This is a genomic window from [Mycobacterium] manitobense, assembly GCF_025821665.1.
GTDB lineage: Bacteria > Actinomycetota > Actinomycetes > Mycobacteriales > Mycobacteriaceae > Mycobacterium > Mycobacterium arseniciresistens.
Map to the genome: position 1 here is coordinate 1 of NZ_JACKSJ010000088.1, position 57,671 is coordinate 57,671.

42 protein-coding genes, 2 tRNA genes and 2 pseudogenes (1 of these 46 running past the window's edge) are annotated in these 57,671 nt (G+C 69.5%); 26 read left to right on the top strand and 20 right to left on the bottom strand.

What is annotated here, in order from left to right:
- Together H7I41_RS11370 and era are read left to right on the top strand one after the other, a co-directional pair.
- On the top strand, positions 1–190 hold a 190-nt coding region (locus H7I41_RS11370; protein WP_505011363.1), incomplete at its 5' end, for a cytidine deaminase-like protein.
- Positions 187–1,086: a GTPase Era gene (gene era / locus H7I41_RS11375; protein ID WP_264012688.1), complete on the top strand. Its 900-nt coding sequence runs from the start codon at positions 187–189 to the stop codon at positions 1,084–1,086. The genes H7I41_RS11370 and era, both read left to right, overlap by 4 nt.
- 1 nt (position 1,087) lies before the next feature.
- Here the strand turns inward: era and H7I41_RS11380 are convergent, their stop codons facing one another.
- Complete coding sequence (locus H7I41_RS11380; protein ID WP_264012689.1) at positions 1,088–1,726, bottom strand: hypothetical protein; 639 nt, start codon at positions 1,724–1,726, stop codon at positions 1,088–1,090.
- Positions 1,727–1,972: 246 nt separating this feature from the next.
- Positions 1,973–3,418, bottom strand: coding sequence for an amidase (locus H7I41_RS11385; RefSeq protein WP_264012690.1), 1,446 nt, complete (start codon positions 3,416–3,418; stop codon positions 1,973–1,975).
- 62 nt (positions 3,419–3,480) lie between these two features.
- Between H7I41_RS11385 and recO the strand changes: the two genes are divergently transcribed.
- Genes recO through H7I41_RS11400 form a run of 3 tightly spaced genes read left to right on the top strand, consistent with a single transcriptional unit; the run spans position 3,481 to position 5,639 of the window.
- Positions 3,481–4,311, top strand: a complete 831-nt coding sequence (gene recO, locus H7I41_RS11390; protein ID WP_264012691.1) for a DNA repair protein RecO — start codon at positions 3,481–3,483, stop codon at positions 4,309–4,311.
- Positions 4,262–5,194 (top strand): decaprenyl diphosphate synthase, encoded by a 933-nt coding sequence (locus tag H7I41_RS11395; RefSeq protein ID WP_264012692.1) that lies wholly within the window; start codon positions 4,262–4,264, stop codon positions 5,192–5,194. Before recO ends, H7I41_RS11395 begins: the two co-directional genes overlap by 50 nt.
- 10 nt (positions 5,195–5,204) lie before the next feature.
- Complete coding sequence (locus H7I41_RS11400) at positions 5,205–5,639, top strand: hypothetical protein (protein ID WP_264012693.1); 435 nt, start codon at positions 5,205–5,207, stop codon at positions 5,637–5,639.
- On the opposite strand, the gene H7I41_RS11405 is transcribed toward H7I41_RS11400, so the two are convergent.
- A complete protein-coding gene (locus tag H7I41_RS11405) occupies positions 5,628–6,035 on the bottom strand; it encodes a Fur family transcriptional regulator (protein ID WP_264012694.1) in 408 nt (135 codons plus the stop codon). The two genes, H7I41_RS11400 and H7I41_RS11405, sit on opposite strands and share 12 nt — an antisense overlap.
- Positions 6,032–6,421, bottom strand: coding sequence for an ArsR/SmtB family transcription factor (locus H7I41_RS11410; RefSeq protein ID WP_372503730.1), 390 nt, complete (start codon positions 6,419–6,421; stop codon positions 6,032–6,034). Before H7I41_RS11410 ends, H7I41_RS11405 begins: the two co-directional genes overlap by 4 nt.
- A 71-nt stretch (positions 6,422–6,492) precedes the next feature.
- Between H7I41_RS11410 and H7I41_RS11415 the strand changes: the two genes are divergently transcribed.
- Positions 6,493–7,890: a glycine--tRNA ligase gene (locus H7I41_RS11415; RefSeq protein WP_264012695.1), complete on the top strand. Its 1,398-nt coding sequence runs from the start codon at positions 6,493–6,495 to the stop codon at positions 7,888–7,890.
- Positions 7,891–7,918: 28 nt separating this feature from the next.
- Here the strand turns inward: H7I41_RS11415 and H7I41_RS11420 are convergent, their stop codons facing one another.
- Positions 7,919–9,931 (bottom strand): TPM domain-containing protein, encoded by a 2,013-nt coding sequence (locus tag H7I41_RS11420; RefSeq protein WP_264012696.1) that lies wholly within the window; start codon positions 9,929–9,931, stop codon positions 7,919–7,921.
- Between the two features lie 5 nt (positions 9,932–9,936).
- Positions 9,937–10,914: a GlxA family transcriptional regulator gene (locus H7I41_RS11425; protein ID WP_264012697.1), complete on the bottom strand. Its 978-nt coding sequence runs from the start codon at positions 10,912–10,914 to the stop codon at positions 9,937–9,939.
- A gap of 59 nt (positions 10,915–10,973) precedes the next feature.
- Here H7I41_RS11425 and H7I41_RS11430 point away from each other — a divergent pair, with 59 nt between their 5' ends.
- The 4 genes from H7I41_RS11430 to H7I41_RS11445 are packed head-to-tail and all read left to right on the top strand — an operon-like array spanning position 10,974 to position 15,654.
- Positions 10,974–12,050: a carotenoid 1,2-hydratase family protein gene (locus H7I41_RS11430; RefSeq protein WP_264012698.1), complete on the top strand. Its 1,077-nt coding sequence runs from the start codon at positions 10,974–10,976 to the stop codon at positions 12,048–12,050.
- Positions 12,051–12,090: 40 nt separating this feature from the next.
- Entirely contained in the window at positions 12,091–13,359 is a 1,269-nt protein-coding gene (locus H7I41_RS11435) for a deoxyguanosinetriphosphate triphosphohydrolase (protein WP_264012699.1), read from the top strand.
- 20 nt (positions 13,360–13,379) lie between these two features.
- Positions 13,380–15,302: a DNA primase gene (gene dnaG, locus H7I41_RS11440; protein ID WP_264012700.1), complete on the top strand. Its 1,923-nt coding sequence runs from the start codon at positions 13,380–13,382 to the stop codon at positions 15,300–15,302.
- 16 nt (positions 15,303–15,318) lie between these two features.
- Positions 15,319–15,654 (top strand): DUF7155 family protein, encoded by a 336-nt coding sequence (locus H7I41_RS11445; RefSeq protein WP_372503731.1) that lies wholly within the window; start codon positions 15,319–15,321, stop codon positions 15,652–15,654.
- Here the strand turns inward: H7I41_RS11445 and H7I41_RS11450 are convergent.
- Positions 15,651–15,908, bottom strand: coding sequence for a hypothetical protein (locus H7I41_RS11450; protein ID WP_264012702.1), 258 nt, complete (start codon positions 15,906–15,908; stop codon positions 15,651–15,653). The genes H7I41_RS11445 and H7I41_RS11450 overlap by 4 nt on opposite strands.
- A 145-nt stretch (positions 15,909–16,053) precedes the next feature.
- On the opposite strand from H7I41_RS11450, the gene H7I41_RS11455 reads away from it, so the two are divergent.
- A tRNA-Asn gene (locus H7I41_RS11455) sits at positions 16,054–16,129 on the top strand.
- A 221-nt stretch (positions 16,130–16,350) separates the two neighbouring features.
- On the top strand, positions 16,351–16,596 hold the full coding sequence (locus H7I41_RS11460; protein ID WP_264012703.1) for a hypothetical protein: 246 nt from the start codon (positions 16,351–16,353) through the stop codon (positions 16,594–16,596).
- Between the two features lie 28 nt (positions 16,597–16,624).
- Here the strand turns inward: H7I41_RS11460 and H7I41_RS11465 are convergent, their stop codons facing one another.
- The 3 genes from H7I41_RS11465 to H7I41_RS11475 all read right to left on the bottom strand — a co-directional run bounded on the left by H7I41_RS11465 (position 16,625) and on the right by H7I41_RS11475 (position 17,892).
- A complete protein-coding gene (locus tag H7I41_RS11465; protein WP_264012704.1) occupies positions 16,625–17,119 on the bottom strand; it encodes an SRPBCC family protein in 495 nt (164 codons plus the stop codon).
- Positions 17,120–17,132: 13 nt separating this feature from the next.
- The gene (locus H7I41_RS11470; protein ID WP_264012705.1) at positions 17,133–17,459 is read right to left on the bottom strand and encodes an ArsR/SmtB family transcription factor; all 327 of its coding nucleotides are present in this window, start codon (positions 17,457–17,459) and stop codon (positions 17,133–17,135) included.
- Positions 17,460–17,556: 97 nt separating this feature from the next.
- Entirely contained in the window at positions 17,557–17,892 is a 336-nt protein-coding gene (locus H7I41_RS11475; protein WP_264012706.1) for a hypothetical protein, read from the bottom strand.
- An 87-nt stretch (positions 17,893–17,979) separates the two neighbouring features.
- Between H7I41_RS11475 and H7I41_RS11480 the strand changes: the two genes are divergently transcribed.
- Positions 17,980–18,474, top strand: a complete 495-nt coding sequence (locus tag H7I41_RS11480; RefSeq protein WP_264012707.1) for an LppP/LprE family lipoprotein — start codon at positions 17,980–17,982, stop codon at positions 18,472–18,474.
- Here the strand turns inward: H7I41_RS11480 and H7I41_RS11485 are convergent.
- On the bottom strand, positions 18,471–20,411 hold the full coding sequence (locus H7I41_RS11485; RefSeq protein WP_264012708.1) for an acyl-CoA dehydrogenase family protein: 1,941 nt from the start codon (positions 20,409–20,411) through the stop codon (positions 18,471–18,473). The two genes, H7I41_RS11480 and H7I41_RS11485, sit on opposite strands and share 4 nt — an antisense overlap.
- Positions 20,412–20,510: 99 nt before the next feature.
- Here H7I41_RS11485 and H7I41_RS11490 point away from each other — a divergent pair, with 99 nt between their 5' ends.
- Both H7I41_RS11490 and H7I41_RS11495 read left to right on the top strand, forming a co-directional pair.
- On the top strand, positions 20,511–21,245 hold the full coding sequence (locus H7I41_RS11490) for a VIT1/CCC1 transporter family protein (protein ID WP_264012709.1): 735 nt from the start codon (positions 20,511–20,513) through the stop codon (positions 21,243–21,245).
- 6 nt (positions 21,246–21,251) lie between these two features.
- Positions 21,252–22,364 carry an esterase-like activity of phytase family protein gene (locus tag H7I41_RS11495; RefSeq protein WP_264012710.1) on the top strand — a complete coding sequence of 371 codons (1,113 nt, stop codon included), beginning with the start codon at positions 21,252–21,254 and terminating at the stop codon, positions 22,362–22,364.
- Between the two features lie 48 nt (positions 22,365–22,412).
- Here the strand turns inward: H7I41_RS11495 and H7I41_RS11500 are convergent, their stop codons facing one another.
- A complete protein-coding gene (locus tag H7I41_RS11500) occupies positions 22,413–22,856 on the bottom strand; it encodes a MarR family winged helix-turn-helix transcriptional regulator (protein WP_264012739.1) in 444 nt (147 codons plus the stop codon).
- A 175-nt stretch (positions 22,857–23,031) separates the two neighbouring features.
- On the opposite strand from H7I41_RS11500, the gene H7I41_RS11505 reads away from it, so the two are divergent.
- Positions 23,032–25,101 carry an ABC transporter ATP-binding protein gene (locus H7I41_RS11505; protein ID WP_264012711.1) on the top strand — a complete coding sequence of 690 codons (2,070 nt, stop codon included), beginning with the start codon at positions 23,032–23,034 and terminating at the stop codon, positions 25,099–25,101.
- Positions 25,098–25,943 (top strand): CbiQ family ECF transporter T component, encoded by an 846-nt coding sequence (locus tag H7I41_RS11510; RefSeq protein WP_264012712.1) that lies wholly within the window; start codon positions 25,098–25,100, stop codon positions 25,941–25,943. Before H7I41_RS11505 ends, H7I41_RS11510 begins: the two co-directional genes overlap by 4 nt.
- Positions 25,944–25,949: 6 nt before the next feature.
- On the opposite strand, the gene H7I41_RS11515 is transcribed toward H7I41_RS11510, so the two are convergent.
- From H7I41_RS11515 to H7I41_RS11525, 3 genes are read right to left on the bottom strand one after another with little or no spacing between them, the layout of a single operon-like run.
- On the bottom strand, positions 25,950–27,233 hold the full coding sequence (locus H7I41_RS11515) for an ABC transporter substrate-binding protein (protein WP_264012740.1): 1,284 nt from the start codon (positions 27,231–27,233) through the stop codon (positions 25,950–25,952).
- Between the two features lie 44 nt (positions 27,234–27,277).
- Positions 27,278–28,105 carry a carbohydrate ABC transporter permease gene (locus H7I41_RS11520; RefSeq protein ID WP_264012713.1) on the bottom strand — a complete coding sequence of 276 codons (828 nt, stop codon included), beginning with the start codon at positions 28,103–28,105 and terminating at the stop codon, positions 27,278–27,280.
- Positions 28,092–28,964 (bottom strand): carbohydrate ABC transporter permease, encoded by an 873-nt coding sequence (locus H7I41_RS11525; RefSeq protein WP_264012714.1) that lies wholly within the window; start codon positions 28,962–28,964, stop codon positions 28,092–28,094. The genes H7I41_RS11520 and H7I41_RS11525 overlap by 14 nt, the downstream gene beginning before the upstream one ends.
- A gap of 82 nt (positions 28,965–29,046) precedes the next feature.
- Between H7I41_RS11525 and H7I41_RS11530 the strand changes: the two genes are divergently transcribed.
- The 5 genes from H7I41_RS11530 (at position 29,047) to H7I41_RS11550 (ending at position 33,205) form a co-directional block, all read left to right on the top strand.
- Positions 29,047–30,564: a TldD/PmbA family protein gene (locus H7I41_RS11530; RefSeq protein ID WP_264012715.1), complete on the top strand. Its 1,518-nt coding sequence runs from the start codon at positions 29,047–29,049 to the stop codon at positions 30,562–30,564.
- Positions 30,561–31,934: a TldD/PmbA family protein gene (locus tag H7I41_RS11535; RefSeq protein ID WP_264012716.1), complete on the top strand. Its 1,374-nt coding sequence runs from the start codon at positions 30,561–30,563 to the stop codon at positions 31,932–31,934. Before H7I41_RS11530 ends, H7I41_RS11535 begins: the two co-directional genes overlap by 4 nt.
- A gap of 7 nt (positions 31,935–31,941) precedes the next feature.
- Positions 31,942–32,784, top strand: a complete 843-nt coding sequence (locus H7I41_RS11540) for a carboxymuconolactone decarboxylase family protein (protein WP_264012717.1) — start codon at positions 31,942–31,944, stop codon at positions 32,782–32,784.
- Positions 32,785–32,808: 24 nt separating this feature from the next.
- Complete coding sequence (locus H7I41_RS11545; RefSeq protein WP_264012718.1) at positions 32,809–33,051, top strand: hypothetical protein; 243 nt, start codon at positions 32,809–32,811, stop codon at positions 33,049–33,051.
- A 77-nt stretch (positions 33,052–33,128) separates the two neighbouring features.
- Positions 33,129–33,205: transfer RNA gene (locus tag H7I41_RS11550), tRNA-Ile, on the top strand.
- Positions 33,206–33,224: 19 nt separating this feature from the next.
- Here H7I41_RS11550 and H7I41_RS11555 read toward each other — a convergent pair.
- From H7I41_RS11555 to H7I41_RS11575, 5 genes are all read right to left on the bottom strand, one after another.
- Positions 33,225–33,617 (bottom strand): PaaI family thioesterase, encoded by a 393-nt coding sequence (locus H7I41_RS11555; RefSeq protein WP_264012719.1) that lies wholly within the window; start codon positions 33,615–33,617, stop codon positions 33,225–33,227.
- Positions 33,618–33,671: 54 nt separating this feature from the next.
- Positions 33,672–34,919 carry a cytochrome P450 gene (locus H7I41_RS11560; RefSeq protein WP_264012720.1) on the bottom strand — a complete coding sequence of 416 codons (1,248 nt, stop codon included), beginning with the start codon at positions 34,917–34,919 and terminating at the stop codon, positions 33,672–33,674.
- Between the two features lie 42 nt (positions 34,920–34,961).
- Positions 34,962–35,249: a hypothetical protein gene (locus tag H7I41_RS11565; protein ID WP_264012721.1), complete on the bottom strand. Its 288-nt coding sequence runs from the start codon at positions 35,247–35,249 to the stop codon at positions 34,962–34,964.
- Positions 35,250–35,315: 66 nt separating this feature from the next.
- On the bottom strand, positions 35,316–36,947 hold the full coding sequence (locus H7I41_RS11570; protein WP_264012722.1) for an efflux permease Rv1217c-related protein: 1,632 nt from the start codon (positions 36,945–36,947) through the stop codon (positions 35,316–35,318).
- Positions 36,944–37,855, bottom strand: coding sequence for an ABC transporter ATP-binding protein (locus H7I41_RS11575; RefSeq protein WP_372503732.1), 912 nt, complete (start codon positions 37,853–37,855; stop codon positions 36,944–36,946). Before H7I41_RS11575 ends, H7I41_RS11570 begins: the two co-directional genes overlap by 4 nt.
- 380 nt (positions 37,856–38,235) lie before the next feature.
- Between H7I41_RS11575 and H7I41_RS11580 the strand changes: the two genes are divergently transcribed.
- From H7I41_RS11580 to H7I41_RS11590, 4 genes and pseudogenes are all read left to right on the top strand, one after another.
- Positions 38,236–53,538 (top strand): non-ribosomal peptide synthetase, encoded by a 15,303-nt coding sequence (locus H7I41_RS11580; protein ID WP_372503733.1) that lies wholly within the window; start codon positions 38,236–38,238, stop codon positions 53,536–53,538.
- A pseudogene (locus tag H7I41_RS11585) lies at positions 53,525–56,059 on the top strand (non-ribosomal peptide synthetase); the annotation flags it as partial. The gene H7I41_RS11580 and the pseudogene H7I41_RS11585, both read left to right, overlap by 14 nt.
- Before the next feature lie 24 nt (positions 56,060–56,083).
- Positions 56,084–56,224: pseudogene (locus H7I41_RS30415) on the top strand (hypothetical protein); the annotation flags it as partial.
- A gap of 221 nt (positions 56,225–56,445) precedes the next feature.
- Positions 56,446–57,671 carry the beginning of a non-ribosomal peptide synthetase gene (locus H7I41_RS11590; protein WP_308214610.1) on the top strand. Its footprint extends 7,873 nt past the window's final position, so only the first 1,226 of its 9,099 coding nucleotides appear in the window; its start codon is at positions 56,446–56,448; its stop codon lies beyond the right edge, outside the window.

The window sequence follows — 57,671 nt, forward strand, 5'->3', positions numbered from 1 at the left end:
GACGGCCCTGCAGGCCGCGGTGGCCCTGCAGGCCGCGGTGGCCGCCGCGGTGTCGAGCGGGGCGACAGGCCTGGAGGCAGCCGTGCTCGTCGGCGGGGCGGGCGACGACGCCGGTGTCGCCGCGGTGCGCGAGCTGTCACCGGGCGCCGCCGTCATCGTCACCGACCGGGCGGGAACGGTCACCGCGTGAGCGAATTCCGCTCGGGGTTCGTGTGTTTCGTCGGACGGCCGAACACCGGCAAGTCGACGCTGACGAACGCGCTGGTGGGCACCAAGGTGGCGATCACCTCGAACCGGCCGCAGACCACGCGGCACACCATCCGCGGCATCGTGCACCGCACCGACTTCCAGATCATCCTCGTCGACACCCCTGGCCTGCACCGGCCGCGCACGCTGCTGGGGCAGCGGCTCAACGAGCTGGTGAAGAACACCTACTCCGAGGTCGACGTCATCGGGTTGTGCATCCCCGCCGACGAGGCGATCGGCCCCGGCGACCGGTGGATCCTCGAGCAGATCAAGGCGGTGGCGCCGAGGACCACGCTGGTCGCGATCGTCACCAAGATCGACAAGGTCTCCAAGGAGAAGGTCGCCGCGCAGCTGATGGCGGTCAGCGAGCTGGTGGGGCCGGACACCGAGATCGTGCCGGTGTCGGCCACCGCCGACGAACAACTCGACGTGCTCATCGACGTGTTCGCAGCCCAGCTGCCGCCGGGGCCGGCCTTCTACCCCGACGGTGAGCTGACCGATGAGCCCGAGGAGACGCTGATGGCCGAGCTGATCCGCGAGGCCGCCCTCGAAGGTGTGCGCGACGAACTACCGCACTCCCTCGCCGTGGTGATCGAGGAGATCAACCCGCGCGAAGACCGGGACGACCTGATCGATGTGCATGCCATCCTCTACGTCGAACGCGACAGCCAGAAGGGCATCGTGATCGGCAAGGGCGGTGCCAGACTCCGGGAAGTCGGCACCGCCGCCCGCACCCAGATCGAGAAGCTGCTCGGCACCAAGGTGTACCTGGAGCTGCGGGTGAAGATCGCCAAGAACTGGCAGCGCGATCCGAAACAGTTGGGCCGCTTGGGTTTCTAGTTCACAGGTATGCGGTGCAGTGCGCCGCGTCACCGGGCGCCACTTCTGCCACCACCGTGTCGTCGACCGTGATGCGGCACCCCTGGCTACCGGACTTGGTGACGACGACGACCTGGAGCAGCGATACGTCCGGGCCGATTGCCGTGGTCTGGTGGAACGGCGCAGTGGTGCCCTCGGGAAGGCGACCGCCCGGATCCAGGTCGATCGAGTACACGGTGCCTGTCCCCGTCACCTCGAAGAGGACGCTGCGCAACTGCGCGGACGCCGCTGGCGGAGCCTGAGTGCCGACCTTCCTGGATGCCGCCTGGGCGTTGTCGGCCTTCGTGGCGGCCCGCACGTCCGGGGTCACGCACACGACGTCGCCGTCGAACGCCTCACGCCACACGAATCCCTGCTTGCAACTGTTGGATCCGAACGCGCCGTTGGGATCCCGATTGGCGACGGCCTGTGCGTTCTGTGCCGCGGTGGCGTCGCGGGTGGCCGGCGTGACGCAGACGTTGTCACCCGGCGCCGCCTCGCGCCAGACAAATCCGCTGATACAGGTGTCGGGTCCGAAAGGTTGGGCCGACACCGGCGCCGGTGTGAGGGCGGCTGCCGCCATCAGTGCCGCGGACAGCGGAATGAGCTTCGTGCTGTTCATCGATCGTCCTCCAGTTGGGATGCGGCAGCGCTTCCCCGGCTGCCGGCGAAAGTGACGCTATTGAGCACGAATCGGGCTCGATAGCGTAGGGCGCTACCTCACGCCGCGAAGATGCGCCGACCGCTGCCATGCAGAAGCGCCGTGGAGCCGGCGTGCTTCCACGCGGGTGAGGCCTCGACGCTATTGCCGCGCGCGGGGGGATGAATCGGGTCTTTCCCTATCCCTGACCCTCTGTCGGTCCCGGGATCACCCGGGTACGTCGTCCCACCACCGTGCCGGCTGCATGGTCACCCAGCCGTTGATGGCCTCGAGTTCGGCGGCCAGCGACACCAGCAGCGGTTCGCTGGCCTCCGGCCCCATGAGCTGGACTCCGATCGGCAGCCCGTCGGCGGTGAAGCCGGCGGGCACGTTGATCGACGGCCACCCCAGTAGATTCCACGGCCACGTCACCGGGCACGCCTTGATCATCGTGCGGTCGGTCGACAGCCCGCCGCGCCGGTCGAAGTCGTGCACCGGCGGCGCAGGCAGGGCGGTGGTCGGCGCCAGCACCACGTCGGCGATGTTGAACACCCACCCGATGCGCCGCTGCGCCGCGGCCTCCCGGCGCCGCGCCTTGCGCAGCACGTGCTCCGACAACAGCCGGCCGGTCCGCAGGTTGGCTTTCGTGCGCTTGTCCAGTTCGACCCCGGGGCCGAGCCGCTCGGCCCAATCCAGTAGTCCGGAGGTGCTGCGCGACAGGAAGTTCCACGACATGCCGACGGTGTAGTCGGGATCGGCGGCGATCACGGTGTGACCCAGCTGTTCGAGCTGGCCCGCGACGCGTTGCATCGCGGTGCGGATCTCCGGGTGGAGTTTCGCCCTGAAGACCGTGAACGGGAACTTCGTCGACATCGCGATGCGCAGCGGGCCCGGAGCCCGGCCGACGAAGTCCGCCACCCGAACCGGGTCCGGCCGGTGCAGGTCGCCCGCCGCGTTGCCCGACGCCGCGTCGAGGACCAGTGCGGCGTCGATGACGGTGCGCGCGAGCACGCCGTTGACCGTGATGCCGTTGAACGCCTCGGGCAGCGGCCAGGTGGAGATGCGCCCGCGCTGCGGTTTGATGCCGACGAGGTGACACCACGCCGCCGGGATCCGCACACTGCCCGCGCCGTCGGAGCCGATCGCCGCGGTGACCAGGCCGGCGGCCACGGCCGCAGCGCTGCCGCCCGACGAGCCGCCGGGGGTGTGGTCGCGCGACCACGGGTTGCGGGTGTGGCCGAACGCCGGCCCGCTGGTGAAGGGCCACTGGCCCAGCTCGCAGGTGTTGGTCTTGCCGACGATGACCGCACCGGCGGCCCGCAGCCTGCGCACCACCTCGGAATCCTCACGCGCCGGGCGCACCGTCCCGTCGGCGCCGAAGCGGGTGGGCACCCCGGCGATGTCCACGTCGTCCTTGACTGCGATCGGGATGCCGAGCAGCGGTTGCTGGGCGCCTGCGGCGCGCTGGCGGTCGGCCCGGACGGCGTCGGCGCGGGCCTGGTCGGCCAGCACCACCCGGAAGGCGTTGAGGGTGGGCTGGCTGGCCTCGATGGCGGCCAGCGAGCGGGCGACCAGCTCGACCGAGCTGACCGCACCGCTGGCCAGTTGATAGAGCTGGTCGGTGAGGGTGGGGAAGGCGGTGCGCGGCGGGCGGGGGGATGGCGAGTCGAGCATCACCGCCGAGCGTAACGGCGTGCTTACCGGCTCATGTCGGGGCGTGGTGGAAGACTGTGACGATGCGGCTGTACCGGGACCGCGCCGTCGTGCTGCGCCAACACAAACTCGGCGAGGCCGACCGCATCGTCACCTTGCTCACCCGCGACCACGGGCTGGTCCGCGCGGTGGCGAAGGGGGTGCGGCGCACCAGGAGCAAGTTCGGCGCCCGGCTCGAGCCGTTCGCCTACATCGACGTTCAACTGCACCCGGGCCGCAACCTCGACATCGTCACCCAGGTGCAGGCCATCGACGCATTCGCCAGTGACATCGTCAGCGACTACGGCCGCTACACCTGCGCCTGCGCGGTGCTCGAGACCGCGCAACGGCTGGCGGGCGAGGAACACGCACCGGTACCCGCGCTGCACAGGCTGACCGTCGGGGCGTTGCGGGCGGTCGCCGAGGGCAGCCGCCCCCGGGAGCTGGTGCTCGACGCCTACCTGCTGCGCGCCATGGGGATCGCCGGGTGGGCGCCGGCGCTCACCGAATGTGCCCGGTGCGCCACCCCCGGTCCGCACCGGGCGTTCCACGTGGGCGCGGGCGGCAGCGTGTGCGTGCACTGCAGGCCGTCGGGGTCGGTGACGCCGCCGCAGGGGGTGGTGGACCTGATGGCCGCGCTGCACGACGGCGACTGGGATGCGGCCGAGGCGTCGTCCTCGGCGCACCGCAGTCAGGCCAGCGGACTGGTCGCGGCGCATCTGCAGTGGCACCTGGAGCGACAGTTGCAGACGTTGCCGCTGGTCGAGCGTTTCTATCGGATGGATCGCACGGTCGCCGACCACCGCATCGCGCGGTTGGGGCAGGATGTCCACCGTGGCGACGAACCAGGCGAACAGCTTGCCGCAGGCGGCTGAGCGCAAGAAGAGGGCGCGGAAAGGCGAATTCCCGCAACTCGACCCGGCGCCCGACGACTACCCCACCTTCCCCGACAAGTCGACGTGGCCGGTGGTGTTCCCCGAGCTGCCGCCGAAGACCAACGGCCCGTTCTGCCGCCCGCCGCAGCACACCAGCAAGGCCGCCGCGCCGAAGATCCCGGCCGACCAGGTGCCCCAGCACGTCGCCGTGGTGATGGACGGCAACGGCCGCTGGGCCACCCAGCGCGGGCTCGGCCGCACCGAGGGCCACAAGATGGGCGAGGCGGTGCTCATCGACATCACCTGCGGCGCCATCGAGATCGGCATCAAACACCTGACGGTGTACGCCTTCTCCACCGAGAACTGGAAGCGCAGCACCGACGAGGTGCGGTTTCTGATGGGGTTCAACCGCGAGGTGGTCAAGCGCCGGCGGGAGAACCTCAACGACATGGGCGTGCGGATGCGCTGGGTGGGGTCTCGGCCCCGGATGTGGCGCAGCGTGAGCAAGGAATTCGACATCGCCGAGGAGATGACGGTCGGCAACGACGTCATCACCATCAACTACTGCGTGAACTACGGCGGCCGCACCGAGATCGTCGAGGCCGCGCGTGTGCTGGCGCAGGAGGCCGCCGACGGCAAGGTCAAGCCGGGCCGCATCACCGAGGCGGCGTTCGCCAAGCACCTGCACCGGCCGGACATCCCCGATGTCGACCTGTTCATCCGCACATCGGGGGAGCAGCGGGCCAGCAACTTCCTGCTGTGGCAGTCCGCCTACGCCGAATACGTCTTCCAGGACAAGCTCTGGCCGGACTACGACCGGCGCGACCTGTGGGCGGCGTGCGAGGAGTACGTCAGCCGCAACCGTCGCTTCGGCAGGGCCTGAGCGGCGCACCGTGACCACACCCGACCTGCCGCAGCGGCTGGCGTCGGCGCTCACCGAGGCGCTGCCGGTGGTGCGGGAATCCGACGGCGCGATCACCGTGCACTACGACGAGACGTTCGCCTCGCTGCGGGTGGTGCCCGTCGCCGAAGGCCTGGACCTGGTGGCGCTGACCCAGATGCTGGTGTGGGACCAGCCGCTGGACGCGAAACTGCGGGCGAAGGTCGCCGAACACGCGCACGCCACGCTGCTGGGCACGGTGTCACTGGCGGCCAAGAGCGGCGAGGCCGCGGTTGCCGCGTCGGCGAAGCGCAACTCCAAGAAGACCGCGGATGTGTTGCTGCGCTACAACTTCCCGGGCAACGGGCTGTCCGACGAGGCACTGCGCACGCTGATCATGATGGTGCTCGCGGCCGGCGCCGACGTGCGCCGGTCGCTACTCGGCTGACGAGGCGCAGGCGCCGCACACCCCGAAGATCTCGATGGTGTGGCTGACGTCGGAGAAGCCGTGCCTGCGGGCGATGTCCGCGGCCCACGTCTCCACCGACCGGCCCTGGATCTCGACGGTCGCCCCGCACGTCCGGCACACCAGGTGGTGGTGGTGGTGCTCCGAGCAGCGCCGGTAGACCGACTCGCCGGTGTCGGTGCGCAGGGTGTCGACCACGCCTGCCGCGGACATCGCCTGCAGGGTGCGGTAGACCGTCGTCAGGCCGATGCCCTCGCCGCGTCGTCGCAGCTCGTCGTGCAACTCCTGGGCGGACCTGAAGTCGTCGAGTTCGCCGAGCAGTTCGGTGATCGCCGCGCGCTGCCGGGTGGCCCGGACGCCGGTGCCGGCGCCCGTCATCGCGGGTCCTCGGCGGCGTGCGCGACGGCGTCGACCACGATGTGGGCGAGGTGATGGTCGACGAGGCGGTAGAGCACCTCGCGGCCGGAGCGCTCACTGGCCACCACGCCGGACTGCTTGAGGATGCGCAGGTGCTGGCTGACCAGCGGCTGCGGCACGCCGAGCGCGTCGACCAGCTCGTGCACGCACCGCTGGGACTGCTGCAGCTGCAGGACGATCGCGATGCGGACCGGTGCGGCCAGCGCGCGCAGCAGCTCACCCGCGGTCTCGAGCACCTCACGTGCGGGCAGCTCGGGCATCGGCGCGGCGCCGTGCTGGTGGCCGTGCTCGACCGGCCCGCCGCCGTCCTCTGCGCCCCCATCAGCAATAGTGGGAATGGTTTTCATTATGCCAGCCACAATACATGCAGGCATACGCATGTCAATCGGTCCCTCAGGTGTCGCTACGCTGATGCACCGTGGCATCCATCATCGACACCGTTGCGAACCTCGCGAAACGCCGTGGCCTGGTCTACCAGTCGGGTGAGATCTACGGCGGCACGAAGTCGGCGTGGGACTACGGGCCACTGGGCGTCGAGCTCAAGGAGAACATCAAGCGGCAGTGGTGGCGGTCGGTGGTCACCGGCCGCGACGACGTCGTCGGCCTGGACAGCGCGATCATCCTGCCCCGCGAGGTGTGGGTGGCCTCGGGCCACGTCGAGGTGTTCAACGACCCGCTCGTGGAATGCCTGAACTGCCACAAGCGGCACCGGCAGGACCACATGCAGGAGGCGTACGCCCTGAAGAAGGGGACGCGCGACACCGCCGTTGATCCAGACACCGTGCCGATGACCGAGATCGTCTGCCCGGACTGCGGCACCAAGGGTCAGTGGACCGAGCCGCGCGACTTCAACATGATGCTCAAGACCTACCTCGGCCCGATCGAGACCGAGGAGGGCATGCACTATCTGCGGCCCGAGACCGCCCAGGGCATCTTCGTGAACTTCGCGAACGTGGTGACCACGTCGCGGCGCAAGCCGCCGTTCGGCATCGGCCAGATCGGCAAGAGCTTCCGCAACGAGATCACCCCCGGCAACTTCATCTTCCGCACCCGCGAGTTCGAGCAGATGGAGATGGAGTTCTTCGTCGAGCCGTCGACGGCGCCCGAGTGGCACCAGTACTGGATCGACACCCGGCTGCAGTGGTACGTCGACCTCGGCATCGACCGCGACAACCTACGGCTCTACGAGCATCCGAAGGACAAGCTGTCGCACTACTCGGACCGCACGGTCGACATCGAGTACAAGTTCGGCTTCGCGGGCAACCCGTGGGGTGAGCTCGAGGGCGTGGCCAACCGCACCGACTTCGACCTGTCCACGCACGCCAAGCATTCCGGCGTCGACCTGTCGTACTACGACCAGGCCACCGAGACGCGCTACACGCCGTATGTCATCGAGCCGGCCGCCGGCCTGACTCGGTCGCTGATGGCGTTCCTGGTCGACGCGTACACCGAGGACGAGGCGCCCAACGCCAAGGGCGGCGTCGACAAGCGCACCGTGCTCAAGCTGGATCCGCGGCTGGCGCCGGTGAAGGCCGCGGTGCTGCCGCTGTCGCGGCACGCCGACCTGTCGCCGAAGGCCCGCGACCTGGCGGCCGAACTGCGCAAGTCGTGGAACGTCGAGTTCGACGACGCCGGGGCGATCGGGCGCCGCTACCGCCGCCAGGACGAGATCGGCACGCCGTTCTGCGTGACCGTCGACTTCGACTCGCTCGAGGACCAGTCGGCGACCATCCGCGAGCGCGACGCGATGACCCAGGACCGGGTCGCGCTGTCGGAGGTCTCCGACTACCTGGCCGTCCGCCTCAAGGGCGCCTAGCGCTTCTCTCCCGCCGGGGAAGCGGAGCCTAGAACCGGCCGCCGCCGCCGCTGTAGCTGCGGCCCGACGACCGCGACGAGCCGCCGAACGACGTCGACCGCCCCATTCCGCGGCCGCCGCTGTACCCGCCGCTCCAGCCACTCGTGCCGAAGCCGCCGCTGAAGCCGCCGCGAAGCACGTTGCCGATGATGATGCCGCCGATCACCGCCCCCAGGTCCGAGCCGCCGCCGGGATAATGCGAGGTGAAGGTCTGCTGGGCGGCTTGGACGTCGTCGTTGGCCAGCGACTGCGCCTGCGCGGCGAGCATGGACGCGCCGTTGGCGTGCGCGACGGCCTCGCTCACATCGGTGCTGCGCTTGGCCTGCGCCGCCTCGAGCTGGCGGCCCGCTTCGGCGAGCCGGGTGCGCGCCTCCGGGCCGATGCTGCCGCGGCGGGTGTCGATGAAGTCCGACACCGCCCGGATCCGCGACTGGGCGGTGACCACCGCCTGGTCCAGTGCGCGGACCAGCCGCTCGGCGGCTTCGCGCTGCTCGTGCACGCTGGCCAGCAGCCGGTCCAGATCCGCGTCGGCCTTGGTCAGCGCCGTGAAGGTGCCCAGTGGATCGGTCGGCCCGCCGGCCTCGGCGGCGCGCACCGCGTCGTTGGCCTTCTTCAGCGCGGCGGTGAGTTCGGCGGCCTGCGGTGTGTCCGGCTTCTGCAGCAGGCTTCCGGCGTGCGCGATACCGGCACGCAGGTCGGCGATCGCCGCGGGCAGGCTCGCCACCGCCCGGTTGATGTCGCCTGCGGCACTGTCGAGCGCCTCGAACAGCTGGCGAGCCTGCGCCAGCGCCGACTCGGCCGCACGCACGGCGTCCACCAGGCCGATCTGATCGCCGGCGGGCCGCGCCACCAGCGCCCGCGCCGAGGTGATGTGACGATCGGCGAACGCGAGCCGCTCCTTGGCCGCGTCGATGTTCCCGGCCACCGAAGACAGTGCGGCGGCGTCGAATTGCGCACGCAGGCCGGCCAGGGTCTGCTCGGCGGGCGCGATACGGGCCGTCAGGTCGACCATCTGCTGGGTCAGCGTGTCCAGCCGGTCGGGCGCGTTGATCACCAGGTCGCGCAGCTGCTCGAACGCCTCGCTCTGCGCGTCGAGTTCGCGGTCGGCGGTCGCGGCGGACACGATCACCCGGGTCAGCAGGTCGCGTCGCTGCAGTGGCGCCTCGGGGATCGCGTCGTCGAGCGTCTGACGCACGGAGAACGCCTGCGCCAATGCCGCTTTGGCCGTCGCCACGGCCCGAACGAACGGTTCGGTGCGCTGCGGGCCGAATTCCCCGACCGCCATCGCCAGTTCGCCGTCGCTGGTGCGCACCGCGTTGTCGACGTCCACCACGATCGCCTTCGACAGGTCGTCGAGCGCGTCGATGGGAATGGCGGCCAATGCGTTGGGATCTGTGGGGTCCACCCGCTTGGCGGCCTCGAACTCGGCGGCGCGGCGCTTGCGGCGGCGCCGGCGTCGCCACCACCAGAGCACCAGCCCGATCGCGACGATGAGCACCAGCACGATCGCGATGGCCAGCGGCGACACGTGCAGCGGTTGCGGCGGGGCGACGTCGAGGCCCTGCGCCGCCGTGATCGCCGCGCCGGCCCAGTCCTGGCGGCGGAGCATCGGCTCGATCTCGTTGCGCTGCAGCCGGTCGGCCTCGGACTGGCCGATTACGGCGGTCGGCACCCGGAACGCGTAGGACCGTTCGACGACGGCAATGGCCAGCAGCGCGTCGTGGTCGCCGAAGTCACTGAGCTCGGTGGCCGTGTCGGCCCAGGCGACCGGATCCTGGCCGAAGCGGTCGACGTACACCACCCACAACCGGGTGCCGCGGGTGTCGTAGAGCCGGTCGACGGCCGCATGCACCTCGGCGCGCTGGGTCCTGTCGAGCGCGCCGGCGTTGTCGGTGATGTAGTCCGGCACCCGGAACGGTGGTTCGGCGGCGGCGTTCGGGGCGATGAGGACGCCGACCGTGAGGACGGCGCACACCACGCTGAGCAGGCGGGCGAAACGCATGGTGGTCAATGTAGTGACTCGCCGGGCGGATCAGCGCCCCCGTCGCTTAATGCCCGCATCGACCTGCGCAATGCCGACGGTGTGCGGTAACCGACCATTGCCGCGATCTGGCCTGAATTCAGCGACGTGGTTCGGCGCAGGTGCTGAGCCCGTTCCACTCGCAGCCGCTGGATCAGCGCGTACGGCGTGACGGCCAGCTGGTCACGGACCCGCCGTTCAAGGGTGCGTCGTGAAGTGCCGATGGCGTGCGCGGCGTCCGGCACGCTGATGTCGCGGTCGAGGTTGGTCCTGATCCAGGCCTCGAAGTCGATGACCAGCTGATCGCTGGTCTCGAGATACGTGCGGGCGCTGTCGACGCTGCGGGCCGGTCGCTGGTCGATCAGCAGCAGCGCCGCTGCCGCATCGGCGAGCTGGGGGCTGGCCGACGCGACGATGTGCATCGCGAGATCGATGTGGGCGAACGCCGCGCCCGCTGTGGTGATCACACCGTCGGCGACCACCATGCGTGTCATGTCGAGGGTCACCCGCGGGTATCGCCGGGCGAACTCGTCGACCAGCCACCAACTGGTGGTCGCCAGCTTGGCGTCGAGCACTCCCGCGTCGGCCAGGACGAAGGTGCCGGTGCACGCGGCGGCCAGGCGCCGGCCGGCGCGCGCCCAATCGAGCACCGTACGCCGAACCGCCCGCACGTCTTCGCGCAGCAGGGCGTCGACGATCCCGTTTGCCGAATTCACCGCCAGGGCGGGTACGACCAGGAGGTCGACGGAGTCCAGCCGTGGATCGTCGACGGTCGTGTCGATCGGCACAGTCAAACCGCCCGCCGTCCGGACCGGCTCGTCGTCCACCCCGACGGTCGAGACGGCGATCTGCGGAACATCGCTGCCCAATTGGGTGGCGGCCGTGTTGGCGCCGCGCAGGACGTCCAGCAGCGTCACCAGTCCAGAGTCCCAACAGGCGGACACGGCGACGACCCCGACATGCATGTCGCAAACAGTATTCCTACTGTCGCATTTATGACCATCGGGCGGCTTAGCGTCGCCACATGACCAACGCATTGATCGGCACGCTCGACCGCCACTACGCCCGACTGGGTCTGTCGCGCAACAAGATCGAACCGTGGGAAGACGGTCTGCGGACCGCCGCCGCGGACGGCACCTTCGAGTGGTGGTACTTCGACGCCCACCTCGACGACGGGTCGACGGTGACCGTGGAGTTCCACACCAAGCCCCCTTACGTGTCGCCGAAGGCGCCGCTGACCCCGTTCGTGATGCTCACCCTGACCGACCCGCACGGCGTCAGGACCGACTGGACACACGTCGGCGAACCCGAGGACTTCACCGCGGCCGACGACGACTGCGACGTCCGGATCGGCCCGAACGCGTTCCGCCGCGACGCGGCGGGCTACGCGATCCACGTGGAGATCGACGACATGACCGCGGATTTCACGCTGGCGCCGGAGGTGCCGCCATGGCGGCCGGAGACCGGGCATGTCTTCTTCGGCGAGCAGGAGCAGCACTACATCGCGTGGCTGCCCATGTGCGCCCGCGGTGCGGCTGAAGCGGTCATCTCGATCGGCGGGCGGACACGTCGGGCCTCGGGCAGCGGATACCACGACCACAACTGGGGCAACGTCGCACCGCGCAAGGTCCTGGACCACTGGTACTGGGGCCGCGCCCGCGCCGGCGACTACACCGTCGTGACACTGAACTTCGTCAGCCGTGACACCTACGACCACGCCAGGCTGCCTGCGGTCATGGTCGCCGAGGGCGGTGAGATCGTGGCCTCGGCCGTGGGTGCGGACCGCGTCGCGTTCTCGGGCACCGACACGGTCGAACACGCGACCGGAGTCCCGGTGGCCAGGCGACTCGAATACCGCATCGCCGAAGGCGACGCGCGGTTCGGCGTGACTTTCGAACACCGCCGCGACGCCTTCACACTCGATCTGGGTGCCGCGGGCGCCTACCTGCGCTTCACCGGCGACGTCACCGTCGAGCACGGCACCCCGGCCCGGTCGGCGACCGCACACGGTCAAACGCTCTGGGAACTGCTCTATTTCGGCGAGCGCCGCCATGCGGCGCCGCGGCAGGGCGCCGTTCCCCTGGTCGGCCACCAGGCGTGACGGCACGGCCCGCATGAGCACCCTGGCAGACTGAGCGTCGGTGGCTGCATATCGGGATACCTATGACGAGTTCGACCGCGCGCGGTTGGTGGTCGAGGACCCCAAGGGCGCCGGGCTGCCGGGCGCCGACACCGAGCACCGCACTGACTTCGCCCGCGACCGCGCGCGCGTGCTGCACTGCGCGGCACTGCGCCGGCTGGCTGACAAGACCCAGGTCGTCGGACCGCGCGAGGGGGAGACCCCGCGCACCCGGCTGACCCACTCGCTGGAGGTGGCGCAGATCGGCCGCGGGATGGCCGTCGGGCTGGGCTGCGACCCGGACCTGGTCGACCTGGCCGGCCTGGCCCACGACATCGGGCATCCGCCGTACGGACACAACGGCGAACGGGCGCTCGACGAGATCGTCACGGTGTTCGGCGGCTTCGAGGGCAACGCGCAGAACTTCAGGATCCTGACCCGGCTCGAACCCAAAGTGCTTGACCCGCAAGGGCGCGGCGCGGGTCTGAACCTGACCAGGGCGGCGCTCGACGCGGTGACCAAGTACCCGTGGCAGCGCACCGCCGACCGCCGCAAGTTCGGGTTCTACGACGACGACATGACCGCGGCGCAGTGGGTGCGCAGCGGCGCGCCCACCGACCGGCCGTGCCTGGAGGCGCAGTTGATGGACTGGGCCGACGACGTCGCCTACTCGGTGCACGACGTCGAGGACGGCGTGATATCCGGACGCATCGACCTGCGGGTGCTCGCCGACGCCGACGAGGCCGCGTCGCTGGCCCGGCTGGGCGCCGAGTCCTTCCCGACGCTGGCGACCGAGGACCTGCTGGCCGCCGCCGAGCGGCTGTCGAAGGTCCCCGTGGTGGCCGACGTCGGCAAGTACGACGGCACCCTGGCCGCCTCGGTCGCGCTCAAGCGGATGACCAGTGAACTCGTCGGCCGATTCGCCAACGCCGCGATCACCGAGACGCGCGGCGTCGCCGGACCCGGCCCGCTGCGGCGATTCGACACCGAGCTGACGGTGCCGGTGCTGGTGCGCGCCGAGGTGGCGGTGCTCAAGATGCTGGCATTGCACTTCATCATGTCCGACCACGGGCATCTGCGGATCCAGGCCGACCAGCGGACCCGCATCCGGGAGGTGGCGCTCGCGCTGTGGGCGCAGGCCCCCAGCAGCCTCGACCCGCAGTTCGCCGCGGAATTCGACGCGGCATCCGACGACGGCTCCCGGCTGCGGGTGGTGGTCGATCAGATCGCCTCCTACACCGAGGGCCGGCTGGAACGAGTGCACGAAGCGCGCTCGCCCAGACCGTTGTGACCGACCTCTAGACTGGATCGGTGGCCGGGCGGATACCAGATCGCGACATCGCGGCCATCCGTGAACGTGTGAGCATCGAGGACGTCGTCGGCGACTACGTGCAGTTGCGCCGCGCCGGCGCCGACTCACTCAAGGGCCTGTGTCCCTTCCACGACGAGAAGTCGCCGTCGTTCCACGTCCGGCCCAACCACGGCCACTTCCACTGCTTCGGCTGCGGCGAGGGCGGCGACGTCTTCACCTTCCTGCAGAAGATCGAGCACGTCAGCTTCGTCGAGTCGGTCGAACTGCTGGCCGACCGCGTGGGCTACACCGTCACCTACACCGGCGGGTCCACCACGAACGTGCAGCGCGACCGCGGCAGCCGCAGCAGGCTGCTGGCCGCCAACGCCGCCGCCGCCGAGTTCTACGCCGAGGCACTGCAGTCCGACGAGGCCGCCCCGGCGCGGCAGTACCTGATCGAACGCAACTTCGACGCCGCGGCGGCGGCGCACTTCGGCTGCGGTTTCGCCCCGTCGGGCTGGGACAAGCTGACCAAACACCTGCTGCGCAAGGGATTCGAGTTCAAGGAGCTCGAGGCGGCCGGGCTGTCGCGGGAGGGCAAGCGCGGACCGATGGACCGCTTCCACCGCAGGCTGCTCTGGCCGATCCGGGCCCCCGGCGGGGAGGTGATCGGGTTCGGCGCCCGCCGCATCTTCGCCGACGACCCGATGGAGGCCAAGTACGTCAACACCCCCGAGACGGTGCTGTACAAGAAGTCGTCGGTGCTGTTCGGGCTCGACCTCGCCAAGCGCGACATCGCCAAGTCCCACCGTGCGGTGGTGGTCGAGGGCTACACCGACGTGATGGCGATGCACCTGTCGCACGAGACCACGGCCGTGGCGTCGTGCGGCACCGCGTTCGGTGACGGCCACCTCGCCCTGCTGCGCCGGCTGATGATGGACGACAACTGGTACCGCGGTGAGCTGATCTTCGTGTTCGACGGCGACGCGGCGGGCCAGGCGGCGGCGCTCAAGGCGTTCGACGGTGACCAGCAGGTGGCCGGAAAGTCGTTCGTCGCCATCGCTTCCGACGGGATGGATCCCTGCGACCTACGGCTGAAATACGGCGACAACGCGCTGCGCGACCTGGTGGCGCGGCGCATCCCGATGTTCGAGTTCGCGGTCCGAAGCCTCATCCCCGACGGGGAGACCCTCGACAACGACCCGCAGGCCCAGGTGGACGCGCTGCGCCGGTGTGTGCCGCTGGTGGCCCGGATCCGCGACTACGCCCTGCGCGACGAGTACGCGCGCCGGCTGGCCGGCTGGACCGGGTGGAGCGACGAGGCGCAGGTGCTCAGCCGCGTCCGCGAGGAGGCCCAGAAGCGGGGCCTGCCCGACAAGGGCAGGCGGCGCACCGCGGAGTCGGCGTCGGCCAGGGCCACCCGGCCCGCGGCCGACGCGCCTGCCCGTCCGGACCCGGCCGATCCGACGCTGTGGCCGCAGCGCGAGGCGCTCAAGTCGGCCATGCAGTATCCGGCGCTGGCCGGGCCGGTGTTCGACACGTTGACCGTCGACAGCTTCACCCATCCCGGTTACGCGGCGGTCCGCGCGGCCATCGCGGCGGCCGGCGGCACGTCGGCCGGGCTGTCCGGGGCGCAGTGGATCGAGGCGGTGCGCGAGCAGACGGCGTCGCCGGCTGCGGCCAACCTCGTCAACGAGCTGGGGGCCGACGCATTCCAGGTGGAGGATGAGGAGAAGCTGCCCCGCTACATCGGTGGAGTGCTGGCCCGCCTGCAGGAGGTGTGGGTCGGAAGGCAGATCGCCGAGGTGAAGTCGAAGCTGCAGCGGATGTCACCGGTCGACCACAGCGATGACTACCACGCGCTGTTCGGGGATCTGGTGGCGATGGAGGCCTACCGCCGCAGCCTGCTGGAACAGGCCAGCGGTGACGACCTCACTGCGTGAAAGCCGTCGGCACGCTATGGTGGATCCGCTGTACGACCATGTCCGAGGAAGGCAAGCCGTGACCAGGATCTCCAAGCAGGTTCGACGTTCGATCGCCGCCGGTGCCTTCGCCGTGGCCGCCATCGCCGCACCCTTCGCCGCGTCGGCGCTGAGCGCCGCTCCGGCCCAGGATGTCGCCGGCCCGGCCTGCCTGGCCTGGTTCGGCAACAAGGAGGACGGCAACTGCCTGTCCTACTCCAACGGCAACGGCATCAACGTCGGCACGCCCCAGGTCGCGTTCGGCGAGAACGGCCTGGGAATCTCCACCGGTCCGCTGCTGCCCGGCCGGACGATCTCTCAGGGCGTCAACTAGCGCGTTCTGCGCTGCTGCTCCGCCGGTTGCGGCGTGAGCACATCGGTCTCCGAGTCGATCGGGGTCAACGTCACCATCTGCGGGTCGGGAGACACCCGGTCGGCCACCTTCCGCCGTCCGGCGTCGATCACGGCCTTGGCGGCTGGGCTGCTGGTCACCGCCCGGTAGGTCCCGGAGATCTGCTCGTAGCGGCGACGGCCGGCCTTCGAACCCAACACGTAACCCACCGCCAGCACGGCGACATACCCGATCACAAAGCCCCTCCCGCAAGACGGTTCGTTGGTTCCATCCTGCCTCAAGTGGCCCACCTCGCGCTGACCCGGGAGCGCATTGGCGGGGTGCTCGGTGCGTACGCTAGAGTCATCCCTCGATCCGCGGACAACGATCGCGGACAGGCAGTCCCCTGTAGCTCAATTGGCAGAGCATTCGGCTGTTAACCGAAGGGTTGCTGGTTCGAGTCCAGCCGGGGGAGCCACCTCTTTCACCGTCGCACCGCTCACTCACCCCGCGTCGGGTGCAGCCCAGAGCACATTGAAGGTTTCTGTGGCTCTGCTGCCAGACCCCTGTCATGGCGGGGTTCCCGACCCCTGGCGTGGTTACGCTTTTTCCACACAGTCGATGGGGCGGACAGAACGAGGTTCTGCAACGGCGCCGACCCTGCGTCCATCGGTGAACCGATCGAGGAGAGGACGCGACATGCCGTTCAAAGCCAGGTTGGTGGCCGCGCTGATAGGGGCGGCGGCGTTGTTGGGCGCCGTCGGTGTGGACGTGGCGCAGGCGGGCACGTACCCGAAGGACGGCACCTATCACGTCGGCGGCGAGGGGGCCACAGCTGAACCGAAGCCGGACCCCACATCGCTGGAGACCGCATCGTTCTCACCGAACATGGACGACATGCCGGAGTTCTGCACCATCCCGTGGAGCACCGGCGGATGCGGGTGACACGGCCGGGTAGCCCAGCCGCCACACCTCAGGTACGGGCGGCCAGCAGCTTGTCGAGCTTGCCGAGCTGGGCCTTGTAGCCCCACTTCATGCCGAAGGCCGCCATCTTGGCCTTGGCGCCGATCTGGGTGATCGTGACGTGCAGTCGCACGGTGGTCGTCCCGTCGCGCTCCTCGAGGGTGATGTCGTTGGTGTGGTGGATGGTCGAGGTGTCCTCCTCGCCCTCGGTCCAGGACCGGGCGTCGTAGGACAGCGCCGACGGCTCCTCGATGCGGGTGAAGGTGCCCGTCATGGGCCACCGGGTGCCCTGGTACTTGCCCATCTCCTCGCCGGCCTCCATCACCACGTGGATGCGGCCGCCGACGCGCAGATCCATCTCGCACTCGGGCACGAAGGTCTTCTCGGGACCCCACCACTGCCGCAGCATCTCCGGACGCGTCCAGGCGTCCCACACGACACCGACGGGGGCGCGGTAGTCGCGTTCGAGGTCGAGTTCCTTCGTCTTCTTCAACAGGCCGAACATGGTGGTCCTTTCGTCAGTGCTCGTGAGGGTCGTCGGTGATGGCTTCGAGGAACCTGCCCAACGAGTCGAGCCGGATGTTCCACAGCCGTTCGAACGACTCGACCCAGCGGCCGATCTCGGCGAACGGCTCCGCCTCGAGGTGGTAGATGCGTTGCCGGGCAAGCGCTTCCCCGGCGACGATCCCCGCTTCACCGAGCACCCGGAGGTGCTTGCTGGCCTGCGGCTGGCGGATGTCGAGCGTATCGGCGATCTCGCCGACCGACAGGGGGCCGGCGCGCAACAACTCGACGATCCGTAGCCGGCTCGGCTCGGCAAGTGCCCCGAAGATCGTCGCCTGCACGAACTCAACGTAGGGCGAGGGACGTATTCCTGTCAAGGAATACGTCCCTATGCACGCCAATGTGATCGGCGTGCGTGGTCGAGAATCGGTCCGGTGGCTACGGCACTCCCGGGCCTGTCGGCTTCTTGCCCTGCTGCTGGCGCGCAGCCTGGGCGAGCGCGTTGACGAGCGGGTTCGCCGCGAGCATCTGGCGACGTTCCTCGTCGGACATCTCGTAGAACGCCCACACGCCCCACGCCGCCGGACGCACGTACAGCGTCACCGGCCTGCGCTGGCTCTGGAACACCGCCGGCACCGGGACGACGCGATCCAGCACAGCAGCGCTGGCCATCTCCTCGGCGAGCTTGTCCCGGTCGGCCGACTCGTCGAGTTCGTAGAGCAACGACTGGCCGCCGGCCTTGGGCGGGCCTTGCAGCGCGAGGAACCACGCCATCGGGTACTCCTTCTCTGTCGAGATGTTTCGTCACGACGCAGCGTAGGAGATCGGGCCCGCTGATCGTGAACTCCGTAAGCTCGCGGCATGCGGGTGACCGGAGCGACCGTTGCCGTGCTGGGCGGGTGTCTGCTCGCCGCCGGCTGCGGGTGGAGCCCGCCGAGCGCCCCGCCGCCCAAGCCCGACACCTGTGCGCCGACCGACGGCCCGGGCGCTGCCACCGTCCAGCGCGAGATCGTCACCCTCGCCCCACCGGGTCCGGGCGCGACATGGACCGAGACGGGCAGCGGTCACGCGACGAACTGCCGGTTGTACTGGGTGCAGCTGAAGGGGCCCGGCAGCGCGCCCGACGTTCCGGCGCAGGTGTTGTTCTTCGACCGGCAGACCCCGCTGGGGCCCGCCACCCCCGAACCCCGGCCCTACGTCGCCGTCGTGAACTCGGGCGACGAGTTCGTCACCGTGCAGTACCAGTGGCGGCAGGGCGCCGATGCGCCGTGCTGCCCGACCGGAATCGGCACCGTACGGTTCCGGGTGGGCGACGGCGGCACGCTCGAGGCGGTCGACCCGATCCCGAACTCCTAGGCGGGTCCGGCGGTCATCAACTCCTCGGGATCCATCATCGCCGCATAACGGAGCTGCTCGGGGATCCCGAAGCCGTCCACCAGCGTCTCGGCGTAGGGCCGCAGCGTGCGGCACCGTTCATTGATCCCGCGGGTGACCGCCTTGGCGCGTTCGGTCGACAGGAAGCGGTGCTCGATGAACCAGGCCTTGTCGTCCTCGATCACCGACAACGCGTAGAGGTCGCAGACCATACCGAGGATGCGGCGCGCCTCCTCGTCCTCGCACGCGTCGATGCCTGCGACGAACGCCTCGAGCACGATGCGGTCGATGTGGGCCTGCGCGGTGTGCAGCACGTGATCCTGCACCGAGTTGAACGCGTCGAACGCCGACATCTCCTTGGACTTCGACTGCAGCCGGCGGGCCACCGACGACAGCAGGTACTCCTCGCGGTCCTCGAACATCTGCACCTGGGTGCCGCGGTTGAACAGGCTGCCCTCTTCTTCGTTGTCCTGGCGCGTGTCGAGGATGGTCTGCATGATCGTCTCGGCCGCTGTGCGCTTCATCACCCGGGTGCCGACGGTGTTGGCGGCGAAGCGCACCCATCCGACCGGGCTCATACTCTTGACGTCGTCGGCGTAGGCGGTCAGCAGCTCCTTGGCCACCAGTTGCGTCAGCACGTGGTTGTCACCCTCGAACGTGGTGAACACGTCGATGTCACCACGCAACCCGATGAGCCGGTTCTCCGCCAGATACCCTGCGCCGCCGCAGGCTTCCCGGGCCTCCTGGATGGCCCGGCTGGCATGCCAGGTGTTGGACGCCTTCAGGCCCGCGGCCCTGGCCTCGAGCTCACGCTGCTCCTCGGCGTCGGGGTTGTCCGAGCTCTGCAGTTCGTGGCACTTGGCCACCAGTTCGTTCTGCGCGAACTGCAGCGCGTACGACCTCGCGATCAGCGGGAACAACCGGCGCTGGTGCACCAGGTAGTCCATGATGAGCACCTCTTTGTCGTCGCCGGGCGCCTCGAACTGCCTGCGCTGCAACGCATACCGGGTGGCGATGTCGAGTGCCACCCGCGCGGCCGCGGCACCGCTGCCACCCACCGTGACCCGCCCGCGGATCAGGGTGCCGAGCATCGTGAAGAAGCGGCGGTTGGGGTTGTCGATCGGCGACGAGTACGTGCCGTCCTCACTGACGTCGCCGTACTGGTTGAGCAGGTTCACCCGCGGTACGCGGACGTTGTCGAACACGATCCGGCCGTTGTCGACGCCCGGCAGGCCGCCCTTGTAGTCGCAGTCCGACGTGGTCACCCCGGGCAGGTCGTTGCCGTCCTCGTCGCGGATCGGTACCAGCACGCAGTGCACGCCGTGGTGGACCGGCTCGCCGTTCTCGTGGGTGATCAGCTGGGCGAAAACCGCTGCCATCCGGGCGGTCTGAGCCGCACCGCCGATGTAGTCCTTGCGCGCCGTCGGGGTGGGGGAGTTGACCACGAACTCACCGGTGGCGGGGTCGTAGGTGGCGGTCGTCTCGAGCGACTGGACGTCGCTGCCGTGCCCGGTCTCGGTCATCGCGAAACAGCCGAGCAGTTCGCAGGAGATGATCTTGGGCACGTACTCCTCGTGGTGCCGTTCGGTGCCGAGGTTCTCCACGGCGCCGCCGAACAGGCCCCACTGCACACCGGCCTTCACCATGAGTGACAGGTCCGACATCGCCAGCATCTCGATCTGGGTGATGGCGGCGCCGACGTCACCGTTGCCGCCGTGCTCCTTCTTGAACCCGTCCTCGGCCGCACCCTTCGCGGCCATGATCCGCAGCTGCTCGGCCACCTTGGTGCGGGCGATCACGGTGTTGGGCGTGTAGTGCGGTTTGAAGATCTCCGTGGAGAGCTCCTCGCGCATTTGGTTCTTGACGTCGCGCCAGCGGCCGTCGAGCGAGTTGCGTAGATGCTCCGCAGTGGTGGTCATACCTGACGGTAACCCGTGGTCCGCGCGGGGAAACTGTGATGTGCGAAACCCAGGCTTACCTTGCTGGATACCGGGCACGGGCCGGGGTTGAATCGTGGCATGACCCAGCCTCAGTCGGCGTCACCCGGACCCGCACCATGGCGGCCGCACGACTTCGACCACCGGCACGGCGACGTCAGCGGCGGCTGGCTGCGGGCCGCGACGTTCGGCGCGATGGACGGCCTGGTGAGCAACACCGCGCTGATCGCAGGCGTCGGTGCTGCCGCACACGCCCCGGCCGTGGTGCTCAGCGGGATGGCGGGCCTGGTCGCCGGCGCGTTCTCGATGGCGCTCGGTGAGTACACCTCGGTGCGGACGGCCAACGAGCAGATCGAGGCCGAGGTGCGGGTGGAGAAGCGGGCGTTCCGCAGGCACCCGCAGGCCGAGCGGGCCGAGCTGACCGACATGCTGGTGACCATGGGGATGACGCCACAGACGGCCGACGCCGCGTCCGCGGAGATCCACCGCGACGAGAACCGGGCGATCAACTTCCACCTGGTGCAGGAACTCGGCGTCGACCCCAGGGAGAAGCCGTCACCCTACGTGGCAGCCCTCTCGTCGTTCTTCATGTTCGCGATCGGCGCGGTGGTGCCGCTGATCCCGTTCCTGTTGGGCTTCGAATCGCTCTGGGCCGGACTGGCTCTGGGCGGCGTCGGGCTGTTCCTGGCCGGCGGCGCCGCCGCCCGTTTCACCGGCAAGCCGGTCTGGTTCGCCTCGTCGCGGCAGTTCGTGCTCGGCGCGGTGGCGATCGCGGCCACCTATGCCGTCGGTTCGCTCATCGGCACGGTGGTCTGATCGTCGATGCTGCATCGCCTCGCCGTGGCCGGCGTGCTGCTGCTCGGTGGGTGCAGCGCGGCCCCGCCGCCCGACGCACCGTCGGCATGGACCTACCTCGGCGGGTCGGAGGTGCACTCCGGCTTCTCGTTCGCAGGAACCGTCGTGGGTGGTCTCTCGGGCATCACCTACGACTCCGGCCGGGGGGTCTACTACGTCATCAGCGACGACCGCTCGGCGAAGAACCCGGCCAGGTTCTACACGGTGCGTATCCCACTCTCCAACAACGGCTCCGACGAGGTGCAGTGGGTGTCGTGCACCGTTCTCAGGGATGCCGGTGGCGAACCGTTCGCCCCACTCGACGCCGAAGCGCGGCCCCCGGTGATCCCGCCCGACCCCGAGGGCATCGCCTTCGACGCTCGGCGCCAGCAGCTGTTCTGGACCAGTGAGGGTGCCCGCGACATCGAGAACGCATCGCGCCCACTGCTGCTGGATCCTTGGGTGCGGCTGGCCGGCCTCGACGGCGGCTACCGCGGGCACTACCCGTTGCCGCCCGGGCTGGCGATGTCGGCGCAGCCGTCGGGCCCGCGTGCGAACGCAACGCTGGAAGGCCTCACACTCACCCCCGACGGCACGGCCCTGTTCGCCGGCATGGAGGGGCCGGTCTTCGCCGACGGCGAACCGCCGACCGCGTCGCACGGGGCGCTCACACGAATCACCCGCTACGACACGGCAACCGGCGAGCCGACCGCGCAGTACGCCTATCCGGTCGACGCGGTGACCGCGGGCCGTGACGGCGACAACGGGCTGTCCGACCTCGTCGCCCTCGACGTCGACACGTTCCTGGTGGTGGAACGCGGCTACGGCGACAGGGTTTCCGCGCGCATCTACCGGGCGAGCACGGCGGGCGCCGGCGACATCCTCGGAAAATCGTCGCAGGGCGCCGATCCTCCGGTCGCGGCGATGACGAAGGAACTCGTCGTCGACCTGACGGCGGCACCCGGTATCGAGCACCTCGACAATGTCGAGGGAATCACGCTCGGCCCCAAGCTCTCCGACGGCCGCCAGAGCGTCGTGCTGGTCACCGACGACAACTTCTCGCCGCGTCAGGTGACGCAGTTCCACGTCTTCACGATGTGAACATCAGCTGTCGCTGCCGACTGTCACCGCTCTCCTCCCGGGGGTCGGTCAGTCGGTGGTCTTGCGGGTGGGCGCGGCCGCGTCGGCGAGCAGGCGGCGCAACACCACGACGGCGTCGGCCAGCGTCTCCCGCTCCGACTCGTCGAGCCGTTCGAGATACGGGTCGAAGGCGGCCCCGCGGTCGGCACGCACCTGCTTGAGGGTCTGCACGCCCGCCGGGGTGATGCGGATCAGCACCGCGCGCGCATCGCCGGGGTCGACGGTGCGTGTCACCAGGCCCGCGTCCTCGAGGCGGCGCACCTGCGTCGTCATCGTGGGTTGTGAGCAGTGGTCGAGTGCGGCCAGATCGGAGATGCGGGCCTCGCCCTGGTCTTCGATCATGGACAGCAGCCGCCCCTGTGCGACGGGCAGCGGCAGCCGCACCCGCTGCGTGGCGAGCCGGTTGATCCGGGCGACGACGGACAGCAGGTCGGAGCCCAGCGTCGGCCCGATCGACTCGTGTGCGGAGCCGGTCTGCTCACGGGGGGCGCCGACGTCCTCGGTGGCGGGAGGCGGAGTCATGGGCCCATAATACATAGGATCACTATGTAGGTGGTGTAATGTGCTGTCTCACACGCCGCCACCTGCCGGGGAAGGACCGCCCGGGCCCGACTGGCAGAATCGTGAGATGACCGTGACCCAGCCGCCGAGGCAGCCTCGACGCGCCGGATCGCTGCAACCCGGAGATCTCGCCCAGGCCGCCGTGATGGCGGCGCTGTGCGCGGCCACCGCCATCATCGCCGTCGTGGTGCCCTTCGCCGCGGCACTGTCGCTGCTCGGCAGCGTGCCGATGGGCGTGCTCGCCTACCGTTACCGGCTCCGGGTGCTGGTCACGGCCACCGTCGCGGGTGGGCTGATCGCCTTCCTGATCGCCGGGATGGGCGGGATGATGACCGTCATCGACTGCGCCTACATCGGCGGTCTGACGGGGATCATCAAGCGTCGCGGCCGCGGCACCCCCACGGTGATCGTCGCCGGACTCGCCGCAGGCGCCGTGTTCGGCGCGGCGTCCGTCCTGGCGCTGACCGTGCTGTCGCGGCTGCGCAACCTGATCTTCGACACGATGACCGCCAACATCAACGGGCTGGCCGCGATCATCGCGCGCATCCCCGACTTCTGGGGTCTGGTGCCCGAGACCCAGCCGGCCGCCGACGCGCTCAAGCGCGGATTCGCCACGGCGCTGCAGTACTGGCAGTTCCTGATCGGCGGCTTCGGCGTGCTCAGCATCCTGTTCGTCACGCTGGTCGGCTGGTGGGCGCTGTCGAAGGTGATCGACCGCCTGATGGGTGTGCCCGACGTGCACAAGCTCGAGGCCGGCGGCGAGGGCGGCCCGGTCGCGCCGGTGCCGGCCCGGCTGACCGACGTGCGCTTCCGGTACCCGGGCGCCGATCACGACGCCCTCGGCCCGGTGTCACTGACGGTCGAGCCCGGCGAGCACCTCGCCATCACCGGGGCCAACGGATCGGGCAAGACCACGCTGATGCTGGTCCTCGCCGGCCGTGAGCCCACCGGCGGCACCGTGGACCGGCCGGGCGCGGTGGGCCTGGGCCGGCCGGGCGGGACCGCGGTGATCATGCAGCATCCGGAGAGCCAGATCCTGGGCACCAGGGTGGCCGACGACGTGGTGTTCGGCCTGCCGCCCGGAACGACCACCGACGTCGAGCGGCTGCTGGCCGAGGTGGGCCTCGACGGCCTCGCCGAGCGCGACACCGGCGGCCTGTCCGGCGGCGAACTGCAGCGACTGGCCGTCGCGGCGGCGCTGGCCCGCGAGCCGAGGCTGCTCATCGCCGACGAGGTCACCAGCATGGTCGATCAGCAGGGCCGGGAGTCGCTGCTGGCGGTGCTGTCCGGGCTGACCGGTCGCCACGAGATGTCGCTGGTGCACATCACGCACTACAACGACGAAGCGGATTCGGCCGATCGGGTCGTCAACCTGACCGGCAACGGCGGCGATGCGGACAACATGCCCATGGTGGAGACGGCCGAGGCGCCACCGCCGTCGGCGGACATCGGCCACCGCGACGGCGCCCCCGTGCTGGAGCTGATCGACGTCGGTCACGAGTACGGCAGCGGAACGCCATGGGCGTCCACGGCGCTGCGGGACGTCAACGTGGCCGTGCACGAGGGCGACGGCATGCTCATCCACGGGCTGAACGGCTCGGGCAAGTCCACCCTCGCCTGGATCATGGCCGGGCTGACGGTCCCGACCACCGGGCAGGCGTTGCTCGACGGCGAACCGGTGTCCGAGCACGTCGGGGCGGTGGCGTTCTCGTTCCAGTCCGCGCGGCTGCAGCTGCTGCGCAGTCAGGTCGACGCCGAGATCGCCACGGCGGCAGGGTTCTCCCCGCGCGATCACGATCGTGTGCACAGTGCACTTGCCGCCGTCGGCCTCGATCCCGCGCTGGCCGCCCGGCGGATCGACCAGCTCAGCGGCGGCCAGGCCCGCCGGGTGGTGCTCGCCGGGCTGCTCGCCCGGTCGCCCCGTGCACTCATCCTCGACGAGCCGCTGGCCGGGCTGGACGCCGCCAGCGCCCGCGGCCTGCTGAGGTTGCTCGTCGACCTGCGCCGCAACAACGGCCTGACCGTGGTGGTGATCTCGCACGACTTCTCGGGACTCGAGGAGCTGTGCCCGCGCACACTCAACCTGCAGGACGGCGCGCTCGCGCCGGCGCCGACGACCGCAGGCGGTGTGTCGTGACCGCACCGAATCGCAAGCAGCGCAGACCGGTCGTCCTGCTCCGCCCCGTGCCGGGCAATTCGGTCATCCACGACCTGTGGGCGGGCACCAAGCTGCTCGTGGTCGCCGCCATCGGGTTGCTGCTCACCTTCTATCCGGGCTGGGCGCCGATCGCGGCGGTCGGCGTACTCGTCGTCGCGGGGGCGAAACTGGCCCGGGTGCCGCGCGGGGCGCTGCCGTCGATTCCGTACTGGCTGTGGATCCTGCTGTTCTTCGGGGGGCTGACCGCCACCTTCGCCGGCGGCAGCCCGGTGATCGACCTGGGCTCGGTGGACGTCGGGCTCGGCGGGCTCTTCAACTTCCTGCGGATCACCGCGCTGTCGATCGTGCTGCTCGGCCTCGGAGCGATGGTGTCGTGGACCACCAACGTCGCCGACATCGCGCCCGCGGTCGCGACGCTCGGGCGGCCGCTTCGGGTGCTGCGTGTGCCGGTCGACGACTGGGCGGTCGCGATCGCGATGTCACTGCGGGCGTTCCCGATGCTGATCGACGAGTTCCGCATCCTGTACGCGGCGCGCCGCCTGCGGCCCCGCCAGCAGCTGCCCACCCGGCGGGCACGCCGGCGGCGCTGGCTCATCGAGGTGATCGACCTGCTGGCGGCCACCATCACCGTCGCGCTGCGGCGTGCCGACGAGATGGGCGACGCGATCACCGCCCGCGGCGGGGCGGGACAGATCTCGGCCGCGCCGTCGCGGCCCGCACGTCGCGACGCGATCGCGTTCGCGGTGGTGCTCGTCGTGTGCGGGGCGGCGCTGGCACTCGAACTCACGGTGCTCGGCAGCAGCAGCTACAAGGCGTCCTGACCCGGCTCAGCGACGGGCTGCGGCGTTGGCCGCGGCCTGGGCGTCGGCCAGGCTGTGCGCGACATCGGCGCGGCCCAGGAACATCTCGTCGAAGTACGGCTTGATCGCCTGGTAGCCCGCGGCGAAGCCGTCGCCGCCGGGCGCCGGGATCCGCGGGCCGCGCAGCACCCGGAAGAACGGCGAGACGTCGACCCCGCGTGAGCGCCAGTGGTTGAAGTACACCGGTTGCGCGGCCAGCACGGCGGGTATCGCCGCACCTCGCGCGCCGAGGAACTCGTTACCCCGCTTGCTGCCCATCCAGGCCAGCACCTGCCGAACCGCCTCCGGATGCTCGGTCGCCGAATTGCCCGCAGCCGCAATCCCGTTGGTCACACTGACGCGGCCCTTCGGTCCCTCGGGCAGCATCACCACACCCCAGGGGAAGCGGGCTTGCTCGGCGATGGCGGCCAGGTTGTAGGTGCCGGACTGGAACATCGCCATCCGGCCCTGCAGGAACTGGTTGCGGGAGAAATCGCCGTTGTCGTTGGTGTCCGACGCGGGTGGCGCCACGTGGTCGTCGTTGATCAAGCCGAGCAGATACTCGAATGCCTCCACCGCCTGCGGGTTGTAGAAGGCGAAGCGGTCACCGACGGTGAACACGCCGCCGGCCGAGCCGATGTAGTTCAGGTAGATGCCCTGCAGGTCGTTGGCGGCGTTGTAACCCCACTGCCGGATGCGGCCCGGGTCGAAACCGGGTGTGCCCGCACGACGGCCACGATCGTCGACGGTCAGGCGGCTCAGCAGCGCGCGCAGCGTGTCGTCCGGTCCGGGGGACCAGCGCATGGTCACCAGATCAATCAGCTCGACGCCTGCCGCGGCGACGAGGTCGGCGTTGAAGAACACCGCGATCCCGCCGTCGGTCAGCTGCGGCACCCCCCACAGGGTGTCACCGCGGGTGAACTGGTTGACCACCGACGGCTCCCAGGAGCGCACCGCGCGCGGGCCCAGCGCTTCGCCGATGTCGACGAGCCTGCCACTGTCCGCGTACTCGGCGAAGTAGGCGTTGGACAGCCAGAAGATGTCGGCCGCACCACCCCCGGCCACGTCGGTGCGCAACGTGTCGAAGTACGTCGAGTACGCGACCACGTCCACCTGTACGTCGATGTCGCGATGTTCGCGTCCGAACTCGGCGAACGACTCGCGATAGGCCGCGGCCACCCGGTCGTCCCAGACCCGCACGGTGACCACGGTGCGGCCGTCGGTGCCGGCGGGGCGGCCGAGCAGCATCGCGGCCACCAGCAGCAGCGCCATCACCGCCGCCAGCCCGGCGACGGCGAGCGTCGAGATGCGCGGCCTCACTTGATCCCCGTCACCACGAGCGAGCGGGTGATGTGCCGCGACAGCGCCACGAAGAGCACGATCAACGGCACGATCGCGACCGTCGTCGCCGCCATCACCAGCGTCCACTGCGCGTCGTAGCGGGTCTGCAGCGCGGCCGTCGCGACGGTGATCACCCGCCACTTCTCGCCGCTGGTGATCACCAGCGGCCACAGGAAGTTGTTCCACTGCGACACCACGGTGATCAGGCCGAGCGTCACCAGGATCGGCCGGCTGGCCGGCACCACCACGTGCACGATGACGTCGAGAGTGTGGGCGCCGTCCAGTCGTGCGGCGTTGATGAGGTCGGCTGGGATGGCGCGGAAGTGTTCGCGCAGCAGGAAGATGGCGTAGGGCGAACCGAACATGAACGGCAGTACCAGCGCCCAGAAAGTGTTGCGCAGCCCGGCCTCGGCCATCATCAGGTAGAGCGGCACCACCGTGACCGTCGCAGGCACCATCAGCGTGGCGACGTACACCCAGAACAGCGCGTCACGGCCCGGGAAGTCCAGTCGCGCGAACGCGTACGCAGCCAGCACCGAGAAACTGAGCTGGCCGAGCAGGATCACCGCCGTGGTCAGCGCGGTCACCACGATGGCGCGACCGAATCCGGCGTCGCCCAGGCTCAGATAGTTCTGCAGCGTCGGCGGCGTGGGCAGTGACAGCGGCGCCTCGGTGTTGAATTGCTCCGCCGAGGTGAACGACGTCATCAGGCCGAGCACGAACGGCGTCAGGGTGATCAGGGCGCCGAGGACCAGGGCGGGATAGATGACCACCCCCGAGGCGGCGCGGCTACGCGAGGTCATAGGTGATCCGCCGGCGGAAGTACTGCTGCTGGACCAGCGTGACGCCGATCAGCACCACGAAGAGCACCACGGCCATCACGGCGGCGCGGCCGACCGCTGCGGCGCCGAACGCCTCGGCGTAGATGCGGTGGGCCACCAGGTCGGTGCGGCCCTGCGGGCCACCCCCGGTGAGCGCATACACCGTGTCGAAAACCTGCGCAGCGCTGATGATCCCGGTGACAAGCACGAAGAACGTGGTCGGCCGCAGCATCGGCAGGGTGATGTGGCGGAAGCGCTGCCAGCCGCCGGCGCCGTCGGTGCGGGCGGCGTTGTGCACGTCGGTCGGGATGTTCGAGATTCCGGCGAGGAAGAACAACGTCACGTAGCCGACATTCGTCCAGACCGTCACGGCCGACACCACGGGCAGCGCCAGGCCGGGATCGGTGAGCCACTCGATGTTGCGGCCCAACGCGGTGCTGACCGCGCCGTCGGTCGGCGCCAGGATCCAGCGCCAGAGCACGGCGATCGCCAACGGCGAACAGATCCACGGCAGCACGTAGAGCGTCCGGAAGAAGCCGGAGCCGGGCAGGCCGCGGGACAGCACCGCGGCGGCCAGCAGGCCGAGCAGGGTCTGCGCGGGCACCACGATCGCGATGAACAGCGCGGTGACCACCAGCGACGTGGCGAACGAGGCATCGGTCAGCACCGCGCCCCAATTACTCAGTCCGACAAACTCGATCGGGCCCAGCAGATCCCACCGGTACAGGCTGAGCCACAGCACCACCAGCATGGGCAGCAGCAGGAAGGTGAGCACGCCGAACAGGCTGGGTGCGAGCAGGGTGTAGCCCAGCGCCGCCGTCCGCACCCGCCTGGTCTGCATCCCGGGTCGCTCCGCTCCTGCCCGCCGGTACGCCACCGAGCCATTAAAGCGGTCCGCCGGAGCCGCCACTACGGTAGATGCCGTGACAGCGCCCCGACACGTCGATGCCGACTTCCTGTCGCTGCCCCGCCATCAGCTCGCCGATGCCGCACTGTCGGCCGCGGTGGCGGCCGGAGCCGACCACGCCGACCTGCGGATACACCGCATCACCACCGAGCTGGTGCAACTGCGCGACGGCGAGCTGGAGTCCGCCGTCGTGGACCGGGAGATCGGCCTGGCCGTGCGGGTGATCGTCGACGGCACGTGGGGCTTCGCCTCCCACGCCGAACTCGATCCCGCGGTCGCTGCCGACACCGCCCGCCGGGCCGTCGCGGTCGCGCGCACGCTCGCGCCGCTCAATGCCGACCGCGTCGAGCTGGCCGCCGAACCCGTCTACCGCGATGTGAGCTGGGTGTCGGACTACCGGATCGATCCCTTCGCGGTGCCGCTGGCCGACAAGATCGGTGTGCTCGACGAGTATTCCGGCCGCTTGCTGGCCGCGGACGGCGTCGACCACGCGTCGGCCCACCTGTACGCCGCCAAGGAGCAGACCTTCTACGCCGACACCTACGGATCGTCGATCACCCAGCAGCGGGTCCGGGTGCAGTCGTCGCTCGACGCGGTCACCGTCGACGCGTCGGCCGGCGGGTTCGACACGATGCGCACCCTGGCCCCGCCGACCGGCCGCGGCTGGGAGGCGGTCGCCGGGGACGAGATCTGGGACTGGACGGCAGAGCTCGCGCAGCTGCCGTCGCTGCTGGCGGAGAAGGCGAAGGCGCCGAGCGTCACGGCCGGGCCGACCGATCTGGTGATCGACCCGAGCAACCTGTGGCTGACGATCCACGAGTCGATCGGCCACGCCACCGAGTACGACCGGGCGATCGGCTACGAAGCGGCCTACGCGGGCACGTCCTTCGCGACGCCCGACAAGCTCGGCGTCATGCGGTACGGGTCGCCGGTGATGAACGTGACCGCCGACCGCACCGTCGCCCACGGGCTGGCCACCATCGGTTACGACGACGAGGGTGTGCAGGCGCAGAGCTGGGACCTGGTGCGCGACGGCGTCTTCGTCGGATACCAGCTCGACCGCGTGTTCGCCCCGCGGTTGGGCGTGGACCGGTCGAACGGCTGCTCGTACGCGGATTCGCCGCACCATGTGCCGATTCAGCGGATGGCCAACGTCTCGCTGGCGCCCGCGGCCGAGGACGTCGGCACCGAGGAGCTCATCGGCCGGGTCGCCGAAGGCATCTACATCGTCGGTGACAAGAGCTGGTCGATCGACATGCAGCGGTACAACTTCCAGTTCACCGGGCAGCGGTTCTTCCGCATCCGCGACGGCCGCCTCGACGGCCAATTGCGCGACGTCGCCTACCAGTCGACGACCACCGACTTCTGGGGCTCGCTGGAAGCCGTGGGCGGGCCGTCCACGTGGCGGCTCGGCGGGGCGTTCAACTGCGGCAAGGCGCAGCCCGGGCAGGTCGCCGCGGTCAGTCACGGCTGCCCGTCGGCGCTGTTCCGGGGTGTCAATGTGCTGAACACCCGGGACGAGGCCTCTCGATGATCAGTCCGCAGCAGGTGGTCGACACGGTGCTCGCGACCGCGGCGCAGCGCGGACGGGCCGACGACACGATGGTGCTGGTGACCGACCGCTCCGACACGGCACTGCGGTGGGCGGGCAACTCGATGACCACCAACGGGGACAGCACCAGCCGTCGCATCACCGTCATTTCGATTGTCCGGCAGGGTAACCGGGCCCATGTCGGCTCGGTGAGTTCCAGCGAGGTGGACCCGGCGGCGATCCCGGCGCTGGTCGCCGCCTCCCAGGACGCCGCGGCGTCGGCGCCCGAGGCGCGAGACAGCGCCCCACCGCTGCCAGCGAACGAACAGCCGGGGGATTGGGACACCCCGGTGCCGGAGACGGGCGCAGAGGTGTTCGCAGGGGTGGCGGGCACGCTGGCGCGCGGGTTCCGGGGCGCCGACCGGCTGTACGGATATGCCCGCCACATCGTCGAGACGACGTTCGTCGCGACGTCGACGGGGCTGCGCAGGCGCTACACGCAGCCGACGGGATCGGTGGAGATCAACGCCAAGCGGGGGAATGCCAGCGCCTGGGCGGGGACGGGTACGCCCGACTTCGTCAACGTGACAACCGATTCCCTGCTCGAAGAGGTGGATCTCCGGTTGGGGTGGGCCGATCGCACCGTCGAGCTGCCCGCCGGGCGGTACGAGACGATCATGCCGCCGTCGACCGTCGCCGACATGATGATCTATCTGGGCTGGACGATGGACGGACGTGGCGCGCAGGAGGGCCGAACCGCGCTGTCCGCGCCCGGCGGGGGAACCCGGTTGGGGGAGAGGCTCACCGATCTGCCGCTCACGCTGTACTCGGACCCGTCGGCGCCGGGACTGGCGTGCACACCGTTCGTGGCGGTCGGCAGTTCCTCGGAGCGGATGTCGGTTTTCGACAACGGGATGGACATCGACCGGGTGGACTGGATCCGCGACGGCACGGTCAGCGCGCTCGCCTACCCGCGGGCGGCGGCCGCCGAGTTCGGGGCGCCGATCGCCGTGCCGGCGGGCAATCTGCTGATGACCGGTGGCGACACCGACCTGGCCGACATGATCGCCGGCACCGAACGAGGGCTGTTGCTCACCACGCTGTGGTACATGCGTGAGGTGGATCCGACGGTGCTGCTGCTGACGGGCCTCACCCGCGACGGCGTGTACCTGATCGAGGACGGCGAGGTGACCGCGGCCGTCAACAATTTCCGATTCAACGAGAGCCCGCTGGACCTGTTGCGGCGGGCCACCGAGGCCGGGGTCAGCGAGGTGACGCTGCCGCGCGAATGGGGTGACTGGGCCACGAGGGCGGCCATGCCGACCCTGCGAATTCCCGACTTCCACATGTCGTCGGTCAGTCAGGCGCAATAATTCGACGATGCAGGACGGTGAGCTCTTCGGGGTGTTGGGTCGTCTGGTCGGTCTGTCCTCGGGGGATCTGCGTCTCGACGCCGTGATCCGCCTGACGTGCGGCCGGGCACTGAAGCTCAAACCGCTGCCATGCCAGGTCGACCTGTTCGACGGCAAATCCGAATGCGAGTCGGTGGTGGCGGCGTTCGCGGAGCAGTTCGCGACCGACGTGTCGGGGATCGGCGACGGTCAGCGCAAGATGCTGCTGTCGGCAGCGGGGGACCGCGCCCTGCGCATCGTGACGGCGACCTTCATCGCCGACTTCCTGCCGAGGGTGTGGGCGGGGTTCGAGGCGCTGGGCATGGGCAGACCCGGCAACGGACCCGAGGTGGCGTGGGACCCCGACACCGACCCGGCGCAGGTGCTGCTAGCGGAGTTCGTGCCCGCGGTGGCGCGGCTGCGCAAGCTCGATCCGGTGACGACGGAGGTGGTGCGGTTGCGCGGGGCGACGCAGCACAACTGCCGGCTGTGCAAGTCGTTGCGCGAGGAGAAGGCGCTCGACGCCGGCGGGTCGGAGGAGCTGTACGGCGACATCGAGCGCTACGAGTCCTCTTCGCGGCTCACCAATCGGCACAAGGCGGCGCTGCGCTATGTCGACGCGCTGCTGTGGACACCGTCGGACATCGATGCACAGGTGGCCCGTGGGGTGCGCAAGAACTTCTCCGAGTCCGAGGCGGCCGAGCTCACCCTCGATGTGATGCGCAATGCGGCCAACAAGATCGCCGTCGCACTGGGCGCCGATGCGGCGCGCGTCGAATCGGGCACGGAGCGGTACCTGGTCGACGAAGATGGTCAGACGGTGTTCGCCTGAAGGCCGGCACGGGAGGGTGGTCACATGAGCTCCGAACACGCGACAGAGCAGGTGGCGCTGGAGCAGATCCAGGAGGGCGACACGATCCTGGACACCGGCTCAGGTAATTGGATCACCATCGTCAGCACGGACAGTGGCACGACGACTGTCCCGCATCCGGGCGCTCCGGACACCGCCGAGGACTACCGCATCTACTACGGCGACCACGGCGAGGTGATCGATTCCCGGACGCTGGAGGGTCTGGTCAGTCGCCAGGTGAGGGAGTGATCGGCCGGTAGGCGAGCGGGATACCACCGCGTCGCCCGGGATGGGTGCAGGCGCTACTGTCGAGGTCGCCATGACAGGGGGCGGTAGCTCAGTCGGTTAGAGCCGCGGACTCATAATCCGTAGGTCGCGGGTTCGAGCCCCGCCCGCCCCACCAGATCTCGATCTCGGCTCCGTCACTTTGCGGCGGGCACTGCACGGCCCAGGGTGGAGATCCGGGTGTACGTCGCACTGGACCGGATGAGGACCCGGCTCTCGGCGTCGAGCACCGCGCACTCCGCACTGAGAAGGGTGCGACCGTTGTGGACCATCTCGGCTTCCGCGCGCAGCGGACCTCCGTGCGGCTGCCGGTAGTACCGGACGTGCATGTCCGTCGTCACGGTGATCTCGGACGAATAGTCGTAGCAGCCGACCAGGCAGGTCGCGCAGGCGGCGTCTGCCAGTGTCGCGAGCATTCCTCCGTGCACACTGCCGTCGAAGAATCCGCGCACCTCCTCGGTCAGCGGCATCGAGACGACGGCGAGGCCCGGTTTGTGCTCGACGACGGTCATCTGCAGCTGCTTGTGCATAGGAGAACGGTGCAGTTGTTCGTCATCGAAAGCGATCATGTGGTCATTGCCTCACTACACCGGAGTGAACTCGAGGTGCACTTCCTTGAGGCGCCGGAACAGGAAGGTGCGGTCCCACTCGAGCCGACGATCACCCGGCGGACCGTGGTGGGCTTCGGAGAGCCGGATGTCGGCCATCCTGTCGAGCATCCGTGCCAGGCTCACCCGTACTTCGGCGCGTGCGATCGGGGCGCCAGGGCAGGTGTGGACACCGCGGCCGAATGCGATGTGGTGCAGGATGTTCGGGCGGTCGAGGCGGAATTCGTCGGGATTGTCGAACCGTTGTGGATCGCGATTGGCCGCACCGTTCATCACGAGGACGCTGGTGCCGGCCGGCACATCGACGTCGCCGATTCTGGTGGGGCGCCGCGCCATGCGGAAGTTCGACTTGATCGGGCTCTCGAACCGCAGCATCTCCTCGATGAAGGGGGAGATCTTCGAGTGGTCCGCACGCAGCTGCTCTTGGAGGTCCGGTCGTTCCGCCAGCATCAGCACCGCGAGACTCAGCAGGTCGATCGTCGTGCCGTGACCGGCGGCGTACATGAACGTGGCAACGCGGGCCACGTCTATCGCGTCCGGGGTCGAACCGTCCGGATACTTCGCCGAGGCGAGCTCGGTGAGGACATCGTCGCGCGGTTCTCGCCGCCGGGCCTCGACGTACTCGACGAACCACTCCTCCTTCACGCCGACGAAGCCGCTGCGTTCCCCTTCGAGTCTGCTGGCTGTGGCTGCGCGGCGGAAGCGCTCACGATCGGCCTCGGGGACACCGAGCAGGTCGGTGATCGCGTCGAGCGTGAATGGGAAGTTGTAGTCGAGGACGATTTCGCACCTGCCGTTCGCGGCGAAGCGGTCGATCTGCTCGTCGGCGAGACGCCACAGGAAGTCCTCGTTGTTCTTGAGCCGCTTCGGCGTGAACAACCGGCTCAACAACGACCGGTGCGCAGTGTGGCGGGGCGGATCGAAGGTGATGAAGTAATCGCCGAATGTGATCCGCCCGCGGTGCTTTTCGATCACGTCCGAGATGTCGTCACTGTGTGGTTCGACCGGGATCCCCGACCACGGGCCGCTGACGATGTTGCAGACGGACAGGGCCTTCTCGGTGTCGCGTTGCACCTCGACGGCCTCGTCGTAACCCGACACCATCACCACACCGTGGGCCGGTTCGCGCCACACCGGGCAGCGCCGGATCGCGTCGTAGTACTCGTACGGGTCGTCGACGAGCGACTTGTCCGTGAAGAAGTCGCGGTTCTCCGGTCCGCTCACTTCGCCTCCATCGCGTTGCAAGACGCCCTGTGTTCGCTGGGGTTACAGACGGCTGGCGTTCCGCGGTTCCGCCAGGCCGGCCTCGTTCACCTCGGCGTACAGGTCATTGGTGCGCTCCTGTTCTGCCGCAAGCTTTTCAAGGGCTGTCACTGCGCGCCTTAGCAGTTCGTAGGATTCCTCGACCGAAACCTTCCAGTCGTTGATGCTCGGTATCAAGCCCATCCGGATTCCCTCCATCGCGACGCGAGACATCCCGCCGTCGTCTGACCAGCGTTTGCTGATAGCGTACGCCCGCAACTCGCGAATGACCCCGGCTTGCGACGAGCACATGCACCGCTCTTCGCCAATTCAAATGATGAGTCCGGAGCGCGTCGATGCCGTCGCGGTGTCTCGGCATCACGTCGTCACATCGCGCTCGACGTACCCGTAGACGCCGCACGCAGCCAGCAGCGCGCCGGTGAGCAGGAGGACGGCGCCGCCCGCCCACTCGGGCGGTGCCGCGGGTACAGCGCTGAGATGGGCCCACGGCGACAGGTCGGCAACCCACTCCGGTGCATTCAGTGCCGGCGCGATCGCATTGATCAGGAATCCGCCCACGATCGGCAGTGCGCCGATCGCGCCGGTGGCCGACGGGAGCCAGCCGATGCCCACGGCTCCGGCTCCCGCCGCGAGCAGGGCCACGGGGAGGGAATTCGTTGCACCCGCAAGGGAATCGGCGAGCCGCAACGGGGCGCCGGTGATCTTGGCGCCGCCCCACATGGCGACCGCGGCCGAGCAGTGCAGGAACACCACCCCACCGGCCGTGACCGCGAGTTCGGTGGACACCGGCCCAACGCGCGAGACCGGCTGGGCGAGGAGCAGCGTCCACCGACCGGCCTTCTCGTCGGTGACCATCGTCGCCATGCGCAGGGCGGCGTAGAGGCCGGTGGGGACGGGGAGCATGCTGAACAGCGGCGCACTGAAGGCGTTCACCGAGTCGAGGCCGGTCACTCCCGCGGCGGCGGCGAGCTCTTCGAACCGTGGGTTCGTCTGGAAGTACTGCAGGACCGAGGTGAGCATCGCGCCTGCCATGAGGAATCCCGCCGCGATGCCCGCCGCCCACCCGAGCGTCGTCCGCGCGGTGCGGCGGATCGCGAATCCTCCGATGCTGTGCAGCAACCGGGTTCGCGGAGGGCGGTCCTCCGATACCGGCACGATGCCCGCGCCCAGGTCGCGGTGGCGCGCCGCGATGACGGCCGCGCCGCCCAGCACGATCGGGAACAATCCCAATACGGCCAGCGGGATCATGCGGTTCTCGGCGTACGGCGCCGAGCGCGCCGCCAAGCCGAACGGTGTCGCCCAGGCCAACCACGCCAGTCGAGGTGAGCTGTCGGCGATCATCCGCAGCGCCAGGCCGGCGCCGATGGCCCCGACCGTCAGTCCCGTGGCGGCGGATCGACTCGGCATCACCTGTGCAGCGAGTAGACCTGTGGTCGCAGAAGTCAGAGCGACGCCCGTGATCCCGGCGGCGTGGATCACCGCCCCAACCGGGGCGGTGCGGCCCGCCAGCAGGCCCGCTGCGACGGCGGCGCCGATCATCGTCGAGGATCCGGCGAGGGCGATCAGGTGACGGATGACCACGTCGGCCACCCCCAGCCGTCCACCGAGGAGGAGATTCCACCGACCCGCATCCTCTTCGCCGCGGGTTTCACGGGTGGCGGCGAGTCCGCTCCAGATGCTCGCCAGAGCCAGGGCGGCGGTGCCGGTGCGCCACACGGTGAAGCCGCCGGGGTCGTCGAGTGCGACCGGAGGCCCCAGCAGGACCCGTTCGATGGGGTTCCCAGCGAGGTCCTGGAAACCCGCCTCGTCCAGTGACCTGCGGATCGCCTCGTATTGGCCGGCAAACAGGGCCGACACAGCTCCGCAGGTCATGGCGGCCGCGGCGGCGCCGCGGCGAAGCCGGCGCATCGCGAGCCGGCGCACGGCGCGTCCCGGCGCGGGATGTGGCATCACGGTCGCCGGTGCGCCGGGCGGCGCGACCGCTTTCATCGCCGAGCTTCTCCGTAGTACTCGAGGAAGATCTCCTCGAGTGTCGGTTCGTGCATCTCGAGCCCGGTGACATCGGTATCGGCGAGTGCCCGGAGCGCGGCGACCGGCGGCCCGGTCAGGCTGAATCGCATTCGATCGCCGTCGAGCGCCTCGACATTCGACACACCGGCGATCTCCTCGAGAAACGGTGGTAGGCCGCGGTAGGACACCTCGACCACGGTCCTGCGCATCTGGCGTAGCTCCGCGATGCTGTCGATCTCGACGAGTCGCCCGGCACGGAGGATCGCCACCCGGTCGCACAGGATCTCCACCTCGGCCAACTGGTGCGAGCTGAGGAACACCGTCTGGCCGCGGTCCCGGGCTGCGGCGACACATTCGCGAAATTCCCGCTCCATCAGCGGATCCAGGCCGCTCGTGGGTTCGTCGAGCACGAGAAGCGGAGCCCGCGTCGCGAAGGCGGCGACGAGAGCCACCTTCTGCCGGTTGCCGGTCGAGTAGGTCCTTGCTGGCTTGTCGAGTCGAAGATCGAAACGGTCGACCAGCTCGTCGCGGTAGGCGGCGTCGACGCCGGGGCCCACGTTACCGAGCAGCTCGAGGGTCTCGGCGCCCGTGAGTTGCGGCCACAGCGCGACATCAGCGGGCACATAGGCGAGATGACGGTGGGTCCGGCGGACGTCGTCCGCAGCGCAGCCGAATATCGTCGCGCCTCCCGCAGTCGGGCGGATCAACCCGAGCAGCAGACGAATCGTCGTCGACTTGCCTGCTCCGTTGGGGCCGAGGAACCCGAAGACCTCACCCGGCGCGACGGACATGGTCAGATCGGCGACTGCCGTCGTTCGGCCGAAGCGTTTGGTGAGACCGACGGCGTGGATGGCAGTGCTGCCAACGGTGTGCGCCGGAGTGACCACGCCGCAAGGGTAAGTCACCGTGCGCCCTGCACCCGACGGATTCCGCATCCCTGTGTTGCTGGCGGCGACGGCGGGTGATCGTTCGCTGGTATAAGTAATCTCAGCGTCAATTTTCGTCGTCGTGCAGTCGTCCGGAGCGCCAACGCCAACGCCACAGGCTCATATTTACTTGCTATTTCATGCAAACCGCCGCCGGCTGCGCGGTGCCCGCACCATTTACTGAACTAGGTCAGAAGTCGTATCGAAAACTTTGCCAAAAGCTCCGATCGGCGGGTCGGCGGCAGTACGGTTTCCGGCAGAAAGGTTCGACTCGAGACGGCGCGAGAGGCCGGGTGAGAGCCGGGCTTCTTATCGGTAAACCCGATTGGGTTGGGGGCCGCATGGAACTCGATGCTGGGGCATTTCCGCTGACGCGGGGTCAGCTCGACATCTGGCTCGCGCAGAGGACGGGCCGCTTCGGTGCGAAGTGGCAACTGGGCGAGCTCCTGCGCATCGACGGGATGATCGATCCCGGCCTCCTCCAGCGGGCGATCGTTCAGGCGGTGCGTGAAGCCGAGCCGCTGCGGGCCGCCTTTTTCGAGGTGGACGGCAGGGTCTTCCAGAGAGCGGTCGACTACCCGGACGTCGACCTCGCCCGCTACGACCTCACGGGCTCGCCGGACCCCGAGCAGGAGGTGCACCGGACGATCTCGTCGATCCAGGCGACGTTGATGCCGCTCGACGGCCCGCTGTTCAAATGGGCACTGCTGCAGACCCGGGTGGACGAGTTCTATCTCTTCGTGTGTTGCCACCACATCGTGATCGACGGGGTCGGCATCCCCCTCGTGTGTCACCGGATGGCGGAGATCTATTCCGCCATCGCGACGGACGCGCCGGTCCCCCCCGCCTTCTTCGGATCGCTGCGGGATCTCGTCGAATGCGAACTGACCTACGAATCCTCGACCGAATATCTCGACGATTCGGCGTACTGGACGCAGAACCTCCCCCCGGAGAGCGAGCCGCGTTACCGGTTGGCTGATGCCGTCGCGGGCGACCACGACGAGGAGTCTCGCGCACCGGTTCGGCTCGCCCCCGCCGCCGTGGCCGGGCTCCGACACCTGTACCGGAGCCTCGGGGTGCGTCGGTCGTCGGTGATCACCGCGGCGTGCGCGCTCGTGGTGCGTGCGTTCGACACGGAGAGCCCGGAGGTGGTGCTCGACTTCCCGGTGAGCAGACGGGTGCGACCGGAGATTCAACTGGTGCCCGGCATGGTGTCGGGATTCGTGCCGCTGGTGCTCAAGGCCTCACCGGAACTATCCGCCTCAGAATTCTGTGTGCGCGTGGACACGCAGATGCAGGATGCGCTGGAACACCAGCGATTTCCCGTGCACTCGATCGACTACAAGGCGACTCTCCGCGGCTCCGGACAGGCTTCGAATCGCGTGGTCATCAATTTCATCCCGGCCACACACACCGGGTTTCTCGCGGACGCCGCGGCGACGGGAACGCTGACCCACGCCGGGCCCGTCGAGTTTGCGCTGGTCTTCTTCAGGGACGGCGACGATCTCTTCCTCAGCACGGCCGGTCCCGGACAGTTCTTCGCGAACAGCGACGTCCGCGATCTGGCAGAGCGGTTGGAGCGGGTGTTGCTGGCGATGGCGGCCGATCCCGGGCGGCCGCTGTCGTCGCTGGATCTGCTCGACGAGGCCCAGCATGCCCGGCTGGATGCGATCGGTCACCGCCCGGTGCTGGCCCAGCCGGTGACCCCGCCGGTATCGATTCCGGCGTTGTTCGCTGAGTGGGTGACCCGCACGCCCGATGCGGTGGCGGTGACCTTCGAGGGCCGGTCGACGTCGTATCGCGAGCTGGACGAGGCGGCAAATCAGTTGGCGCACAGGCTCTCCGGCCAGGGCATCGGCCCAGGTGACTGTGTCGCGCTCCTGATGGAGCGTTCGGCCGACGCGGTCACCGCGATCCTGGCCGTGCTCAAGACGGGGGCGGCCTACCTGCCGATCGACCCAGCGGTGCCGACGTCCCGGATCAAATTCATGATCGCCGATGCCGCGCCGAAGGCGGCGATCACCACCACCGGGTTGGCGGGCAGACTGAGCGGCTGCGATCTCCCGGTGATCGACGATGTCGACGATCCCCGCAGCCACGCTCGACCCGGTGCCGCGTTGCCGACGCCACGCGGCCCGGCCTCCGATGACGTCGCCTACCTGATCTACACCTCGGGGACCACCGGTACCCCGAAGGGCGTGGCGGTCACCCATCAGGGTGTCACCCGGTTGCTGGCATCGTTGACCGCCGGTTTGCCGGAGGCGGGGGTGTGGTCGCTGTGCCATTCGTTGGCCTTCGACGTGTCGGTGTGGGAGATCTTCGGTGCGCTGCTGCGGGGCGGGCGCCTGGTGGTGGTGCCCGAACCGGTGGTGATCTCGCCGCCGGACTTCCACGAGGTACTCGTTGCCGAGGGCGTCAGCGTGTTGACCCAGACGCCGTCGGCGGTGGCGTTGCTGCCCGATCAGGGCCTGGAGTCGACGGCGTTGGTGATGGCCGGTGAGGCATGTCCGGCCGAGGTGGTGGACCGGTGGGCACCGGGGCGGGTGATGGTCAACGCCTACGGACCCACCGAGACCACGATGTGCGTGGCGATCAGTGCGCCGTTGACCGCGGGCACGGATGTGGTGCCGATCGGCTCGCCCGTGCCCGGTGCGGCGCTGTTCGTGCTCGATGGCTGGTTGCGCCCGGTGCCCGCGGGCGTGGTCGGCGAGCTGTACGTGGCCGGCGGTGGGTTGGCGTGTGGATATGTGCGGCGCGCCGGATTGACCGCGTCGCGTTTCGTGGCGTGTCCCTTCGGCCGGCCCGGGGCCCGGATGTACCGCACAGGGGATCTGGTGCGGTGGGGCGCCGACGGGCAGCTGCAGTATCTCGGGCGCGCCGACGAACAGGTGAAGATCCGCGGCTATCGCATCGAACTGGGTGAGATCCAGGCGGCACTGGCGGGCCTGGACGGAGTGGATCGCGCGGTGGTCATCGCCCGCGAGGACCGCCCCGGTGACAAGCGCCTGGTCGGCTACATCACGGGGACCGCGGAACCCGCCGAGATCCGCGCGCAGCTGGGCGAGCGGCTGCCGGCCTACCTGGTGCCTGCTGCGGTGGTGGCCCTGCCTGCGCTGCCGTTGACCGCCAACGGCAAACTGGACACCCGCGCCCTGCCGGCACCGGAGTCCCAGGAGGTCGACGGCTACCGGGCCCCTGGCACCGCGGTCGAGGAGATCCTGGCCGGGATCTATGCCGACGTACTGGGTCTGGATCGCGTCGGCGTCGACGAGTCGTTCTTCGATCTCGGTGGGGATTCGCTGCTGGCGATGCGGCTGTCCGCGGCGATCAACACCTCGCTCGACGCCGATGTCTCTGTGCCCACCGTGTTCGACGCACCCACGGTCGCCGAGCTGGCCTGCCGCATCGACACGGGTTCGCGTCGGCTCGCGCCGCTGGTGCCGGTCGCGCGGCCGCCGGTGGTTCCGCTGTCGTATGCCCAGCAGCGGCTGTGGTTCATCGACCAGTTGCAGGGACCGTCCCCGGTGTACAACCTGTCAGCGGCGTTGCGGTTGGGCGGTCTGCTCGAAACCGAGGAGTTGCGCGCGGCGCTGGCCGATGTGGTGGACCGTCATGAGAGTCTGCGCACCCTGCTCGCCGCGCCCGGGGGAGTACCCCAGCAACTGGTGGTGCCCTCCGAGTGCGCGGACTTCGGCTGGGATGTCGTCGACGCCACCGGCTGGTCGGCCACCCGGCTGGATGACGCGATCGGCGCTGCAGTGCGGCACAGTTTCGACCTGGCATCTGAGATTCCGCTGCGCGCAACGCTTTTTCGACTGGCCTACGACGAGCACGTGCTGGTTGCGGTGGTGCATCACATCGCCGCCGACGGCTGGTCGATCGCCCCCCTGATCAGGGACCTCGGGGTCGCCTTTGCCGGCCGGTACGCCAGGCGCGCACCCACGTGGGAGCCGCTACCGGTGCAGTACGTCGACTACACACTGTGGCAGCGCGCACAACTGGGCGATCTCGACGACAGCGACAGCCCCATCGCCGCACAGCTGGCCTACTGGGAGCACGAGTTGGCCGGTCTGCCCGAGCGCCTGCAGCTGCCCACCGATCGGCCGTACCCGGCGGTGGCCGGACAGCGCGGTGCCAGCGTGGTCGTGGATTGGCCGGCCGAGTTGCAGCAACAGGTCGCGCGGGCGGCGCGTGAGCACAAGGCGACCAGCTTCATGATGGTCCAGGCCGCCCTGGCGGTGCTGTTGTCGAAGCTGAGCGCCAGCCCGGACGTGGCCATCGGATTCCCGATCGCCGGACGGCGCGATCCCGCACTCGATGATCTGGTGGGATTCTTCATCAACACCCTGGTGCTACGCGTCGACGTGTCGGGGGATCCCACCACCGCCGAGCTGCTGGGCCAGGTGCGCCGACGCAGCGTGTCCGCCTACGAGCACCAGGACGTGCCCTTCGAAGTGCTCGTGGAGCGGCTCAACCCCTCGAGGTCGATGGCGCATCACCCGCTGATCCAGGTGCTGGTGGGCTGGCAGTTCGCCGGTGACAGCGATCCGGCGGCGAACCTGGAACTGGAGGGCCTGCAGGTCACGTCGCTGCCGGTGAACACCCAGACCGCCCGAATGGATCTCGGCTTCTCGCTGGCCGAACGCTTCGACGGGGCCGGTGAGCCCGCCGGGATCGGCGGGACGGTGGAGTTCCGCACCGATGTCTTCGACCCGGACAGCATCCGCGGGCTGATCGACCGGTTGCGGCGGGTCCTGGAGGCGATGACCACCGACTCGGGACGGCGGGTCTCGTCGATCGATGTGCTCGACGAGTGCGAGCATGCCGAGCTCGATCAGCTCGGTAACCGCGCGGTGCTGAACCAGCCGACTGCCGGGGTGTCGATTCCGGAGCTGTTCGCCGAGCAGGTTCTCCGCGCACCCGAGGCGGTGGCGGTGACGTTCGAGGGCCGGTCGATGACCTACTTCGAACTGGACGAGGCGGCGAATCGGCTGGCGCACCTTTTGGCCCAGCACGGAGCCGGCCCCGGACAGGCTGTGGCACTGCTGCTTCCGCGATCAGCCGAAGCGATCGTGGCGATCCTGGCCGTGCTGAAGGCCGGCGCCGCCTACCTGCCGATCGACCCGGCGCTGCCGGCGGCGCGCATCGAGTTCATGATCGCCGACACCGCTCCGATCGCCGCGGTGACCACCACCGGGCTGGCCGCCCGGTTGGCCGGCTGCGACGTGATGGTGCTCGACATCGACGACCCCCGCATCGACAGCCAACCCGGCACCGCCCTGCCTGCACCGGCGCCGGATGACCTGGCGCACGTCATCTACACCTCGGGCACCACCGGTGTGCCCAAGGGCGTCACGGTCACCCACCACAACGTCGTCCAGCTCTTCGACGGGCTGGACATCGGAGTGGAGCTGGCGCCCGGACAGGTGTGGACGCAATTCCATTCCTACGCATTCGATTTCTCGGTGTGGGAGATCTGGGGTGCGCTGTTGTTCGGTGGGCGGCTGGTGGTGGTGTCCGACGCGGTCGCGCGCTCCCCGGAGGACTTCCACGCGATGCTGGTCGCCGAGGGTGTCACCGTGCTGACCCAGACGCCCTCGGCGGTCGGGGTGCTCTCCCCACAGGGTCTGGAGTCGGCCGCGCTGGTGATCGGTGCGGAGCCCTGTCCGGCCGAGTTGGTGGACCGCTGGGCCCCCGGGCGGGTGATGGTCAACGTGTACGGGCCGACCGAGACGACGATGTGGGCTTCTGCGAGTGCGCCGTTGGCGGCGGGATCGGGTGCGCCGCCGATCGGCTCGCCGATCGCCTGGGCCGCGTTCTTCGTGCTCGATGAGTGGTTGCGGCCGGTTCCGGCCGGAGTGGTCGGTGAGCTGTACCTGGCAGGTCGCGGCGTGGGTGTCGGCTATGTGCGCCGGGCCGCTCTGACCTCGTCGCGGTTCGTGGCGTGCCCGTTCGGCGCGGCCGGAACACGGATGTATCGCACCGGTGACCTCGTCTCCTGGGGCGCCGACGGCCAGCTGCGGTATCTGGGCCGCGCCGACGAGCAGGTCAAGGTCCGCGGCTACCGCATCGAACTCGGCGAGATCCAGGCCGCGCTGACGGCCCTGGACGGGGTGGATCAGGCGGCGGTGATCGCCCGCGAGGACCGCCCCGGCGACAAGCGCCTGGTCGGCTACGTCACCGAAACCGCGACGGGCACGGTCGATCCCGTTCGAGCCCGCAGTGCGCTGGCCGAGCGGCTGCCGGCCTACATGGTGCCGGCAGCGGTGATGGTGGTGGATGCGTTCCCCATGACGGTCAACGGCAAGCTCGACAGCCGAGCCCTGCCCGCACCCGAATACGCCGCGGTCGATCACTACCGGGCGCCGGCGAACGCGGTCGAGGAGATCCTGGCCGGCATCTACGCCCAGATCTTGGGCATCGAGCGGGTGGGGGTCGACGAGTCGTTCTTCGACCTGGGCGGCGACAGCATCCTGTCGATGCAGGTGGTGCTGCACGCCCGGGCAGCCGGCCTGGAGTGCAGGCCCCGCGACGTCTTCGTCGAGCAGACGGTGGCGCGGCTGGCCCGGGTGGCGATGGTGGCCGACGGAGAAGCCGGTGTGGTCGACGAAGGCACCGGGACGGTGGTCGCCACACCGATCATGCGGTGGCTGGCGGGTGTTGACGGCCCGGTCGGCGAGTTCAACCAGACGGTCGTGGTCTCGGCCCCCGCCGCGGTGTCCGAGGCCGACGTGGTGTCGGTGTTGCAGGCGCTGCTGGATCGCCATGCGATGCTGCGGCTTCGTGTCGACGCCGACGGTGCCGGTGGCTGGTCGTTGACGGTGCCCGAGGCCGGCGCGGTGGACGCACGCGACTGCCTTCGGACCGTCGAGGTGCTCGACGATGAGGCGCTGTTGGGGGCGCGGTCACGGTTGAACCCGGCCGCCGGGGTGATGCTGAGCGCGGTGTGGGTGGCCCCGACGGGTCAGCTGGCGTTGATCATCCACCACCTGGCCGTCGACGGGGTGTCGTGGCGAATCCTGCTGGAGGACATCAACATCGCCTGGGCGCAGCATCGCAGCGGCCAACCGGTCGCGCTGCCGGCGCCCCGGACGTCCTTCGTCCGGTGGTCGTCGCTGCTGGCCGGGCACGCCCACGACGCAGAGGTCGTGGCCGTGGGGGAGGCCTGGCGGCAGGTGGCGGCGGCCCCGGCGGCGCTTCCCGCGCCCCGACCCGAGCGGGACACCTACGCCAGTGCCGGGCAGATGTCGGCGTCGCTCGACAGCGACCTCACCCGCGTGCTGCTGGGTGAGGTTCCTGCGGCGTTCCATGCCGGAGTCCAGGACATCCTGTTGATCGCGTTCGCGCTGGCGGTGGCGGAGTTCGTGGGCGCCGGTGGTGCGCCGGTCGGCATCGACGTGGAGGGCCACGGCCGTCACGAGGAACTCGCCGCGGACGTGGACCTTTCGCGCACGGTGGGCTGGTTCACCGCGAAGTACCCGGTGGCACTCGACATCGGCGGATTGTCCTGGGCACGAGTGGTCGCCGGTGATGCGGCGTTGGGTGCGGCGGTCAAGGCCGCCAAGGAACAGCTTCGTGCACTGCCCGATCCGTTGACCTACGGTCTGCTGCGCTATCTGAATCCCGACGTGGACCTGCCGGAGTCCGACCCGTCGATCGGCTTCAACTACCTCGGTCGACTCGGGGCGCCGGCGCAGGCGGCCGATTCCGGCGAGGCGTGGCGGATCGGCCCTGACGGCGTCTCGCTGACCGGTGCCACGGCGGCGGTGCCGATTCCGCTGATGCACTCCGTCGAGCTCAACTCCGGCACCATCGACACCGATGCCGGCCCGCACCTGCACGCCAACTGGACGTGGGCGCCCTCGGCGCTGGATCGCGATCAGGTCAGCCGGCTGAGCCGGTTGTGGTTCGACGCCCTGGCCGGCATCTGCGCGCACGTGCGCCGCGGCGGCGGCGGACTGACCCCGTCGGACATCGTCCCTGCCCGGCTGGATCAGCACCAGATCGACGTGCTCGACCAGCAATACGACCTCGTCGATGTCCTGCCGTTGACCCCCCTGCAGCAGGGGCTGCTCTTCCACGCCAGCACCGACCAGGCGAGCGCCGATGTATACGCGGTGCAGCTGGAGATCGCGTTCAGCGGTGCCCTCGACGCCCAACGGCTCCGCGCAGCGGTGGACACCGTCGTGCAGCGTCATCCGAATCTGGCAGCCCGTTTCCACGTGCAGTTCGACCAGCCGGTTCAGATCATCCCCGCCGATCCCGTCGCGGCCTGGCGATATGACGACCTCGTCTCCGCTGAGCAGATCGACCGGGTGTCCCTCGACGAGCGTATCGCGGTCTGTGACCTGTTCGGTCAGTCCGCTTTCCGTGCCGCGCTGATCCGCACGGGACACGACGAACATCGGTTTGTCCTGACCTTCCATCACATCGTCATGGACGGCTGGTCGCTGCCGATCCTGCTGAGCGAGATCTTCGCCGGCTACTACGGGCAGCCGTTGCCCGCGCCTGCGCCGTACCGCAGCTTCGTCTCCTGGTTGGCCGACCGGGACGGCCCGGCCGCAGAGGACGCCTGGCGTGCGGTGCTGGCCGGCTTCGACACCCCCACACTGGTCGGCCGGCCGAACAGGTCCGGCCGCCAGGGCGTGATGTCGTCGGTGTTGCCCGAGGGGATCACGCGAGCGCTGAGCGAGTTGGCGCGCTCACACCACACCACCGTCAACACCGTGCTGCAGGCCGGGTGGGCGCAGCTGCTGACATGGCTGACCGGCGCGCATGACGTGGCCTTCGGAGCCGTGGTCTCGGGCAGGCCGGCCGAGGTCCCCAGTGCGGGATCCATGGTGGGACTGTTGATCAACACGGTTCCGGTGCGGGCCACCATCACGGCGGCCACCACCACCACCGACCTGCTCGACCAGTTGCAGCGCGTCAACAACGCCACCTTGGAGCACCAGCACCTGGCGCTCAGCGAAATTCACCGCATCGCCGGTCAGGACCAACTGTTCGACACCGTCTTCGTCTACGAGAACTACCCGGTCGACACCGCCTCGCTGTCCGGCATCGACGGGTTGACCATCACCGAGGTCATTGGCCACGAGTCGACCCACTACCCCCTGACGATGGCGGCCCGGCCCGGCGACGAGATGGGACTTCGCGTCGAGTACGACCAAGATCTGTTCGACGCGGACGCGATCCGTACCTTGATCGCGCGGCTGCAGCGGGTGTTGGTGGCGATGGCCGCCGACCCCGGCCGGTCGCTGTCGGCGGTGGATGTGCTCGACGAGGGTGAGCACGCACGGCTGGACGCGATCGGCAATCGCGCGGCGCTGACCCGGCCGGCCATCGCGCCGGTGTCGATTCCGGCGGCGTTCGCCGAATGGGTGGCCCGCACGCCGGATGCCGTGGCGGTGACCTTCGAGGGCAGGCCGACGTCGTATCGCGAGCTCGACGAGGCGGCGAATCGGTTGGCGCACAGGCTGGCCGGGCACGGCGCTCGCCCGGGGGCGTGTGTGGCGCTGCTGTTCACCCGTTCGACGCAGGCCGTGGTGGCGATGCTGGCGGTGCTGAAAACCGGTGCGGCGTACCTGCCGATCGACCCGGCGTCGCCGGCGGATCGTATCGACTTCATGATGCGCGATGCCGGACCTGCGGCCGCGGTCACCACCGCGGCTCTGCGCTCGCGGTTGGGCGGGTGCGACGTCCCGGTCGTCGACGTCGACGCCGCGGACACCGAAGGCGGCCAACCCGCCGAGGCGCCTTCGGCGCCGGCGCCCGATGACATCGCTTACCTCATCTACACCTCGGGCACCACCGGTGTGCCCAAGGGGGTGGCCATCACCCACCACAACCTCACTCAGCTGCTGAGGTCACTGGACGCCGGTGCGACGGCCAAACGAGTGTGGGCACAGTGGCATTCGCTGGCCTTCGACGCATCGGTGGAGGAGATCTGGGGTGCGCTGCTGAGTGGCGGCCGGCTGGTGGTGGTGCCCGAGTCGGTGGCCGTCTCCCCGGAGGACGTCCACTCCCTGCTCGTCGCCGAGCAGGTCAGCTTCCTGAGCCAAACCCCCTCTGCGGCCCAGACACTGGCGCCGGAGGGTCTGGAATCGATGGCGTTGCTGGTCGCCGGCGAAGCGTGCCCGGCGGAGGTGGTGGATCGGTGGGCGCCGGGGCGGGTGATGGTCAATGCCTATGGCCCCACAGAGACCACGGTGTGCGCGTCGAGGACTGCGCCGCTGGCGGCGGGGTCGGGCGTGCCGCCGATCGGTGCGCCGGTGCCTTCCGCGGCGTTGTTCGTGCTGGACGGCTGGTTGCGGCCGGTGCCGGCGGGGCTGGTCGGCGAGCTGTATGTCGCCGGCGCCGGGGTGGGCGTCGGGTACTGGCGCCGCGCCGGACTGACCGCGTCGCGGTTCCTCGCGTGTCCCTTCGGCGGGCCCGGGTCGCGGATGTATCGCACCGGGGACCTGGTGCGGTGGGGTGCCGACGGGCAGTTGCAATATCTCGGGCGCGCCGACGATCAGGTGAAGATCCGCGGCTACCGCATCGAACTCGGCGAGGTGCGCGCGGCGCTGGCACGGCTCGACGGGGTCGCCCAGGCGGCGGTGATCGCCCGCGAGGACCGTCCCGGCGACAAGCGCCTGGTCGGCTACATCACCGAGACATCGAGCGGCGCGATCGACTCCGCTCGAGCACGGACCGCGTTAGCTGATCGGTTGCCGTCGTACATGATTCCCACCGCGGTGGTGGTCCTGGATGCTCTGCCGCTGACTCCCAACGGCAAGCTGGACATCCGGGCGCTGCCGGCACCTGAATACAGCGGAGGCGATCACTACCGTGCCCCGGCCGACGCGGTCGAGGAGATCCTGGCAGGGGTCTACGCCCAGGTGCTGGGTGTCGAGCGGGTCGGGGTCGACGACTCGTTCTTCGACCTCGGCGGTGACTCGGTGGTCGCGGCGATCAACACACTGCTGGACGCCGGCCTCGCGGTGCGGGCGGTGTTCGACGCACCGACTGTCGCCCTGTTGGCGCCACGTATCGGTGCGAACGTCGGGAAGCGTGAGCCGTTGGTGGTGGCGGAGCGGCCGTCGGTGGTGCCATTGTCGTTCGCCCAGCAGCGGTTGTGGTTCCTCGACCAGTTGCACGGACCCTCCCCGGTGTACAACATGGCGGCGGCATTGCGGTTGAGCGGGCCGCTGGATGCTTTAGCGCTGGGAGCGGCGCTGGCCGATGTGGTTGCGCGCCAGGAGAGCCTGCGCACGCTGTTCGCCGCACCCGAAGGGGTACCCCAGCAGCTGGTGATGCCGCCCGAGCGGGCCGACTTCGGCTGGCGTGTGGTCGATGCCACCGGCTGGCCGGCGGCCCGGCTCGACGACGCCGTCAGCGCCGCGGTGCGTCACAGCTTCGACCTGGCGTCTCAGATTCCCCTGCGGGCAACGCTTTTCCGTCTCGCCGACGATGAGCACGTACTGGTCACCGTGGTGCACCACATCGCCGCCGACGGCTGGTCGATGTCCCCGCTGATGGCTGATCTCGGGACGGCTTATGCCAGCCGGTGCGCCGGACACGCCCCCGACTGGGCGCCGTTGCCGGTGCAGTACGTCGACTACACGCTGTGGCAGCGTGTGCAGCTGGGTGAGCTGACAGACCCGGAGAGCCGCATCGCGGCGCAGGTGGGGTACTGGGAGCAGGAGCTCGCCGGGCTGCCCGAGCGGCTGGAGTTGCCGACCGATCGGCCGTACCCGGCGGTGCCCGATCAGCGCGGCGCCACGGTGGCGATCGACTGGCCGGCACAGCTGCAGCAGCAGGTGCGCGATGTCGCCCGCGAACACAACGCCACCAGTTTCATGGTCATCCAGGCCGCGCTGGCGACCCTGCTGGCCAAGGTCAGCGCCAGCAGCGACGTGGCGGTGGGCTTCGCGGTCGCCGGGCGCGGCGACCCCGCGCTGGACGACGTGGTCGGGTTCTTCGCCAACACCCTGGTGCTGAGAACAGATCTGGCCGGCGATCCCACCGTCGCCGAGCTGCTGGCACAGGTGCGCCGGCGCGGCCTGGCCGCCTACGAGCACCAGGACGTGCCCTTCGAAGTGCTTGTCGACCGGCTGCACCCCACCCGGAGTCTGACCCACCACCCGCTGTTCCAGGTGGCGTTGGCCTGGCAGAACAACGAACCCGCCAGTCCCGCGCTGGGTGACCTGCACGCCACGCCTCTGCTGGTGGACACCCGCACCGCCCGAATGGATCTGACGTTCTCCCTGGCCGAACGTTTCACCGGCGCCGGCCAGGCCGCCGGCCTCTGTGGCGTGGTCGAGTTCCGCACCGACGTGTTCGACGAGAACAGCATTCACTCGCTGATCGAGCGTCTGCAGCGGGTGGTGGCGGCGATGACCGCCGACCCGCAACGGCGGCTCTCGTCGATCGACCTGCTCGGTGAGCCGGAGCGTGCCCGTCTCGCCGAGATCGGCAATCACGCGGCGCTGGCCCACCCGGTAGGCGCATCGGTGTCGATTCCGGCCTTGTTCGCCGAGCACGTCGCCCGCACCCCCGAGGCGGTGGCGATGACCTTCGAGGGCCGGTCGATGACCTATGTCGATGTCGACGAGGCGGCGAACCGGCTGGCGCAGCTGTTGATCGGCCATGGAGCCGGGCCGGGCCGCAACGTGGCGCTGCTGCTGGAGCGTTCGGCCGACGCGGTCATCGCGATCATGGCGGTGCTCAAGACGGGCGCGGCTTATCTGCCGATCGACCCGATGGTGCCTGCGGCCCGCATGCAGTTCGTGATCGCCGATGCCGCGCCGGTGGCGGTGCTCACCAGCGCGGAATGGCGGTCACGGCTCGACGGAACCGCCGTCGCCGTGGTCGATGTCGCGGATCCGGCAATCGCCGTCCAACCCGGTACGGCGCCGGCGGGGCCCGAACCCGACGACGTCGCGTACCTGATCTACACCTCGGGCACCACCGGCACACCCAAGGGCGTGGCGGTCACCCATCACAACGTGACCCGGTTGCTGGCATCGTTGAATGCGGGGTTGCCGGCCCCGGGGGTGTGGCCGCTGTGTCATTCGTTGGCGTTCGACGTGTCGGTGTGGGAGATCTTCGGGGCGCTGCTGCGCGGTGGACGGGTGGTGGTGGTCCCCGAAACGCTGGCGGCTTCGCCGGAAGACTTCCACGAGGTACTGGTTGCCGAGGGCGTGAGCGTGTTGACGCAGACGCCGTCGGCGGTCGCGATGCTGCCGCAGCAGGGTCTGGAGTCGGCGGCGTTGGTGGTCGTCGGTGAGGCCTGTCCGGCCGAGGTGGTGGACCGGTGGGCACCGGGGCGGGTGATGGTCAACGCCTACGGTCCCACCGAGACCACGATGTGCGTGGCGATCAGCGCCCCACTCACCACGGAATCCACTGTGGTGCCGATCGGTTCACCCGTTCCCGGCGCCGCGCTTCTCGTGCTGGACCAATGGTTGCGGCCGGTGCCCGAAGGCGTGATCGGTGAGCTCTACGTTGCCGGCGGCGGTCTGGCCCACGGTTATGTGGGTCGGGCCGGGTTGACCGGATCACGCTTCGTGGCATGCCCGTTCGGCAGGCTCGGAACAAGGATGTATCGCACCGGCGACCTGGTGCGGTGGGGCACCGACGGACAGCTGCAGTATCTCGGGCGCGCCGACGAGCAGGTCAAGATCCGCGGCTACCGCATCGAACTCGGCGAGATCCAGGCCGCACTGACCGCGCTGGACGGGATCGCCCAGGCGGCGGTGATCGCGCGCGAGGACCGCCCCGGCGACAAGCGCCTGGTCGGCTACGTCACCGAAGCCTCCCCGGGCACCGTCGATCCCGCGCAGGCGCGCGGTGCACTGGCTGATCGACTGCCGCCGTACATGATCCCGGCGGCGATCGTGGTCGTCGACGCCCTGCCGTTGACGGTCAACGGCAAGCTCGACATCCGCGCCCTACCCGCACCCCAGTACACCGCCGGCGAATATCAGGCTCCGGCCGGGGCCGTCGAGGAGATCCTCTCCGGCATCTACGCGGAGGTGCTGGGGCTGGAGCGGGTCGGTGTCGATGACTCGTTCTTCGATCTGGGTGGCGACAGCATCTCCTCGATGCAGGTGGTGGCCCGGGCCCGCGCCGCAGGGCTGGTGTGCAGGCCGCGCGATGTCTTCGTCGAGCAGACGGTGGCCCGGCTGGCGAGGGTGGCGGTGGTGGCCGACGGCGCCGCCGGTGTTGTCGACGAAGGCATCGGACCGGTCCTTGCGACCCCGATCATCCGGTGGCTGGCCGCTGTGCAGGGCCCCATCGAAGAGTTCAACCAAACTGTGCTGCTGCAGGTTCCATCAAGGGTCACCGAGTCCGACATGGTGATGGTGCTGCAGGCGCTGCTGGATCGCCATGCGATGCTGCGGTTGCGCGTCGACGACGACGGCGCCGGCGGCTGGTCGTTGACGGTGCCCGAGGTCGGCGCGGTGGACGCACGCAAATGCCTGCGGACGGCCGAGAGGCTCGACGAGGTGGCGCTCGTCGAGGGGCGATCACGGCTCAACCCGACCGCCGGGGTGATGCTGAGCGCGGTGTGGGCGGTCTCGACGGGTCAGCTGGCGTTGATCATCCACCACCTGGCCATCGACGCGGTGTCGTGGGGAATTCTGCTGCAGGACATCAACATCGCCTGGGCGCAACAGCACAGCGGCCAGCCGACAGCTCTGCCCGAAACCGGGACGTCGTTCGCACGGTGGTCCTCGCTGCTGACCGAGCACGCCCATTCCCCCGAGGTGGTGGAACAGGCCGCCGCCTGGGAGCGGGTGGCGGCGGTGCCGGCGGCGCTTCCCGCGCCCCGACCCGAGCGGGACACCTACGCCAGTGCCGGGCAGATGTCGGCGTCCTTGGACGCCGACACCACCCGCGTGCTGCTGGGTGAGGTGCCGGATGCATTCCATGCCGGGGTGCACGAGGTTCTGTTGATCGCGTTCGGGCTGGCGGTGGCGGAGTTCGTGGGCGCCGGTGGTGCGCCGGTCGGCATCGACGTGGAGGGCCACGGCCGTCACGAGGAACTCGCCGCAGACGTGGACCTCTCCCGCACGGTGGGCTGGTTCACCGCCAAATACCCGGTGGCAATGACCGCCGGCGGGCTGTCCTGGGCGCAGGTGACCGCCGGTGATGCGGCGTTGGGCGCGGCGGTCAAGGCCGCCAAGGAACAGCTTCGCGCCCTGCCCGATCCGTTGACCTACGGTCTGCTGCGCTACCTGAATCCCGACGTGGACCTGCCGGAGTCCGACCCGTCGATCGGCTTCAACTACCTCGGTCGACTCGGCGCGCCTGCGCAGTCCGCGGCAGCCGACGGGCTGTGGCACATCAGTCGGGACGGCGTGTCGCTGAGTGCCGCCGCGACCGCGGTGCCGATGCCCCTGGCACACACCGTCGCCCTCAACGCCGGCACCATCGACACCGACGCCGGCCCGCACCTGCACGCCAACTGGACGTGGGCGCCCTCGGCGCTCGACCACGATCAGGTCAGCCGGTTGAGCCGGTTGTGGTTCGACGCCCTGACCGGCATCTGCGCTCACGTGCGCGGCGGCGGCGGCGGACTGACGCCTTCCGACATCGCGGTCGGTCTCACCCAACAGCAGATCGACGAACTTCAGGGGCAATATGCGGATCGCTGACATTCTGCCGCTGACACCGCTGCAACGGGGGCTGCTCTTCCACGCCAGCACCACGCGCGACGGCGGCGACGACGTGTACGCGGTGCAGCTGGCCTTCACCGTGACCGGGCCACTCGACCCGCACGGGCTGCGCGATGCGGTGCACACGGTGGTGAACCGCCATCCTCACCTCGTGGCCCGGTTCTCCGAGAAGTTCGGCCAGCCGGTGCAGATCATCCCGGCCGATCCCGCGCCCGGGTGGCAGTACCTCGAGCTGAACGCCGATGCCGATGTCGATGAGCAGGTCGAGCGGGTCTGCGCCGAGGAGCGCGCCGCGGTCTGCGATCTCGCCGACGGGCCGGCCTTCCGGGTGGCGCTGATCCGCATCGCAGAAGAACGGCACCGGTGTGTGCTGACCAATCACCACATCGTGATGGACGGCTGGTCGCTGCCGATCCTGATGAGTGAGATCTTCGCCAGCTATTACGGACAGCGCCTCCCGGCGCCCGCGCCGTACCGCAACTTCGTGTCCTGGCTGGCGACTCGCGACCGCCACGCCGCCGAAGCGGCCTGGCGTTCCTTAATGGCCGATTTCGACACACCCACTCTGGTCGGACCGGCGCAGAGGCTGGGGCTGGGCGCCCGTGGCGTTGAATCGTTCCGGGTGCCCGAGCAGACCACAAGGGCGCTCGGCGATCTGGCACGCTCCTGCCACACCACCGTGAACATCGTGCTGCAGGGCGCCTTCGCGCAGCTGCTCATGTGGCTGACCGGTCAGCAGGACGTTGCCTTCGGCACCACTGTCTCGGGCAGGACCGAGGTGGCCGGCGCCGAATCGATGGTCGGTCTGCTGATCAACACGGTGCCGGTGCGCGCGACCATCACGGCGGCCACCACCACCGCAGAACTGCTGGACCAGCTGCAGCGCGCCCACAACGACACCCTGGACCATCAGCATCTGGCGCTCAACGACATTCACCGGATCACCGGTCAGGAGCAACTGTTCGACACCATCTTCGGATACGAGAACTACCCGATCGACACCGCCGCGCTGTCCGACAGCAATGGGCTTTCGATCACCGATTCGGCCGGTCGCGAGTACAACCACTACCCGCTGACCGTGCAGGCTCAGCCGGGACCCGAACTGGGCCTTCGCGTGGAATTCGACGCCGACGTGTTCGCCGCCGACAGTGTTCGCGCGTTGATCGGGCGGTTGCAGCGCGTGTTGGTGGCGATGACGGCGGATCCGACCCGGCGGCTGTCGTCGATCGACGTGCTCGACGAGGACGAACACGCCCGGCTGGATGCGTTCGGCAACCGTGCGCTGTTGACCCGGACGGCGACGCCGGTGTCGGTTCCGGCATCGTTCGCCGCACAGGTGGCCCGCAACCCGGACGCGGTCGCGGTGACCTTCGAGGGTCGCTCGCTGACCTACCTCGAGTTGGACGAGGCGGCGAATCGGCTGGCGCACCTGCTCATCGACCAAGGGGCACGCCCGGGCGAGCATGTCGCGCTGATGTTGGAGCGGTCAGCCAAGGCCATCGTGGCGATGCTGGCGGTGCTCAAGACCGGCGCGGCGTACCTGGCGATCGACCCCGCGCTGCCGGCGGCCCGCGTCGAGTTCATGCTCGTCGATGCCACGCCGATCGCCGCGATCACCACCATCGGACTGGCCGACCGACTCGGCGGATTCGACATGGTCGTCATCGATGTCGACGACCCCACGATCGACTCGCGGCCGAGCACCGTTCTGCCGGCGCCGAGCCCGGATGACGTCGCTTACCTCATCTACACCTCGGGCACCACCGGAGTGCCCAAGGGAGTGGCGATTTCGCACCGCAACCTGAGCCATCTGGCGGAGTCGACACCCAAAGGTCTTCCCGACGAACAGGTGTGGACGCAGTGCCACTCCTATGCCTTCGACTTCTCGGTATGGGAGATCTGGGCCGCGCTGCTCGGCGGGGCGCGGTTGGTGGTGGTGCCCGAATCGGTGACGGCCGCGCCGCAGGACTTCCACGACGTTCTCGTCAGCGAGCAGGTCAGCGTGCTCACCCAGACCCCGTCGGCAGTGGCGGCGCTCTCCCCGGAAGGTCTCGAGTCGGTGGCCTTGCTGCTCGGCGGCGAGCCCTGCCCGGGCGAGGTGGTGGATCGGTGGGCGCCGGGGCGGGTGGTGGTCAATGCCTACGGCCCGACCGAGATCACGGTGTACGCGGCGATCAGTGCGCCGCTGACGCCGGGGTCCGGGGCGCCGCCGATCGGTGCGCCGGTGTCCACTGCGGCGCTGTTCGTGCTGGACGGCTGGTTGCGTCCGGTGCCGGTGGGTGTGGTCGGTGAGCTGTACGTGGCCGGTCATGGTGTTGGAGTCGGCTATCTGGGCCGTTCCGGGTTGACCGCGGCGCGGTTCGTGGCGTGTCCGTTCGGCGGGGCCGGCTCCGGGACGCGGATGTACCGCACCGGAGATCTGGTTCGCTGGCGTGCCGACGGGCAACTCGACTATCTGGGCCGCGTCGACGAGCAGGTCAAGATCCGCGGCTACCGGATCGAACTCGGCGAGATCCAAGCCGCCATGGCCCGGGTGGACGGGGTGGAGCAGGCGGCGGTGATCGCCCGCGGGGACGGCCCCGGTGGTAAGCGCCTGGTGGGTTACGTGACCGGAGAAGCCGACCCGGCCGAGATCCGCACCGCGCTGGCCGAGCGACTCCCGGCGTACATGGTGCCGGCCGCGGTGGTTCGGTTGCCCGCCTTGCCCTTGACGGTCAACGGGAAGCTCGACATCCGGGCGCTGCCGGCACCCGAATACAGCGGAGGCGATCACTACCGTGCCCCGGCCAACGCGGTCGAGGAGATCCTGGCAGGGGTCTACGCCCAGGTGCTGGGTGTCGAGCGGGTCGGGGTCGACGACTCGTTCTTCGACCTCGGCGGTGACTCGTGCGGGTCATTGCCGCGATCAACAACGGCTTGGATGCGGATCTCTCGGTGCGCGCCGTGTTCGAGGCGCCCACCGTCGCCCAGTTGGCATTGCGTGTCGGCGCAGAAGGGGCGCGGCGCGAGCCCTTGGTGGCGGTGGAGCGGCCGTCGGTGGTGCCGTTGTCGTTCGCCCAGCAGCGGTTGTGGTTCCTCGACCAGTTGCACGGACCGTCCCCGGTGTACAACATGGCGACCGCACTGCGGCTGAGTGGGCCGCTGGACACCGGGGCGTTGCGGGCGGCGCTGGCCGATGTGGTTACGCGCCAGGAGAGCCTGCGCACGCTGTTCGCCGCACCCGACGGGATACCCCAGCAGCTGGTGATGCCGCCCGAGCGGGCCGACTTCGGGTGGCACGTCGTCGATGCCACCGACTGGCCGCAGGCCCGACTGCAGGAGGAGATCGACGCCGCGATCCGCCACCCGTTCGATCTGGCAAGCGAGATCCCGCTGCGGGCAACGCTTTTCCGCCTTGCCGAGGACACACACGTGCTTGCGGCCGTGGTGCACCACATCGCCGCCGACGGCTGGTCGATCACCCCGCTGATCGGGGACCTGGGCGCGGCGTATGTCAGCAGGTCTGCCGGGCACGCGCCCGGCTGGGCGCCGTTGCCGGTGCAGTACGTCGACTACACGTTGTGGCAGCGCACTCGGCTGGGTGAGCTGACCGACTCGGAAAGCCGCATCGCCGCGCAGGTGGGGTACTGGGAGAAGGAGCTGGCAGGGCTGCCCGAGCGGCTGCAGTTGCCGACCGATCGCCCGTACCCGGCGGTGACCGATCAGCACGGCGCCACGGTGACGATCGACTGGTCCGCCGAACTGCAGCAGCAGGTTTCGCGGGTTGCCCGCGAGCACAATGCCACCACGTTCATGGTGATCCAGGCCGCCCTGGCGGTACTGCTGGCCAAGGTGAGCGCCAGCACCGACGTGGCGGTGGGCTTCGCGGTCGCCGGGCGCACCGACCCCGCGCTGGACGAGGTGGTGGGGTTCTTCGTCAACACCCTGGTGCTGAGAACGGACCTGACGGGTGATCCCACCGTCGCCGAGCTGCTGGCCCAGGTGCGCCGCCGCGGCCTGGCCGCCTACGAGCACCAGGACGTGCCCTTCGAAGTGCTGGTCGACCGGCTGCAGCCGACCCGGAACCTCACCCATCACCCGCTCGTCCAGGTGGCGTTGACGTGGCAGAACAA

What these genes read in the sequence shown, in the direction of transcription:
- H7I41_RS11475 (WP_264012706.1), bottom strand. Translation starts at nt 17,892, where the DNA reads ATGGCGTGGTTCCTCGCGCTGCAAGGCCCGCCCAAGGCCGGCGGCCAG.
- H7I41_RS11395 (WP_264012692.1), top strand. Translation starts at nt 4,262, where the DNA reads ATGTCCACCGTGGCGACGAACCAGGCGAACAGCTTGCCGCAGGCGGCT.
- H7I41_RS11565 (WP_264012721.1), bottom strand. Translation starts at nt 35,249, where the DNA reads ATGTGCTCGTCGCAAGCCGGGGTCATTCGCGAGTTGCGGGCGTACGCT.
- H7I41_RS11430 (WP_264012698.1), top strand. Translation starts at nt 10,974, where the DNA reads ATGACCAACGCATTGATCGGCACGCTCGACCGCCACTACGCCCGACTG.
- H7I41_RS11540 (WP_264012717.1), top strand. Translation starts at nt 31,942, where the DNA reads ATGCAGGACGGTGAGCTCTTCGGGGTGTTGGGTCGTCTGGTCGGTCTG.
- H7I41_RS11465 (WP_264012704.1), bottom strand. Translation starts at nt 17,119, where the DNA reads ATGTTCGGCCTGTTGAAGAAGACGAAGGAACTCGACCTCGAACGCGAC.
- H7I41_RS11495 (WP_264012710.1), top strand. Translation starts at nt 21,252, where the DNA reads ATGCTGCATCGCCTCGCCGTGGCCGGCGTGCTGCTGCTCGGTGGGTGC.
- H7I41_RS11420 (WP_264012696.1), bottom strand. Translation starts at nt 9,931, where the DNA reads ATGCGTTTCGCCCGCCTGCTCAGCGTGGTGTGCGCCGTCCTCACGGTC.
- H7I41_RS11485 (WP_264012708.1), bottom strand. Translation starts at nt 20,411, where the DNA reads ATGACCACCACTGCGGAGCATCTACGCAACTCGCTCGACGGCCGCTGG.
- H7I41_RS11380 (WP_264012689.1), bottom strand. Translation starts at nt 1,726, where the DNA reads ATGAACAGCACGAAGCTCATTCCGCTGTCCGCGGCACTGATGGCGGCA.
- H7I41_RS11535 (WP_264012716.1), top strand. Translation starts at nt 30,561, where the DNA reads ATGATCAGTCCGCAGCAGGTGGTCGACACGGTGCTCGCGACCGCGGCG.
- H7I41_RS11410 (WP_372503730.1), bottom strand. Translation starts at nt 6,421, where the DNA reads ATGAAAACCATTCCCACTATTGCTGATGGGGGCGCAGAGGACGGCGGC.
- H7I41_RS11520 (WP_264012713.1), bottom strand. Translation starts at nt 28,105, where the DNA reads ATGACCTCGCGTAGCCGCGCCGCCTCGGGGGTGGTCATCTATCCCGCC.
- H7I41_RS11545 (WP_264012718.1), top strand. Translation starts at nt 32,809, where the DNA reads ATGAGCTCCGAACACGCGACAGAGCAGGTGGCGCTGGAGCAGATCCAG.
- H7I41_RS11425 (WP_264012697.1), bottom strand. Translation starts at nt 10,914, where the DNA reads ATGCATGTCGGGGTCGTCGCCGTGTCCGCCTGTTGGGACTCTGGACTG.
- H7I41_RS11385 (WP_264012690.1), bottom strand. Translation starts at nt 3,418, where the DNA reads ATGCTCGACTCGCCATCCCCCCGCCCGCCGCGCACCGCCTTCCCCACC.
- H7I41_RS11505 (WP_264012711.1), top strand. Translation starts at nt 23,032, where the DNA reads ATGACCGTGACCCAGCCGCCGAGGCAGCCTCGACGCGCCGGATCGCTG.
- H7I41_RS11460 (WP_264012703.1), top strand. Translation starts at nt 16,351, where the DNA reads ATGCCGTTCAAAGCCAGGTTGGTGGCCGCGCTGATAGGGGCGGCGGCG.
- H7I41_RS11515 (WP_264012740.1), bottom strand. Translation starts at nt 27,233, where the DNA reads ATGGCGCTGCTGCTGGTGGCCGCGATGCTGCTCGGCCGCCCCGCCGGC.
- H7I41_RS11555 (WP_264012719.1), bottom strand. Translation starts at nt 33,617, where the DNA reads ATGCACAAGCAGCTGCAGATGACCGTCGTCGAGCACAAACCGGGCCTC.
- H7I41_RS11490 (WP_264012709.1), top strand. Translation starts at nt 20,511, where the DNA reads ATGACCCAGCCTCAGTCGGCGTCACCCGGACCCGCACCATGGCGGCCG.
- H7I41_RS11405 (WP_264012694.1), bottom strand. Translation starts at nt 6,035, where the DNA reads ATGACGGGCGCCGGCACCGGCGTCCGGGCCACCCGGCAGCGCGCGGCG.
- H7I41_RS11445 (WP_372503731.1), top strand. Translation starts at nt 15,319, where the DNA reads ATGGTGGATCCGCTGTACGACCATGTCCGAGGAAGGCAAGCCGTGACC.
- H7I41_RS11580 (WP_372503733.1), top strand. Translation starts at nt 38,236, where the DNA reads ATGGAACTCGATGCTGGGGCATTTCCGCTGACGCGGGGTCAGCTCGAC.
- H7I41_RS11570 (WP_264012722.1), bottom strand. Translation starts at nt 36,947, where the DNA reads ATGAAAGCGGTCGCGCCGCCCGGCGCACCGGCGACCGTGATGCCACAT.
- H7I41_RS11480 (WP_264012707.1), top strand. Translation starts at nt 17,980, where the DNA reads ATGCGGGTGACCGGAGCGACCGTTGCCGTGCTGGGCGGGTGTCTGCTC.
- H7I41_RS11525 (WP_264012714.1), bottom strand. Translation starts at nt 28,964, where the DNA reads ATGCAGACCAGGCGGGTGCGGACGGCGGCGCTGGGCTACACCCTGCTC.
- recO (WP_264012691.1), top strand. Translation starts at nt 3,481, where the DNA reads ATGCGGCTGTACCGGGACCGCGCCGTCGTGCTGCGCCAACACAAACTC.